This window comes from Gallibacterium genomosp. 2, from assembly GCF_000771895.1.
GTDB lineage: Bacteria > Pseudomonadota > Gammaproteobacteria > Enterobacterales > Pasteurellaceae > Gallibacterium.
This window is the reverse complement of the sequence record NZ_JPXY01000005.1, coordinates 1-40505: the sequence shown is the minus strand read 5'-3', so window position 1 is coordinate 40505 and position 40505 is coordinate 1. Positions and strand designations below refer to the sequence as shown.

Below are 40505 nucleotides of genomic sequence, written 5' to 3'. Positions count from 1 at the left end.
TTATCTCTATATTGTTTAAATAGTAGCTTATTTTTAACTTTTTGTCAGTTAAATATTAAGTTGAATACGAAGAAGGAAACGTTATGGCAACACTTTCTTTATCACATATTTATAAACGTTATCGTAATGGTTTTGAAGCTGTGAAAGATTTTAATCTTGAAGTGGCAGATAAAGAATTCATTGCGTTAGTTGGGCCTTCAGGTTGTGGTAAATCAACAACATTAAGAATGATCGCTGGTTTGGAGGATATTTCCGAAGGAGATTTTTCTATTGATGATCGTCGTGTGAATGATGTTGAGCCGAAAGATCGCGACATCGCAATGGTGTTTCAATCTTATGCACTTTATCCTCATATGACTGTTTACGAAAATATGGCGTTTGCTTTGAAATTACGAAACGTTGATAAAGCGGAAATTGACCGCAAAGTGCGTGAAGCAGCAACTATTTTAGGTTTAGATGAGTTGCTGGATCGTAAACCGAAAGCTTTATCTGGAGGGCAGCGACAACGTGTTGCTTTAGGCAGAACTATAGTGCGTTCACCGAAGGTCTTTTTGATGGACGAACCACTTTCAAATTTAGATGCCAAGTTGCGCAGTAATATGCGTGCAGAAATTATCCGGATTCATAAAAAACTGAATGCGACCACGATTTATGTGACTCACGATCAAACCGAAGCAATGACAATGGCAGATCGCATTGTTGTGATGAGTGCAGGGATTGTACAACAAATCGGTACGCCGAAAGAAATTTATGATAAACCGGCTAATTTGTTTGTTGCCGGATTTATTGGGGCGCCCACAATGAACTTTTTAAAAGGATGGTTAGAGAATCACTCTTTTGTGACGGCGGATCATCATCAGTTAGCTATTCCCGATGAAATCTGGCAGCAACTAGTGGCACTAGGTCAAGAGGGTAAAGAGGTCGTTTTAGGTATTCGTCCCGAGAATGTTTCTAATGAGCCGTTATTACTTGGTTCTTATCAGAATGCGAGAGTATCAGCACCGGTATATGTCGCAGAGTTGTTAGGTGCAGAATATATTGTTCATACCAGTTTGGGTAATCAATCGATAAAAGCGATCGTCCATTCTCGGCAAAAAATTGAAATGGAGCAGCAAATCACGCTTGCGTTTGATATGAAGCGAGCTCATTTCTTTGATCCAACCACAGAGCAAGCCTTGTTGTAATCGCTCTTAATATATATGAGGTGAGTTATGAAATTCAAAAAATTATTAACTGTTGCAGCATCTGTGGTGTTCGCCACATTAGTGCTAAATGGCTGTAAAGATGAAAAATCACAAACTACGAATACAAATGTGAGTACAGAACCATCGGAGTTAGCTGGTGATATTACGATGTGGCACTCTTTTACTCAGGGACCACGTTTGGAAATTATCCAACAGGCAGCGAATGACTTTATGCAAAAGAATCCGAAGGTCAAAATTAAAATTGAAACCTTTTCTTGGAATGATTTTTATACCAAATGGACAACAGGATTAGCTTCAGGAAATGTGCCGGATTTGAGTACAGCATTACCGAATCAAGTTGTTGAGATGATTAATGTTGAGGCATTATCTCCAATTAATGATTTGATTGATGATTTAGGTCGAGATAGATTTTCTACGGCTGCAATCAATGAGGGGACTGTAGGAGAGAATAATTATTCGCTTCCTTTGTATTCTCACGCGCAAGTGATGTGGATTAGGAAAGATTTATTGGAGAAAAATGGATTATCCGTGCCGAAAACGTGGGATGAGTTGTATCAGGCAGCTAAGGCATTAACTAAAGATGGGGTATATGGTCTATCTGTGCCAATGGGGACGAATGATTTTATCGCAACTCGCTTTTTGAATTTATATGTGAAAAGCCGTGGCGGTAGTTTGCTTACTAAAGATCTAAAAGTGGACCTCACCAGTGAAATTCCACAAGATGGTATTAAATACTGGGTGAAAATGTATAAAGAAACTTCACCGAAAGATTCTATTAACTACAATGTCTTACAACAGGCGACCTTGTATTATCAAGGAAAAACTGCGTTTGATTTTAACTCTGGTTTCCAGATTGGCGGTGTTCAAGCGAATACACCACAGTTATTAGATTTTGTTGATGCTTACCCAGTACCAAAAATGGATGTGAATGATCCTGATTATGGCTTGGAAACAGCAAATATTCCTTTAGTGGTTTGGAAACATTCAAAACATCCTGAAGTTAGTAAAGCCTTTATTAAAACGCTTTATGATAAGGATCGTTATATTAAATTTCTTGCTTCAGTTCCGGTAGGAATGTTACCGGCTCTTAAAGATATTGCGAATGAGCCAGCTTATAGAGATAACCTAATGGTGAAAAAATTCTCTCATGCAGAAAAAGTGATTTCAGATGCAGTACAAACCGGCACTGCAATAGGGTATGAATATGGGCCAACTGTACAAGGCGGTTTATTAACGAATCAGCACATTATTGAAGCAATGTTCCAAGATATTGTAGTGAATGGCACAGATCCGATGGTAGCCGCTAAAAAAGCAGAAGATCAGCTAAATACTTTATTTGAAACGGTTGCTCAATAAATTCTAGGGCGGTCATTGCCGCCCATTATCCTCAAAGTAGATACAGATTCTCAGTAACTGAGAAGGGGGTTTTATGTATCAAAAAAACTATACAAGGTGGATTTTTGTCCTGCCCGCGATGATAGTGGTATCGGTATTATTCGTCTATCCATTCTTATCAAGCATTTTTTACAGCTTTACCAATAAGAATTTGATTATGCCGAACTGGAAGTTTGTTGGATTTGATAATTATATAGCGGTAATTAACGATCCTAGTTTTTGGTTAGCATTTTCTAATTCGATCTTATGGACAGTATTTTCTTTGGTTGGACAAGTATTAGTAGGATTTGCGCTAGCAATGGCATTACATCGTATTCGTCATTTGCAATGGTTATACAAAATCTTATTAATTATTCCGTGGGCATTTCCAACTATTGTTATTGCCTTTTCTTGGCAATGGATTTTAAACGGTGTATACGGCTATTTGCCGAATATGATTGTGAAACTCGGATTAATGGATATTGCGCCGCACTTTCTTTCTGATAGTACTTGGGCTTTTGTCAGCTTGGTGTTTATTAACGTTTGGTTTGGCGCACCACTGATTATGGTGAACGTTTTATCCGCCTTGCAAACCGTACCACAAGAACAATACGAAGCGGCGAAGATTGACGGTGCGAATGCGTGGCAAGTGTTCCGCCATATTACACTTCCACATATTAAAGTGGTGATTGGATTATTAGTGGTGTTACGCACGGTTTGGGTGTTTAACAACTTTGACATTATCTATCTCATCACGGGTGGTGGGCCAGCTAACTCAACAATGACCTTACCTATCTTTGCCTACAATATGGGCTGGGGAACCAAAATGCTTGGTCGTTCTTCTGCGGTAACGGTGCTGCTATTTATCTTCCTATTACTTATTTGCTTTATCTATTTCAAAGTGATTAGCCGTTGGGAAAAAGAGGGGGAATAAAATGAAAACGAAAAAATCGATTTTAGGTGATATTGTTGCACATCTGTTTTTATTAATTGCAACAGTAGTTGCAGTATTTCCTTTAGTCTGGATTATCATTTCTTCTATCAAAGGTAAAGGTGAATTAACCAGTGAACCCACCCGTTTTTGGCCAAAGGTGTTTACCTTGGACTATTTTGAACACGTGATTAACGACTTACATTTTATCGTTAATATTCAAAATAGTTTGGTTATTGCCTTAATTACAACATTAATTGCTATCATCATTTCAGCAATGGCGGCTTATGGCATTGTTCGATTTTTCCCGAAATTGGGGGCAGTAATGTCGAAATTATTGGTTACTACCTATATTTTTCCACCAATTCTATTGGCAATTCCTTATTCCATCGCAATGGCGAAAGTTGGACTAACCAATACAATGACTGGGCTTATTGTGGTCTATCTCTCATTTAGTGTGCCTTATGCGGTCTGGTTGTTGGTTGGATTTTTCCGAACCGTTCCTATCGAAATTGAAGAAGCTGCGCGGATTGATGGTGCAAATAAATTTACCGTGTTTTTCAAAATTGTATTGCCATTAGTTGCGCCCGGCATTGTAGCAACGGCAATTTATACCTTTATTAATGCGTGGAATGAGTTCTTATATGCTCTTATTTTAGTAAACGATACGAGCAAAATGACAGTAGCGGTAGCATTACGTTCATTAAATGGTGCAGAGATTTTAGATTGGGGTGATATGATGGCGGCTTCTGTCTTGGTTGTATTGCCGTCCGTGCTGTTCTTCACCTTTATCCAGAACAAAATTGCAGGTGGGCTTTCTGAAGGCTCAGTGAAATAAACTTATATCTATTCTTTTAGGAGAAATAAAATGACAAATTATGCTGTGATTGGTGTCGGCTATTTTGGTGCAGATTTAGCCAGAATTATGAATGAAAATGATGATGCAAAAGTGGTGGTTGTTTATGATCCAGAAAATGGTAAAGCGGTCGCTAAAGAATTAGGTTGTGAAGCAGCCGATTCGTTAGAGGATGCGGTATCTCGTGCGGATGTGGATTGTGTGATTGTGGCAACACCGAATTACTTACATAAAGAACCCGTATTACTTGCAGCAAAATATAAAAAACACGTTTTTTGTGAAAAGCCGATTGCACTAAGTTATCAAGACTGCGATGAAATGGTCAGAGCCTGCGAGGAGAACGGCGTAGTCTTTATGGCAGGGCATATTATGAATTTCTTTAATGGCGTGCATCACGCTAAAGAGTTGATTAACCAAGGTGTGATCGGGAAAGTACTTTATTGCCATACCGCACGTAATGGTTGGGAGGATGTTCAGCCTTCTATTTCTTGGAAAAAAATGAGAGAAAAATCAGGCGGACATTTATATCACCATATTCACGAATTGGATTGTGTTCAATTTTTAATGGGGGGAATGCCGAAAACGGTTACGATGACAGCAGGAAATGTCGCTCATCAAGGAGAACAATTTGGTGATGAAGATGATATGTTATTCCTCAATCTTGAGTTTGATGATGGTAGATTTGCTGTATTGGAATGGGGATCAGCTTTCCGCTGGGGAGAACATTATGTGCTGATTCAAGGGGAAAAAGGTGCGATTAAATTGGATATGTTCCATTGTGGCGGCACTTTACGTGTGGACGGCAAAGATAGCCATTTTTTGATTCACGAAAGCCAAGAAGAAGATGATGATCGTACCAGAATTTATACCAGTACAGAAATGGACGGTGCTATTCAATATGGGCATCCTGGCAAACGTACACCGCTTTGGCTTAATTCCGTAATGCGTAAAGAAATGAAATACTTAAATGACATTATGCACGGTATGAAACCAAGTAAAGAATTTGAAAAATTGCTTACTGGAGAGGCAGCAAGAGCGGCGATTGCCACCGCAGACGCTTGTACTAGATCCAGATATGAAAATCGAAAAGTGGAATTAAGTGAAATTCTGCATTCATAATCAGTAAATTTCATTGCGTTAATCAAATAGCCAACAATACCTCTGAGTTGTTGGCTATTTTTTTATAATTTGATTTCAGATTGATAGATCTATGAATACTTGGCATTAACACCATTTTCGGTAAAAGAGATTGTCTCAAGGAGATACTGAAGGGAAATTTTAATATTCAAACATCAAAGTATTTGAGAATAGTTATCATCTAATTAAAATGGAATTTATTAACTAAACCATAAATAAAATGATTAAAAATAAGATAAAGATTAATAAAAGAAGAAAGATGATAAAATTTATCAAAAAAATTTTGCCACTGTTGATATTTTTTGGTATGTTCAAAATCCTCTTACAATAATAAAACAAACACAACATTAAGGAATCCATATGCTTTATAACAAAGATGAAGTTCGTGAGAACTGTGGCTTTGGCTTAATTGCCCATCTTGAAGGTGAGCAAAGTCATAAAGTTGTGCGTACAGCAATTTTAGGTTTATCCAGAATGCAGCATCGTGGTGCGGTATTGTCTGATGGTAAAACTGGTGATGGCTGTGGCTTACACTTGCAAATGCCAAAACGTTTTTTTCATTTTATTGCTGAAGAACAGGGATTTAAATTAAATAAAAATTTTGGTGTTGGACAGATCTTTTTCCCGACAGATCCGCAGTTGATCGAGCAATATCAAGCAATTATCAAAGAAGAATTAACTAAAGAAACGCTGACAATTACAGCTTGGCGTGATGTTGCTATTAATCCTGCTGTATTGGGATCTATTGCGGCGGCAAGTTTGCCGGCAATTAAGCAGGTTTTTGTTAATGTTCCTGCCGGTTGGGGCATAAAGGATATGGAACGTCGTCTATTTATGGCACGTCGCCGTATCGAAAAGCGAATTGATCATCCTGATTTTTACATCTGTAGTTTTTCAAGCCAGATCATTATTTATAAAGGCTTATGTATTCCGAAAGATTTGCCGAAATTCTATCTTGATTTGGCTGATTTACGTATGGAAAGTGGGATTTGTTTATTCCATCAACGTTTTTCAACCAATACTTTACCAAAATGGAAATTGGCGCAGCCATTCCGTTATTTAGCACATAATGGTGAAATCAATACTATTTCTGGTAATCGTGCGTGGGCAAGAGCGCGTGCTTATAAATATCATACTCCACTTATCCCTGACTTACAGACTATTGCACCTTTTGTTAATGAAACAGGGTCAGACTCAAGTTCTTTAGACAATATGCTTGAATTGTTTGTTAACGGAGGTATGGACTTATTCCGTGCAATGCGTTTGCTTATTCCACCTGCGTGGCAACATAATCCGGATATGGATGATGATTTGAGAGCATTCTATGACTTTAACTCAATGCATATGGAGCCTTGGGATGGACCGGCAGGAATTGTATTGAGCGATGGGCGTCACGTTGCTTGTAATCTTGATCGTAACGGTTTGCGTCCGGCACGTTATGTCATTACACAAGATAAATTAATTACGATCGCCAGTGAGGTGGGGATTTGGGACTATGCGCCAGATGAAGTGATTGAGAAAGGGCGTATTGGACCGGGAGAACTGTTGGTAATAGATACCGAACACGGTAAATTAATTCATTCTCAAGAGATTGATAAAGAGTTGAAAGAACGCCATCCATATCGTGAATGGTTGGAGCGTAATGTTCACCGTTTAGTACCGTTTGAAGAGATACCTGATGAGAAGATTGGCAAGGCGGAATTTTCGCCACAACAGCTCCTCACCTATCAAAAACAATTCGCTTATAACAAAGAAGAATTAGAAAATTTATTACGTGTACTAGGAGAAAATGGTCAAGAAGCAGTTGGTTCAATGGGAGATGACACACCATTTGCTGTGTTATCTACTCATCCACGAGTAATTTATGACTATTTCCGTCAGTATTTTGCACAGGTTACCAATCCACCTATAGATCCGCTTCGTGAAGCACACGTGATGAGTCTTAATACCAGCATTGGTCAGGAGATGAGTGTTTTCTTTGAAACGGAAGGGATGTCTCATCGTGTAAATTTTAAATCACCGGTATTGCTTTATTCTGATATGCAGCAATTGCTCGCTTTATCACAGGAATATTACAAACACGAAATTTTGGATGCAACTTATGAGCCTAAATCGGTTGGTTTAAAACAGGCGATAGAAGAGTTGGCAGATAGAGCCGAGCAGGCGGCTCGCAACGGTACTGTATTGCTGATTTTATCGGATCGTGGAATTTCTCCGTTTAGAGTGCCGATTCCTGCGGCACTGTCTGTTGGTGCGGTGCAACAACGTTTAGTAGAAAAAAATCTTCGTTGTGATTCCAATATTATTGTTGAAACTGGTTCAGCGCGAAATCCTCATCACTTTGCTGTTTTATTAGGATTAGGAGCGACTGCAGTTTATCCGTATCTTGCATACGAAAGTTTAAGTGAAATGGTGGCAGGTGGTGCGATTACTAAACCACTACGCACTGTTTTGTTGAACTTTCGCAAAGGAATTGACAAAGGGCTTTATAAAATTATCTCCAAGATGGGGATTTCAACTATTTCATCTTATCGTTGTGCACATTTATTTGAAGCGGTTGGTTTTAATAAAGAGATTGTTGAATTATGTTTTAAACGGATTACTTGCCGTATTGAGGGTGCTTCTTTTGCTGATTTGGATCAGGATATGCAGTGTTTGCAACGTGATGCGTGGCGTGCAAGCCAAGCATTGCCGACAGGCGGTTTGTTGAAGTATAAACCTGACGGTGAATATCACGCTTATAATCCTGAGGTAGTGAACTATTTACAACAGGCAGTAAACAGTGGTGATTATCGAATTTATCAGAAATATGCTGATACCGTTAATAACCGTCCAGTGGCAACTATCCGTGATTTATTACAATTAAATATTGATGAAAGCAAGGCGATTGCGGTTGATAAAGTTGAGCCGGCAGAAAATCTATATAAACGTTTTGATACTGCGGCGATGAGTATTGGCGCATTAAGTCCTGAAGCTCACGAAGCTTTGGCGATAGCAATGAATCGTCTTGGTGGCTATTCCAATTCAGGTGAAGGCGGAGAAGATCCTCGTCGTTATGGCACAGAAAAAGTTTCCCGAATTAAACAAGTGGCATCTGGTCGATTTGGTGTAACACCAGCATACTTAATGAGTGCAGATGTGATTCAGATTAAAGTTGCTCAAGGCGCAAAACCGGGTGAAGGAGGTCAATTACCGGGCGACAAAGTAACGCCTTATATTGCTCAATTGCGTTATGCTGTGCCGGGATCAACATTGATCTCTCCACCGCCTCATCACGATATTTATTCAATCGAAGATTTAGCGCAATTAATCTTTGATTTGAAACAGATTAATCCTAAGGCATTGATTTCTGTTAAATTAGTATCTTTACCGGGTGTTGGCACAATCGCAACTGGTGTTGCTAAGGCTTATGCCGATTTAATTACAATTGCTGGTTATGATGGTGGTACGGGAGCAAGTCCGTTATCCAGTGTGAAATATGCCGGTTCTCCTTGGGAGCTGGGATTGGCAGAAGCTCAACAGGCATTAGTTGAAAATAATCTTCGTCATAAAGTTCGTTTGCAAGTTGATGGCGGATTGAAAACTGGTTTAGATGTGATTAAAGCGGCTATTTTGGGTGCGGAAAGTTTTGGTTTTGGTACTGGGCCGATGATTGCATTAGGTTGTCGTTATCTCAGAATTTGTCATTTAAATAACTGTGCAACCGGTATTGCAACTCAAGATGAAAAATTGCGTAATGAGCATTATCACGGCTTGCCGGAAAAAGCGATGAATTACTTTAAATTTATTGCACAGGATGTGCGTGAATGGCTGGCAAAATTAGGTGTTGAAAAATTAACGGATTTGATTGGACGTACTGATTTATTAACGATTATTGAGGGGAAAACCACAAAACAGCGCGGTTTAGATTTACAGAAATTGTTGTATGCACCGCAAGTGCCAGCAGGCAGTGCAAGATATTGTACGCAAAGTAATCCACCTATGGATAAGGGATTACTGAATAAAGCAATTTTGAAAGAAGTTGGTGATGCGTTTGATTATAACGATGAACAGCATCTTGATTTGACCTTTGATGTTAATAATACAGATCGTTCTGTCGGTGCAACCTTATCCGGTATGATTGCGAATAAATATGGTAATAACGGTCATGCACGCAAGAAAGTGGATATTCTCTTAAACGGTACAGTTGGACAAAGTTTTGGAGTATGGTTAGCTGGCGGTGTGAGCTTATATTTGACTGGTGATGCCAATGACTATGTCGGTAAAGGTATGGCTGGAGGAAAAATTGTTATTCGTCCTCATACAGGAGTAAGTTTCAAAGCTGAATTATCGACAATTGCTGGTAATACTTGCCTTTATGGTGCGACAGGAGGAAGTTTATTTGCCTCCGGTCGTGTTGGTGAACGTTTTGCAGTGCGTAACTCTGGCGCAACTGCGGTGGTTGAAGGCATTGGGGATAATGGCTGTGAATATATGACTGGCGGAGTGGTTTGTGTGTTGGGTAAAACTGGTATTAATTTCGGTGCAGGTATGACGGGTGGTTTTGCCTATGTGCTTGATGTTGATGGTAAATTCCGTAGTCGTATTAATCCTGATTTAGTCGAGGGATTATCGATTGTCGAATTGCCTATCTATCAAGAGCATTTGCGTGGATTATTAGTACATCATCACGATGAAACACATAGTCCGTTAGCAGAACGCATTTTGAATAATTGGAGTGATTTCGCTGATAAGTTTGTATTAGTCAAGCCAAAAGCAAATGATCTCAATGCGTTATTAGGGCATCAACGCCGCACCGTCAATGAGCTTGGTGTGGTAACACAGTAATTTTCCATCGTCCGGGAGAAATCCCGGTCGCTCTCAGACAAGTAAAAGGAAAAAACAATGAGCCAGCAAGGAAATATTTATCAGTTTATTGATTTACCTAGGATTGACCCTCAGAAAAAATCGTTAGAACAACGTAAAACAAAATTTATTGAAATTTATCAAATTTTTGATGAATCACAGGCAAAAGCACAAGCTGATCGCTGTTTAGCCTGTGGTAATCCATATTGCCAACATCGTTGTCCGTTACATAATAATATTCCGGATTGGTTAAAGTTAACCTATGAAGGACGCATTATTGAGGCGGCGGAATTAGCACACGAAACTAATACATTACCTGAAGTATGTGGTCGAGTTTGTCCTCAGGATCGTTTGTGTGAGGGGGCCTGCACCTTAAATGCCGAATTTGGTGCGGTAACGATTGGTAATATTGAAAAATATATTACTGAAACTGCATTTGAAATGGGATGGCGACCTAAAGTCAACAATGTTGAAAAAAGCGGCAAACGGGTGGCGGTAATTGGCGCTGGTCCGGCAGGATTGGGTTGTGCAGAACAGCTGATTAGAAATGGTGTTGCTGTTACAGTTTATGAGCGTCAGGCTGAAATTGGTGGTCTGCTGACTTACGGTATTCCTGCATTTAAACTTGAAAAAGAGGTGATGAAACGCCGTCGTGAAATTTTCACAGAAATGGGAATTGAGTTTAAATTGGGAGTCAATATTGGTGAAGATATTCAGTTATCCGAGATTATTGAACAGTATGATGCCGTTTTTCTTGGGGTAGGGACTTATCAAGGAATGAAAGCCAATATTCCGAATGAAGATGCGGAAGGCGTTTATTCTGCATTGCCTTTTTTAATCGCCAATACACAGCAGTTACTAGGGCAAAACCCGGATAATTATGTTTCTATGGCTGGAAAACGTGTGGTAGTGCTGGGCGGTGGCGATACAGCAATGGATTGTGTTCGTACTTCTATACGTCAACAGGCTACTGAAGTTACTTGCGTGTATCGTCGAGATCAAGCCAATATGCCGGGAAGCCGTAAAGAGTTTATTAATGCGAAAGAAGAGGGAGTGCAGTTTCAATTTAATGCCCAACCGGTGGCAATTGCAGCAGAACCTGTTGCTGTTCATACTGAAAACGGTCGCGTTACCGGCATTGAAGTAGTGGAAACAACAATGGGTGAACCGGATCAAAATGGTCGTCGTCGAGCAGAAATCATTGAAGGTAGTGAACGTATTATTCCTTGTGATGCAGTGATCATTGCTTTCGGCTTTGCACCACATCAGATGCCGTTTCTTGTCGATGTTGGTGTTACTACCGATGCTCGAGGACGTATTGAAGCAAAAGGTGAATTTAAGCAACAAACCGCTAATCCGAAAGTATTCGCCGGTGGTGATGTAACCAGAGGTTCTGATTTAGTTGTTACCGCAATAGCGGAAGGCAGAGATGCAGCTAAAGGAATTTTGGATTATTTTGGTATTTAAATAGTCGAATAACAATATTATCTGCACTTTAAGTTTTCTTGAAGTGCAGATTTTTTATGCCGGACGGTATTATCCCTTGAAAAGGTAAATTGTCAGGTATATTTCAATTCACTTGGCTCCGTATCAAGTATTCTATAATTTCTATTATTTTAAAAGATTAATTCTATTGATTTTTATGTTATTGATTTTTAAAACTAATTAATAATGTTTGTTATTAACCTATTAATTTAATATAAGTATCCTTTTTTATAGTAAATATAATTTTTTAGTCTCATTTTTATCGTAAAAATGAAGACATCATACTATCAGGGAGAAAATATTATGAGTGAAAAATTCAAGGGGAAATGCCCGGTAACCCATCTAACCACGGATTTCGGTGCGCCGGTGGTAGATAATCAAAACAGTTTAACCGCAGGTCCTCGAGGCCCATTATTGGCACAAGATATTTGGTTACAGGAGAAGTTGGCTAATTTTGTTAGAGAAGTAATTCCTGAACGCAGAATGCACGCTAAAGGTTCTGGTGCATTCGGTACTTTTACGGTAACACACGATATTACAAAATATACTCGAGCTAAAATTTTTAGTGAAGTTGGTAAAAAAACAGAAATGTTTGCCCGTTTTACGACCGTAGCAGGTGAACGTGGAGCGGCAGATGCAGAGCGAGACATTCGAGGATTTGCTTTAAAATTTTATACTGAAGAAGGAAACTGGGATTTAGTCGGCAATAATACGCCGGTCTTTTTTATTCGTGATCCGCGTAAGTTTCCAGATTTAAATAAAGCCGTGAAACGTGATCCGCGAACAAATTTACGTTCAGCTACTTATAATTGGGATTTCTGGACATTGTTACCGGAAGCGCTTCATCAAATCACTATTGTTATGAGTGATCGTGGTATTCCGGCAAGTTATCGGCATATGAATGGTTTCGGATCACATACGTATAGTTTTATCAACGCGGAGAATGAGCGTTTTTGGGTAAAATTCCATTTTAAAACTCAACAAGGGATTAAAAATTTAACAGATGCAGAAGCGGAAGCTTTAATTGGTAAAGATCGTGAAAGCCACCAGCGTGATCTATATGAATCGATTGAGCGTGGTGATTTTCCAAAATGGACGATGTATGTCCAAATTATGCCGGAACAGGATGCAGAAAAAGTACCTTATCACCCATTTGATTTAACCAAAGTTTGGCCACATAAGGATTATCCTCTGATAGAAGTTGGTGAGTTTGAGTTAAACCGTAATCCGGAGAATTTTTTCTTAGATGTTGAGCAATCTGCATTTGCACCAAGTAATCTAGTTCCGGGAATTAGTGTTTCTCCTGATAGAATGTTGCAGGCACGTCTATTTAACTATGCAGATGCACAACGCTATCGTTTAGGTGTAAATTATCATCAAATTCCGGTGAACAGAGCACGTTGTCCGGTACATAGTAATCATCGTGATGGACAAGGTCGCGTGGATGGAAACTATGGCAGTTTGCCTCATTATGAACCGAATAGTTTTGGACAGTGGCAACAACAACCTCAATATAAAGAACCACCACTTAAAATTAACGGTGATGCGGATTTCTGGGATTATCGTGAAGATGATAATGATTATTTTAGCCAACCTCGTGCTTTGTTCCGTTTGATGACAGCAGAACAGAAGCAAGCGTTATTTGAAAATACAGCTCGAGCAATGGGCGATGCTCCTGATTTTATTAAGCAACGTCATATTGATAACTGTACGAAATGTGATCCTGAATATGGAGAAGGCGTAAGAAAAGCATTGGGCTTATAAATTTAATAAAAAATCGGGAAATGTTTCCCGATTTTTTTGAGGGTTATGTTGTTTTCAGGTTATAGAATTTGACGTTGTAACTGACCGATAATTTGAGGGTTTTCCAAAGTTGAAACATCTTGTGTAATCATTTCATTTTTCGCAATAGAACGTAGTAGGCGACGCATAATTTTGCCGGATCGAGTTTTCGGCAAATTGTCGGCAAAACGAATATCTTCAGGTCGGGCAATTTTACCGATTTCTTGAGATACCCATAATTTCAATTCTTCTGCCACCTGTTTGGCTTCATCATCGTCAATGGTTGCCTGATTAAGCACCACAAATGCCACAATTGATTCACCTTTAATTTCATCTGGTTTACCAACCACTGCCGCTTCGGCTACTTTTTCATTTGCCACTAATGCAGATTCAATTTCCATTGTACCTAAACGGTGACCAGAAACGTTAATAACATCATCCGTTCTTCCTAAAATCCAGAAATAACCATCTTCATCACGATAGGCAGTATCGCCGGTTACATAATATTTACCTCCTAACTCTTCAGGGAAATAGGTTTTCTTATAACGTTCATCGTCATTCCAAATAGTACGAACCATACAAGGGAAAGGGCGTTTAATCACTAATAAGCCACCTTTACCTTTTTCAATTTTTTCACCTTGTTCATTGACAACGTCCGCCATAATACCCGGTTGAGGTAGAGCACAAGAACCCGGTTTTAATGGGTTAATACCAGGTAATGGTGATAACATAATTGTACCGGTTTCAGTTTGCCACCAAGTATCGACAATAGGGCATTTACCTTTTCCAATCACTTCGTGATACCACATCCAGGCAGACGGGTTAATCGGTTCACCTGCCGTACCAAGTAAACGCAATGAAGAGAGAGCATATTTTTTCGGAATTTGATCGCCGAAACGTGTTAACGAGCGAAGTAAAGTGGGTGAAGTATGGAAAACGGTTACTTTATGACGTTGAATAATACGCCAAATACGTCCTGCATCCGGATAACTTGGCACACCTTCATACAACACTTGGGTTGCACCGCTTGAAAGCGGGCCATAACAGACTAATGAGTGACCAGTAATCCAACCTACATCAGCGGTACACCAAAATACATCGTTAGGTTTATAATCCATCAAATTGCGGAAGTGATGAATAACCACTAATAAATAACCGGCAGTGCTATGAACAATGCCTTTTGGTTTACCGGTTGACCCTGAGGTATACAGAATAAATAATGGATCTTCTGCATCCATCCATTCAGGTTCGCAGAAATCAGGTTGATGCATTGTTAATTCGTGCCACCAAAAATCACGTTCTTCATTCCACGGAGTGTCAACATTTAAACGGTAATAAACAATGACTTTTTCAACAGATTTTCAGCCGATTTCCAATGATTCGTCAACAATCTCTTTTAATGGAATAATTCTACCGCCGCGTAAGCTACCATTAGCAGTAATCACCATTTTAGCCTGAGCATCTTCAATACGATCACGTAAAGCACTGGCGGAGAAACCACCGAATACGACAGAGTGAATTGCTCCGATTCTTGCACACGCTTGCATTGCAATCACCGCTTCAACGATCATCGGCATATAAATAATTACGCGATCACCTTTTTTGATACCTTGTTCACGTAAAGCGTTGGCAAAACGACAGACGCGATTGTGTAGCTGTTTATAGGTGTAAGTATTGACCTGACCAAAATCAGATTCAAACAAAATCGCAATTTTGTCGCCTTTATCCGGTAAATGGCGATCCAAACAGTTCCAAGAAACATTGAGTTTTCCATCAATAAACCATTTATAAAACGGCGCATTGCTGCCGTCAAACGGCGTTACAAACGGTTTTTTCCAACTGATGAGTTCTCGTGCCAGATCTGCCCAATAATTCACATAATCCTTATCGGCAAAATCCCATAATTGTTGGTATTTCTCGTCATCGCCAATATTTGCCTGTTGACGGAAGTCATTACTTGGCGGGAAAACACGAGTTTCTTTAAGAACAGAATCTATTTGCTGCATAATCATCTCCTTTATCGATGGTGGATAAAAAAAGCGATGCACTGCTGACGAATCGCCAAATATTTTTGCCTTTGTTTTTATTACGTTATATAAAAGTTAAAAAATGATCAAATAAAAGTTAATTAAATTTTGGTATATAGATCACATTTTTAAAAAATGTGATTAAAAAGAAATAAAAATAAATCTTTAAAAAAGGATATTAACGCTAAAGAGTTAATAAAAAAATATTGGTTTTATTGTTTTATCTTTATGAATTTATTGATTTTATTTTTATTAATAAACTAGATTAATCAAATTTAATAGCAAATTTTAAACAAATTTAATAAATGTTAATTTTTATTTTTTATTAAAAATATGTTTCAAACAAATAAATTAAAATGCTACATTCTTTGTGTATAGAAATTATACATACCCAAATTTAACTTTATTTTGAGGATATATGTATGAACAGTGCAGGTAAAAAATTTAGAGAAGTTTTAAAGCAAACATCACCATTACAAATTGTTGGAACTATTAACGCTTATCAGGCTTTGCAGGCAACGAGAGTGGGGCATAAAGCAATCTATTTATCAGGTGGTGGGATTGCCAATGCCTCTTATGGATTACCGGATTTGGGAATGACAATGATCGAAGATGTTTGTGTTGATATCAGACGTATTACCGCAGTTTGTGATACACCGTTGATTGTCGATGCAGATACCGGTTGGGGGCACGCATTTAATGTTGCTAGAACAGTTAAAGAATTTATCAGAGCAGGAGCAGCCGGTTTACATATTGAGGATCAGGTTGCGGCGAAACGATGTGGCCATAGACCGAATAAAGAATTGGTTTTCACAGAAGAAATGTGTGATCGCATCAAAGCGGCAGTGGATGCAAAACAACAATTGGATCCGGACTTTTTTATTATAGCGAGAACAGATGCGCACGCTAGTGAAGGTCAGGAAGCAGCAATTTCTCGTGCTAAAGCTTATGTTGAGGCTGGAGCGGATGCGATTTTTGCGGAAGCAATTCATACGTTGGAAGAGTACAAACAGTTTGTTGAGGCGGTAAAGGTACCGGTTTTAGCCAATATTACCGAATTCGGTGCAACACCTTTATTTACAGTGGATGAGTTGGCTTCGGTTGGTGTGTCGATGGTGCTGTATCCATTATCTGCATTTCGAGCAATGAATAAAGCTGCATTACACGTTTATCAAGAATTGAAAGAGAAAGGAACACAAAAGGATGTGTTGGATACCATGCAAACAAGGATGGAATTATACGATATGTTGAATTATCACGCTTATGAGCAAAAAATGGACGAATTATTTTCCAAAGGCAAAGCTAAGTAGTTGAGAAGTAAGGCTTTCTATCTGAAATTCATCAAATGCTACTAAGGGGGCAAAAATGAGTGGTTTAGCGGGCATTACCGCAGGAAGTTCTGCAATCTGTACATGTGGATTAGGAAATGGTTTGAATTATCGTGGATATGCGATACAGGATCTGGCATTAAAAGCGGATTTTGAAGAAGTCGCTTATCTTCTTTTAGTTGGCGAATTACCTAATCAGAAACAATTAAATGACTTTAGAAGAAAAATTATTGCTGCAAGAGAGTTACCGATTGCAGTTAAGAATGTACTTAAGTCAATTCCGGCTTCTTCCCATCCAATGGATGTTATGCGAACAGCAACCTCTGCATTGGGGTGTGTTGAACCGGAAAAAGAGGATTTTTCAGATCAATTACCGAAAGCGATTCGCTTATTAGGTGCGCTCCCTTCTTTTCTTATCTTATCTATTGGCATCACTGGCATAAGCACGGTAAGGAGATCGATCTGATTTCCGAGCAAACTACAATGGCAGGTTATATCTTAGAAAGATTAAAAGTGAAAAAACCGTTAGATATTGAAGTTAAAGCAATGAATGCAATGTTAACGCTTTATGCTGAACACGAATTCAATGCCTCTACCTTTGCCAACAGAATTGCGGCTTCTACTTTATCCGATATTTATTCCTGCATCACTGCTGGTATTGCTGCCTTAAAAGGACGCTTACACGGTGGTGCTAATGAAGTTGCGGTTAAATTTGTATTGTAATTTGATAGCGTGGAACAAGCGTTAAAATCCGTTGACGAACTCTTTGCCAGAAAAGAAAAAATTATGGGATTCGGTCATCGCGTTTATCGTGATTTGGATCCAAGATCACCGGTCGGGTTTGAGTTGGCTTCAGAATTGAAAGAGTTGGAAACGTCTGATCCGAAATTATTTGATATTGCTAAAGCGATTCGTGACAAAGTAAAAGCGGAAAAAGGTTTACCGGATAATATCGATTTCTTTGGTGGTTTAATTTATCACTATATGGAAATTGAACGTTTATATTATACGCCGTTATTTATTATGTCTCGTGCCGCAGGTTGGGCTGCACACGCATTTGAACAAAGAGCAAATAATAAAATTATTCGACCTAATTCTGAATATACCGGCCCGGCACCAAGAGCATTTATTCCTTTATCAGAAAGAGAATAAAGCTAAAATTAAGTTAGCAGTTTTGCTAACTTAATTTATCGTGATTTGTGGTACAGGGTAATAATGACATTACCCTGAAAAGTCCGATTAAAAATAAAATGATCCGCTGTGAACAATAATGAAAGCAATCTGTGGAGATCACGATGAACAATAAAAAATATCTCAAAGATTTACCGGATATGCCCGGTGTTAAATATTATGATATTAAATCGGCGATAGAAGATATTTCCCCTCATTCATTTTCTAAATTAAATTATACTTCAAGAGTGTTGGCAGAAAATTTATTAAGAAAATGTCCTGAAGAAGATTTAAAAGATTCTCTGATTCAATTAATAGAAAAAAGAACGGATAAAGATTTTCCTTGGTATCCCTCTCGTGTGATTTGTCATGATATTTTAGGATTAACTGCATTTGTTGATTTGGCAGGACTACGTGAGGCAGTTGCGGAAAAAGGTGGCGACGCTAAAAAAGTGAATCCGGTAGTGCCGACACAACTTATTGTAGATCATTCCCTTGCAGTCGAGTGTGGCGGATATGATCCGGATGCCTTTAGAAAAAATCGTGAAATTGAAGATAGACGAAATGCAGACAGATTTCATTTTATCAATTGGGTAAAACAAGCTTTTAATAATGTGGATGTGATTCCACCGGGCAATGGTATTATGCATCAAATTAATTTGGAAAAAATGTCACCGGTTATCCACTTAAATGATGGCGTTGCTTCTCCCGATACGCTAGTTGGAACAGATTCACATACACCTCACGTTGATGCTCTAGGCGTTATCGCCGTTGGTGTGGGCGGTTTGGAAGCAGAAAATGTGATGCTGGGAAATCCTTCCTATATGAGAGTGCCGGAAATTATTGGTGTTGAAATTACAGGTACTCGGGCAGCAGGAATTACAGCAACCGATATTGCATTATCATTAACTTCGTTTTTAAGACAAAATAATGTGATTTCCGATTATTTAGAATTTTATGGTTCAGGCATTAAATATTTAAATTTAGGTGATCGGGCTACTATTGCTAATATGACACCTGAATATGGAGCAAGCGCCGGTATTTTTGCTATTGATGAACAGACGCTCACCTATTTAAGAACAACCGGCAGAGAAGAAAAGCAAGTCAAATTGGTAGAAGCCTATGCCAAAGCGAATGGGTTATGGGCGGATAGTTTAAGTGACGCCACTTATGCACGAACCTTAAAATTTGATTTAAGTTCAGTTGTAAGAAGTTTGGCTGGACCATCGAAGCCGCATAAATTAGTGCCGACGACAACATTAAAAGCAGAAGGTATTGCCAAACCATTACCACCAAAAGACGATAAACTTCCGGATGGTGCTATTTTAATTGCTGCTATTACTTCCTGCACTAATACTTCCAATCCGCGTAATATTATTGCTGCAGCATTGGTCGCGAAAAAGGCCAATCAGCTTGGTTTGAAGAGAGAACCGTGGGTAAAATCCTCATTAGCACCAGGCTCTAGAGTGATAGAAGTTTATCTCAAAGCCGCTGGGTTATTGCCGGAATTAGAAAAATTAGGATTCGGTATAGTTGGTTTTGCTTGTACTACTTGTAATGGGATGTCTGGTGCACTTGATCCGAAAATTCAACAGGAAGTGCTTGAGAGAAATATTTATTCCACAGCCGTATTATCCGGCAATAGAAATTTTGACGGTAGAATTCACCCTTATGTTAAAGAAGCATTTTTGGCATCACCAGCATTAGTAGTCGCTTATGCATTGGTGGGAACAATTCGGTTTGATATTGAAAATGATGAATTAGGTAAGGATGCGGCTGGAAACAGTATTAAATTAGCGGATTTATGGCCTACGGACGAAGAGATCGATACGATTGAGAAAAAATACGTTAGACCGGAAATGTATAATGATGTTTATATTCCAATGTTTATTAAAGATGACAGCAACAGAAAAGATATGAGCCTGTTTTATCCTTGGAATAAACAATCCACCTATATTCAGAAACCGCCGTATTGGCAAGCGGAATATATGCAAATGCCGGCATTGAAAGGAATGAGAGCGTTGGGTGTTTTCCCAGATAACATTACAACCGATCATTTGTCGCCATCGAATGCAATTTTGCCTACTTCTGCATCGGGCGAATATTGCTTAAAAATGGGGTTGCCAGTTGCCGATTTAAATTCATATGCCACTCACCGCGGCGATCACAATACCGCATTGCGAGCAACTCTAGCGAATCCAAAATTATTTAATGAAATGGTCAAAAATGCAGATGGCAGTGTTAAACAGGGATCGCTCACTAAAATTATGCCTGAAGGCAAAGAATCCAGAATGTGGGAAGCGATAGAACATTATATGGCGAAAAAACAGCCTTTAATTATCATTGCCGGCATCAATTATGGACAGGGCAGTTCACGTGACTGGGCAGCAAAAGGGGTGAGATTGGCTGGTGTTGAAGTGGTGATTGCCGAATCAATAGAGCGGATTCACCGCACGAATTTAGTTGGAATGGGGGTATTACCATTGCAATTTAAAGCCGGTGACTCTCGCCATACTTATGCTATTGATGGTAGTGAACTGTTTGATATTGAAGGTGAAATCTCGCCAAGATGTGATTTAACTGTCGTGATGACAAGAAGTAATGGCGAAGTGGTTAAATTCCCTGTTTTATGTAGATTGGATACATCGACTGAAGTTGAGGTGTATAAAAACGGTGGCATTTTGCAGAAATTTGCGAAAGATGTTGTCAATGCACAATAAATAGTAATCCGAAAACAATAAATAAACTATTTTGTTTTAAGGTGGAAATCTATGAGTGAGTATAAACCGCAAATTAAAATCAGAGCGACCTATATGCGTGGTGGCACTTCAAAAGGTACATTTATCAATATAGCGGATCTGCCCGAAGAGGTACGGCAAGATCCTAAAAAACGGGATAAATTGGTACAACGAATTGTAGGTAGTCCAGATCTCTATAAACAACAAATAGATGGAATGGGGGGCGCAACTTCTTCTACATCTAAGGTTGTGTTGGTTGGAAAAAGCACAGTTGCTAACCACGATGTCGATTACTATTTTTGTCAAGTCGCTATTGATAAAGATGTTGTTGATATGAGTGGTAATTGTGGCAATTTGTCCAGTGCAGTAGGGGCTTTTGCCATTAAAGAAGGTTTGGTGGAGAATGTTCCGGAAAATGGAGTTTGTTGCGTAAGAATTTGGCAGGCTAATATCAAGAAAACGATTTTTTGCTATGTCAGAATGGTTAATGGTGTAGTGAAAGAAATCGGAGATTATTATATTGACGGAGTTGCTTTTCCTGCAGAAGAGATTGTGCTGGAATTTGCTGAACCGGTCGATCCGAATGAGGCGTTATTCCCAACCGGCAATTTGGTTGATACCTTAGAGGTGCCGGAAATCGGTACGCTTCAAGCGACGTTAATCACTGCCGGCATTCCGACCGTTTTTGTCAATGCTGATGAAATCGGTTATACAGGAACGGAATTGCAGAGTGATATTAATGGTGATCAAGCGGCATTAGATCGATTTGAACGCATTAGAATTGCCGTCGCTTTGAAAATGGGCTTGATTGCCAATGAGAAAGAGGCTGAATCCAAACAGCATACGCCTAAAATTGCCTTTGTCGCACCGGCAAAAGATTTTATTACTTCAAGCGGTAAAGAGGTAAAAGCGGATAGCATTGATCTGCTTGTGCGAGCGTTATCTATGCAAAAATTGCATCACGCAATGATGGGAACAGCTTCTGTTGCAATTGGTGTTGCTGCTTGCATTCCTGGAACTTTGGTTAATCTGGCAGCTGGTGGGGGTGAGAAAAAAAGCGTTACTTTCGGACATCCATCAGGTGCTTTAAAAGTAGGAGCAATCATTGAAAATCAAAATGGTAAGCCAGTTGTGAAAAGTGCAATATTAAGTCGTAGTGCTAGAATTCTGATGGAAGGATATGTGTTTGTGCCGGCAGACACTTTCTGAATCTTTTAAAGCCGATAAAGCCGAGTGTTTATGCTCGGCTTCCAATATAAATCTAATTATCAATCATATTTGGGTTAATATTTGAACTCATTTCTTACTTATTTTTGTAAATTTTCTCATTCTAACAAAAATTTTTTCAAAAATGTGATCTATGTATCAAACATTTTATTAACTTTAAATTGCTTATTTTTTAACTTTTGTATAACTTAAAAGTTTCATTGGCGATTCGTAATGTGGTGCATCGCTTGCTTATCCATCAATAGAGGAGAAGAACCCTATGCAACAATTAGATTCAATTTTAAAAGAAGATCGAGTTTTTCCACCAAGTGATGAATTTCGACAACAAGCGAATATCGGCAATGATGAACAGTACCGACAATTATGGAAATTTGCAGATGAAGATTACCTACATTATTGGGCAGATTTGGCTAGAGAATTAATTAGTTGGAAAAAACCGTTTATGACTATTTTTGATGGCAGTAATGCACCGTTTTATAAATGGTTTATTGATGGCAAACTTAATGCCTCATATAACTGCTTGGATCGTCATCTTCCAGATAAAGGCAATAAAGTTGCTCTTATTTTTGAATCAGATTTCGGTCAGGTCAATACTTACACCTATAAACAACTACATAACCGTGTTTGTCGGTTTGCTAATGCACTGCGTGAACAAGGAGTGAAAAAAGGTGACCGTATTGTGATTTATATGCCAATGTTAGCAGAGGCTGTGATTGCAATGCAGGCGTGTGCCCGAATCGGTGCTATCCATTCCGTTGTTTTCGGAGGATTTTCAGCAAGTGCTTTGCGTGATCGTATTGAAGATGCTCAGGCTAAAATGGTGATTACAGCTAATGGAGGCTTACGTGGTGGAAAAATTATCCCATTAAAAGAAACGGTAGATAGTGCGCTTGAAATGGGATGTGATTCAATTGAAAAAGTAATCGTCTATTATCGTTTAAATATCGATACTCCGTGGCAAGAGGGGCGCGATCTTTGGTGGCACGAACTTTCTAAAGATCAACCGGATTTTTGTGAACCAGAGTGGATGGATGCGGAAGAACCACTTTTTATTCTTTATACTTCTGGCTCAACCGGAAAACCAAAAGGCATTGTTCATAGCACTGCCGGTTATTTATTAGGCGCACTTAACAGCTTCCGTAATATTTTTGATAACAAAGCGGATGATGTGTATTGGTGTAGTGCCGATGTGGGCTGGATCACTGGTCACTCTTATGTTTGTTACGGGCCTTTGGCAAATGGTGCAACGCAAGTGATTTATGAAGGTGTACCGAGTTATCCGGATGCAGGTCGTATTTGGCGTATTATTCAGCGTCATAAAGTGAATGTTTTCTACACTTCTCCAACCTTAATTCGTTCATTGACACGTTTCGGTGATCATATCCCTAAGAAATATGATCTCTCCTCACTGCGTTTATTAGGTAGTGTTGGTGAACCGATTAACCCATCGGCTTGGATGTGGTTTTATCAGGTTATTGGTAAGGAGAGATGTCCTATTGTAGATACTTGGTGGCAAACGGAAACAGGTTCAATTATGTTATCGCCTTTACCGGGAGTTACTGCGTTGAAACCAGGTTCTTGTACATTACCGCAACCGGGTATTATGGCAGATGTCGTTGATGAAGAGGGCAATAAAGTTACGAATGGTAATGGCGGTATGTTAGTGATTAAACGTCCGTTCCCGTCAATGTTACGCACTATTTGGAATGACGATGAACGTTATAAGAGAACCTATTTCCCTGAAGAGTTGGGTGGCAAATACTATGTTGCCGGAGACTCCGCACATCGTGATGAAGATGGTTATTTCTGGATTTTAGGACGAACGGATGATGTATTGAATGTTTCTGGTCACCGTTTAGGCACAATGGAAATTGAATCTGCATTAGTAGCGAATGAAAAAGTTGCCGAAGCAGCGGTAGTTGGTAAACCGGATGAAATTAAAGGTGAATCGATAGTAGCGTTTGTAGTGCTTAATCAAGCTTTCATTGATGATGATGAAGCAAAACAAGTGGCAGAAGAGTTGAAACAGTGGGTATCTCAAGAAATCGGTAAAATAGCACGACCTGAAGATATTCGCTTTGCTGACAACTTGCCAAAAACTCGTTCCGGCAAGATTATGCGCCGTCTATTGCGTTCTATTGCGAAAAATGAAGTGATTACCCAAGATGTTTCTACTTTAGAAAATCCGCAAATTATTGGACAGCTACAACGGCAAATTCTGTAATATTTAACGATATAACGCCCTGATTATTCAGGGCTTTTTTGTGTAAGCAACAAATTTTTATGCGCATTAAACAGCAGATATTATAACAAAAATCATCAATATTCTTTTTAGTTATAAAATATAGCCAATAACCATTATTCATATGTGTAAGTTAAGAGTAATCTAAGTCTATTCAAATAGATAAAACAGATTATTTAGGAGCAATTATGACTATTTATGCAGACAATTCATTAAGTATCGGGCATACACCGTTAGTGTGTTTACAACACTTTGGTCAAAATGGAAATCTAGTAGTAAAAGTAGAAGGTAGAAATCCAAGTTTTAGTGTGAAATGCCGTATCGGTGCCAATATGGTTTGGCAGGCGGAAAAAGATGGCATTCTCACCAAAGATAAAGAAATTATTGATGCAACCAGCGGTAATACCGGTATTGCTCTTGCTTATGTTGCAGCGGCAAGAGGCTACAAAATTACTATCACAATGCCAGAAACAATGAGTAATGAACGCAAAAAATTGCTTAAAAGTTTAGGTGTAAACCTTGTATTGACTGAAGGCACAAAAGGAATGAAAGGGGCGATAGCTAAAGCGGAAGAAATTTTGAATTCTGATCCTAATCGCTATGTAATGCTAAAACAGTTTGAAAATCCCGCTAACCCTGCGATTCACCGTCAGACTACTGGCCCAGAAATTTGGAACGATAGTGAAGGTAAAATTGATGTTTTAGTTGCTGGCGTGGGAACAGGCGGTACAATTACCGGTATTTCTCAATACATCAAATTAGATCAAAAGAAAAATATTGTATCGGTAGCGGTTGAACCGGAAGAGTCACCGGTGATCAGTCAATATCTTGCCGGTGAAGAATTGAAACCGGGCCTACACAAAATCCAAGGTATCGGCGCCGGCTTTATTCCCAAAAATCTTGATTTATCCTTAATTGACCGTGTGGAAAAAGTGGATAGCGATACCGCAATTAAAACTGCACGTAAATTATTGGAAAAAGAGGGCTTATTAGTTGGCATTTCTTCCGGTGCGGCAGTGGCGGCAGCTGATCGTTTGGCAAAATTACCAGAGTTTAAAGATAAATTAATTGTAGCAATTTTGCCTTCTGCAGCGGAACGTTATTTAAGTACCCCTCTTTTCGCTGATATTGAAATTTAATTAATTATAAAATAATCATTCAGACTGCTTTAATAGCAGTCTGTCTTTTTATATCTGCAATGCTCACAAATTGCTTAAGTAAAATTAAAACTTTGTAATACCGACAAAGGGAAACGTTTTCCGGCAATGTAATCTTGTAATGCTTGCCAAACCAACGGATTACGAGCAGCATTACCGGGTTGTTGAATATAATGCTGAAACTCATCAATTGTTAGCCATAATGCACCGTTGATGTCTTTGTCGTGCGGTTGTGTTTCCAGACATTTTTCTAATTCGACAATAAAAACAAAACGGAAATAGTCTTTTCCTGAACGAGGAGCGTGCCATTGATAAACGCCTAGTAATTGTTGCATTTCAGCGGTTATACCGGTTTCTTCAAACAGCTCACGTTTTGCGCCTTCTAATAAAGTTTCATTCTCTTCAAGATGACCAGCGGGTTGATTGAGTGTCATCTTGCCATATTCAAACTCTTCAACAAATAAAAACTTATCCTGACAATGCACAACGCAAGCCATTGTAATACGTGGATTTAACATAGTTGCTCCTTAATTTTAAGTTTTAATCGAGTCAATAATTGTTTTATTTCGTTCGGATTTAATGAATAACTGCAGCCAAGTTGTAGTTGAGGAAAATTGAAAAGATTCAAACCAGCGGTTGCTATGCGGATTAGTCGTAAAGTTGGGTAACCGATATGTGCAGTCATTCTCCGAACTTGACGATTTCTGCCTTCGTGAATAGAGATCTCTAACCAGCTGGTTGGAATAGTTTTTCGTTCCCTAATTGGCGGATTGCGTTGCCATAAATTTTGTGGTGGTGGAATTAATTTGACTATTGCTGGTAATGTTTTCCCATCTTTCAAAATGACACCTTGCCGTAACGATTCAAGATCTTGTTCGGACGGGATACCTTCTACTTGAACCCAGTAAGTTTTTTTCGATTTAAATGCCGGTGTGGTTAATCGATGTTGAATTTCGCCACAGTTAGTTAATAACAGTAAACCTTCGCTATCACGATCCAAACGTCCGCAAGGATAGATATCAGGAATATGAATAAAATTTTTTAATGTTTTGCGCCCTTGTTCATCAGTGAATTGTGTCAATACGTCGTATGGTTTATTAAAAAGCACCACTTTTATTTGTTCTAACTGCAATTTTGGCTTTTCAGTGCGCCGATAACCTGTTTTTTTATGATGGGGATAAAATTTTTTCATAATAGTTTTTAAAAAAATGTTAAAAATGTGATGTAGTTAACTTGTCTATTATGCAGTTTATTTTATACTAAAAGCCGTTTTCTGTATTACTGATTGCATTTACTTTTGCAAAGGGCAAAGACAATCAGCGATTTTCTTTTTTTCTAACTGAAAAGGGCAAATTATGCAAACTCATATCCAAAAACCAACTCAAGGCGAAAAAATTCAACTTAATGCAAATGGTCAATTAATTGTTCCAGATCAACCGATTATTCCTTTTATCGAGGGGGATGGTATTGGGGTTGATGTTACGCCGGCAATGAAAAAAGTGATTGATGCTGCTGTTGAAAAGGCTTACGGCGGTAAACGTAAAATTCAATGGATGGAAATTTATGCTGGTGGTAAAGCAAATCAATTATATGGTGGTGATACTTGGCTACCAGATGAAACCGTTGCGGCAATTCGTGAATATCACGTTGCAATTAAAGGGCCTTTGATGACACCAGTTGGTGGCGGTATTCGTTCTTTGAATGTGGCGATGCGTCAAGGTTTGGATCTTTATAACTGCTTGCGTCCTATTCGTTATTATGATGGCACGCCAAGTCCGGTTAAACATCCTGAATTGGTTGATATGGTGATTTTCCGTGAAAACTCTGAAGATATTTATGCCGGAATCGAGTGGGTTGCCGGTTCAGCAGAAGCTAATAAGGTGATTGAGTTTTTACAAAAAGAGATGGGCGTGAAGAAAATTCGTTTCCCTGAAGATTGCGGAATTGGGGTTAAACCGGTTTCAAAACAGGGTACACAACGTTTAGTGCGTGCCGCATTGCAGTATGTGATTGATAACAATCGTGATTCTTTAACTATTGTACATAAAGGTAATATTATGAAATTTACCGAAGGTGCATTTAAAGAGTGGGGTTACCAAGTGGCTGAGGAGTTCGGCGCAACTTTAATTGATAAAGGCCCGTGGATGAAATTGACTAATCCGAAAACCGGCAAAGAAATCGTGATTAAAGATTGTATCGCAGATGCTTTCTTGCAGGAAGTGCTTCTTCATCCGACAGAATATGATGTCATTGCAACATTGAACTTGAATGGTGACTATATTTCAGATGCGTTAGCGGCTCAAGTGGGCGGTATCGGTATTGCACCGGGAGCAAATATTGGTACAGAAGCAGCGATTTTTGAAGCAACTCACGGTACTGCTCCGAAAATTGCCGGTAAAAATATCGGTAATCCGGGATCATTGATTTTAAGCGGTGAAATGATGCTTCGTCATTTAGGCTGGTTTGAAGCTGCAGATTTGGTGGTGAATGCCGTTTCTAAAACGATTGCCAATAAGACCGTAACAGCAGATTTTGCAGATATGTTGGAAGGTGCAACTTTGCGTTCTACCGATGGCTTTGCTGATGATATTATTGCCAATATGGCATAAGCACTTCGCTAAATTTATATCGTTTGAAAAAAAGTCTTGTTTTTACTAAATGAAAGCAAGACTTTTTGTTTTGGTAAATTTTTTGATTGTGATTTGATTACTGATTAAGCGGTTTGTATTTATCCACCCAAAGCGCAGTTGCGCCACAAACCGCAACAGGCATTACGATGAAATTTAATAATGGAATAAATGTGCAGACGGCAACTAAACTACCGAAAGTTACGTTTAATACACGATGCTGTGCTAATTGTTTCTGCATTTGTAAAAAAGCTATTTTATGGTTATCAAACGGATAGTCACAATATTGAATAGCAAGCATCCAAGCGGTGAACAAGAAAAATAGCACAGGAACAATAGTTTGTCCGAAAGCCGGAATAAAACCAAGAATAAAGAGCAAAATAAAACGAGGCAAGCTGTACCATAATTTTTGCCATTCACGTTTCATCATTCGAGGTAAATCTTTGATGAAATCTATAATACCATCGTTATTTCCTCCTTGTTTGGTCAGTAATATTTCTACTTTTTCCGCAAGCAATCCGTTAAATGGTGCAGCAATAAACCCAGCTAATGTTGTAAAAATAAAATAGTAGACTAACAGGATCGTTATGACGGCTAAAGCGGTAATAATATATTTTAGCCAATCCAACCACGCCGGCATAAAAGAAAGTATCCAAGTGATTAAGTCACCAATTTGATTCATTAATAGCCAGAAGACAAAACTAAGTAATACGATATTAAGCAGAATAGGTATAATAACGAAGCGTTTTAACCCTTTTTGGCGAATTAAATGCCAACCTATTACAAAATAGTGCCAGCCTTGTTTGATTTCTGAGTAATTCACGATATTTTCCTTATTGTTAATGTGATAAGTAATGTTTTAAGCCTGTTAATGCTTGATGAGCATCGGCTACGCCTAAATCATACATAGCTTGAATTTTGACAGGATCTTTCTCAATTCGTTTAATTGACAGTGTTTTTGAAGGTCTAAAAACAAAAATTTCTCCTTTTTTATCAGCTTCGATCACCTGTTCAACACGTTGATTATAATTGAGATAACGTTGTGCCAAGCTAGTGACTAAATTTGGGTATTTCGCATAAAACAGTTTAAATAATAATGGATTAACTGCTTTTTTACGATATTCCAAAGGGCGTGTCAGGATAACAATGATTTTGTCATAGCCTAATTGTCGACATTTTTCTAACGGGATACTGTCGGCAATGCCGCCATCCAAATAGCGTTTGCCATCAATTTCAACCATTCTAGAAACAAAAGGCATTGCTGAAGTGGCACGTAAAACTTCCATTTGTTCAAAAATATGCGAGAGCTTGACATATTCAGCCTGACCGGTATCGACATTGGTCAGTGTGGCATAGAAATCAATGCCGGAATCAATAAATGTTTGCTCATCAAAACGATCGATATTTATTGGCAAATCATAAAAAGCGAAATCTTTGTTTACGATATTGCCGGTGGCGATTAAGCTGTGTAACCCCATATAACGTTTGTCATTCAAATATTTCAAGTTGTAACGTAACGCCCGACCTTTCTGTTTTGAGGGATAATTTACGCCGAATAACACACCTGCCGACACGCCGACAATACCATCCACGTGAATATCCTGTTCTAAAAAAACATCTAAAATACCGGCGGTATATAACCCTCGCATTGCCCCGCCTTCTAATACCAGACCTACTTTCATTTTTCCCTCTCTATTTTGTGGATTTTTGATCTTAGCGATAACTTTATGGAATGTCTATGTAGGTTTTTGCAAACAAGAAGGAAAAAATATGGTAAGCTAATAGGCGTTTACGCTACAATAATCAACGTTTTAGCCATAAATAAATTGGGTGAGTTACAATGGATTTACAGCAAATTTTAATTATGCTTGGAGTGCTTGCATTAGGCGTTCTAATCGGGCACGGAGTTTGGTCTAGCCGTCGTGAAAAAGCGCAGTTTGTAAAATCTGCCCAGCAATTTGAGCGTCAGCATCGTCCGCCGCATTCACCACAACAAGCACAGGCTTCGGTTTATGGTCAGGATGCACAAACACCGCATAATCCCTATTCTCAAAATGTAGCACCGGTAACTCGACAACCTCAGCAAGCGAATTATGGAATGGCGCAACAACCGATGCAGCAACCGGTTGATTCAGTTCAACCTACTCTTCAACCTTCGCCGTATCAAACCCAATTGCCGTTGGATGAACAGGAAACGATAGCACCAAGTTATGAAGAAAGAACGGCAAGAAGTGTTGAGAGTATTAAAATTACGTTGCCAAATTCAACAACGCAAACTCAGACCAATAACGTTGAAACTGTAAAAATGAATGCGTCTGTGCAAAATCCAGTTTCTTATGAAGCGCCGAAAGAATCGGTTGCCGAGCCGATTTCTCAAGTGGAAGCGCGAGCAGTATATCAACAGCAGCAGGAAAATGTTGTGCAGGCAGAGCCGGAGCAACCTCAGCAACGTGTTGCTACTGAAGAACAGAGCAGTGTCATCGCAAATGAAGCACCACAGAAAAAACCTGATTTTATTATGTTGTATGTGGTTGCACCGGAAAATCGTCAATTTTATGGTGTTCATATTCAAGAGATTTTGGAAGAGCTTGGTTTTATTTTCGGGGAATACAATATTTATCACCGTCATTTAGATGTAAATATGGTGAAAAGTCCGATAATTTTCAGTGTGGCAAATATGGTGCAGCCCGGAACATTTGATCCTAACAATATGGAGAATTTTTCTACGATTGGCTTAACATTATTTATGCGATTGCCGTCTCCGGCGAGTGATATTGTGAACTTTAGAATGTTATGTCGAGCAGCGGAAACATTGGCAGAAAAATTGAATGGTTTCGTTTTAAATGATAAACGTGAAATTTTTGATGATAACAGCCGTGATCGCTATTTGCAGATGTTGGGAGCACCTAATTCTTAAAGTTTAAAGAGAAACAGCAGATATAAAAATAGCACCTTTGCGGTGCTATTTTTTTGCTTATTTATTGGTTAATGTTGTCATTAAACCGGCTCTAAATCTCCACAGAAACGATAACCTTCGCCGTGGATAGTCGCAATAATTTCCGGTGTATCCGGGTGTTCTTCAAAGTGCTTACGAATGCGACGAATGGTGACATCCACCGTTCTGTCATTCGGTTTCAAATCACGACCGGTCATTTTTTTCAATAAATCATCGCGAGTTTGAATTTTACCCGGGTTTTCACAGAAGTGAAGCATTGCACGAAATTCACTGCGTGGCAGTTTTTGCGCTACGCCATCAGGATTAATCAATGTACGGCTGTTAATATCTAATGTCCAACCGTTAAATTGATATTTTTCAATATGTTTTTGGCTATTTGCGTTTTTATCCTGCATTGTGCGTTGTAACAGATTGCGAGTACGGATAGTTAATTCTCTTGGGTTAAATGGCTTGGTAATGTAGTCATCCGCACCGATTTCTAAACCAAGAATACGATCCACTTCGTTATCACGACCGGTTAAAAACATTAATGCAATATTGTTTTGCTCACGTAATTCACGCGCTAGTAACAAACCATTTTTACCCGGTAGATTGATATCCATAATCACTAAATTTATTTTCTGTGCAGCAAGTTGTTGGTTCATTTGAGCACCATCAACAGCTTCAAATACCCGATAACCTTCTGCTTCAAAAATATTTTTAAGCGTGTTACGTGTCACCGCTTCATCTTCGACAATCAGAATTTTAGGTGTCATAGCTATATCCTTAAAAATTAAATTTAACAAATCGTTCATCAAATCAAAAAATTGCCCAGTATTTTAACGAGCCGAACTCATTGCGACAATAATAAATGTTAAATTTGTTACATTATAGGGAAATTTTATGATCTAAGTCAGAAGATTGAACAATAATTTTTCCTTAGTATTTCAAAAGAGAAATACTAAGGAATAAGGAGAAATTAATGTTCCCTTGTTTTAAAGAAAACAACGTCCGGATAACGTTCTTGAGTAAGATTTAAATTGACCATTGTTGGCGCAATATAGGTTAAGTTATCGCCACCGTCTAAGGCTAAATGTTGTTCATTTTTGCGTTTAAATTCTTCAAATTTTTTATTATCCGAACATTCCACCCAACGAGCCGTTGCGACATTGACCGTTTCATAAATTGCTTCTACGTTATATTCCGTTTTTAAACGTGCAACAACAACATCAAATTGCAAAATACCTACCGCACCTACGATTAAATCATTATTAATCAATGGGCGGAAAACCTGCACCGCGCCTTCTTCGGAAAGTTGAACCAGTCCTTTTAGTAGCTGTTTCTGTTTTAGTGGATCTTTCAAACGAATACGGCGGAACAGTTCCGGTGCAAAATTCGGAATACCGGTAAATTTCAGCTCTTCGCCTTGAGTAAAGGTATCACCGATTTGGATTGTTCCGTGATTATGTAAGCCAATGATGTCACCGGCGTAACTCTCTTCCACGTGGCTGCGATCACCAGCCATAAAGGTTAAAGCATCAGCGATGACAACATCTTTTCCAATGCGGATATGGCGAAGTTTCATCCCTTTTTCATATTTACCGGAAACAATTCTTAAAAAGGCGACACGATCGCGATGTTTTGGATCCATATTAGCTTGAATTTTGAAGACAAAGCCGGAAAAATTTTCTTCGGTAGCTTCCACAGTGCGTACATCAGTTTGACGCGATTGTGGCGCCGGTGCCCATTGTGTTAAGCCATCCAGCATATGATCAACCCCAAAATTACCGAGCGCAGTTCCGAAAAATACCGGCGTTAATTCACCTTTAAGGAAAGCATTCAAATCAAATTCATTGCTTGCCCCTTGGATCAATTCCAACTCATCGCGTAACTGTTGCGCTAAATCGTCACCGACAGCCTGATCCAATTCCGGATTATTTAAGCCTTTGATAATACGAACTTCCTGAATAGTGTGTCCTTGCCCGGTTTGGTATAAATAGGTTTCATCTTTATAAAGGTGATATACGCCTTTGAACAATTTACCGCAACCAATTGGCCAAGTGATTGGGGCACAATTAATTTTTAGAACGTTTTCCACCTCATCCAATAATTCCATCGGATCACGAATATCTCGGTCGAGTTTATTCATAAAGGTCAGGATTGGCGTATCTCGTAAGCGAGTGACTTCCATTAGTTTGATAGTACGTTCCTCAACCCCTTTAGCGGCATCGATAACCATCAAACAGCTATCGACAGCGGTTAATGTACGATAAGTATCTTCCGAGAAGTCTTCGTGCCCCGGCGTATCCAATAAATTCACCAAACAGTCATTATATGGAAATTGCATTACGGAGGTGGTAATGGAAATTCCACGTTGCTTTTCCATTTCCATCCAGTCGGATTTTGCGTGTTGATTAGAACCTCGACCTTTTACTGTGCCGGCGGTTTTGATGGCTTGCCCATAGAGTAATACTTTTTCTGTGATGGTGGTTTTCCCGGCATCCGGGTGAGAAATAATCGCAAAAGTTCTGCGTTTATTGACTTCTTCTAAGAATGTTTGAGTTGTCATAAAGTAAATATGTTATTGAAATAAAAGAGATATTCAAAAAAATGACTTTCCCTTCAAGAGCAAAGGGAAAGTCGGACTATTACTAAAATTTATTTGATGGTGACTTTGGCAAATTTGCGTTTACCCACTTGGTAAACGGCAGTAGAAGCAGAAATAACAAGTTTACTATCTTCTACTTTTTCGCCATCAATTTTCACGCCACCCTGTTTAATCATACGTAACGCTTCGGATGTTGAAGAGACCAAATCCGCTTCTTTTAATAGGTTGGCAATAGGCATTTCACCTTCAAAAGTGAATTCAGGCATCTCATCCGGCATTGCGCCTTTTTGGAAACGTTCAATGAAGGTTTGTTCCGCTGCATCCGCTGCCGCTTTATCGTGGAAACGTTCGATCAACTCTTTTGCTAAGAGAATTTTTACATCACGCGGGTTACGACCATTGGCAACATCTTGTTTTAATTGAGCAATTTCGTCCAAGGAACGGAAAGAGAGCAGATCATACCAACGCCACATCAATTCATCGGAAATTGACATCACTTTGCCAAACATATCATCAGGTGCTTCGGAAACGCCGATATAGTTACCTAATGATTTTGACATTTTTTTCTCGCCGTCAAGACCTTCCAAAAGCGGAAGTGTGATTGCTACTTGAGGTTTTAAACCGCGAGCTTTTTGTAATTCACGACCAACCAATAAATTGAATTTTTGGTCGGTTCCGCCAAGTTCAACATCTGCTTCTAAAGCAACAGAATCATAACCTTGTAATAAAGGATAGATAAATTCGTGGATGGCGATAGATTGATGATTAGAAAAACGTTTTTTGAAATCATCGCGTTCCAACATACGTGCAACGGTATATTGAGAAGCTAAACGAATCATTCCTTCTGTACCAAGTTCGCCTAACCAGGAAGAGTTGAATACAACGTGAGTTTTTTCCGGATCCAAAATTTTATAAATTTGTTGTTTATAGGTTTCCGCATTGCGTAATACATCTTCACGAGTAAGTGGTGGACGAGTGGTGTTTTTGCCGGAAGGATCGCCGACCATACCGGTAAAATCACCGATTAAGAAATAAACTTCGTGACCTAATTGTTGGAATTGACGCAATTTGTTCAATACAACAGTATGGCCGAGGTGGATGTCCGGTGCTGTTGGATCGGCACCAAGTTTAATTTTTAATGGACGATTTTCCTTAAGTTTTTCAATAAGATCTTCTTCTGAAAGTACTTCATCTACGCCGCGCTTTAATTCCGCGAGAACTTGATTTATATCTGTCATAACTGTCCCTAAAAATAAATAAAAATAACGACTTTTCCATTATAAAGGTTATTTATTAAATAGAAAGCATACAAGAGGAAATAGCTGTGCTTTAGGCAAAAAAAAGCCTCTTTTTGTGGGTAAAAGAGGCAAAGTGTTGGAGTGATTATCAAAATTTATGGATTAAATATAAATGAAAATAATTCTCAACAAAAGAGGAATTACAAATATTTACATTTTCAATGAGTGATAGAACGAAATAAGGTTGTTAATGAGTTATCAAAATGATGTAACTTCTTGTTCAGCTATTTGAAAAATTGCTTTTTTTTATTAAAAAATTGCCCTTTTTTCTTAATTTAGTGATACAGTTAATCGACTTGGTCTTAGACATATTAAGATCAATTTATGGGAGGATAAACACTTATCCTGATGAATAATGAGCTGATTTTTAAGGAATAATTATGCTAATTGGTGTACCTAAGGAGTTGCTCGATAAAGAATGTCGTGTGGCGGCAACGCCTAAAACCGTCCAACAGCTTAAAAAGCTCGGTTTTGATGTGATTATTGAGCAAAATGCCGGTTTTAAAGCAAGTTTTGAAGATCACGCTTTTGCTGAAGCAGGAGCGAAGATCGGGAAAGCCGATGATGTTTGGTGGCAAGCAGACATCATTTTAAAAGTTAATCCACCAACAGACGATGAAATTGCAAAGATCAAAGAAGGTGCAACGCTAATTAGCTTTATTTGGCCTGCGCAACATCCTGATTTAATGAAAAAATTGTCTAGCAAAAAAATTAATGTGCTAGCAATGGATGCGGTGCCACGTATTTCTCGTGCACAATCATTGGATGCATTGAGTTCAATGGCAAATATCGCCGGTTATCGTGCGGTTGTGGAGGCAGCGCACGAGTTTGGTAGTTTCTTTACCGGTCAAATCACTGCCGCAGGTAAAGTGCCGCCGGCAAAAGTATTGGTTATCGGTGCCGGCGTTGCCGGATTGGCAGCAATCGGAGCGGCTAACAGCCTTGGCGCAATCGTTCGTGCATTTGACTCTCGTCCTGAAGTAAAAGAACAAGTTGAAAGTATGGGAGTCTCTTTCCTTGAAATTAATTATCAGGAAGAGGGAGGCAGTGGTGATGGTTATGCCAAAGTGATGTCAGAAGAGTTTAACCGTCGTGCAATGGCACTTTATGCGGAACAGGCTAAAGAAGTTGATATTATCATTACTACAGCATTGATTCCAGGCAAACCTGCGCCACGCTTGATTACAAAAGAGATGGTTGAAAGTATGAAACCGGGTAGTGTGATTGTCGATTTGGCGGCGGCTACCGGCGGTAACTGTGAACTTTCTAAAGCAGATGAAGTGGTTATTACAGAAAATCAAGTCAAAATTATCGGTTATACCGATTTACCAAGTCGTTTGCCAACCCAATCCTCTCAGCTTTATGGCACTAACTTAGTTAATTTATTGAAACTCTTGTGCAAAGAGAAAAACGGCATCATCAATATTGATTTTGAAGATGTAGTTCAACGTGGCGTTACCGTTATTCGTGATGGTGAAGTGACGTGGCCGGCACCTCCAATAAAAGTTTCTGCACAACCGCAAAAACCGAAAGCGGTAGTGAAAGAAGAAAAAACAGAGGAAAAAACGGCAAATCCGGCACGTAAATGGGGATTATTGATTACTGCTATCGTTCTATATATGTGTGTGGCTTCGGTTGCTCCGGCAGCATTTTTATCTCATTTTACCGTATTCGTGCTTTCTTGTGTTGTTGGTTACTATGTGGTGTGGAATGTCAGTCATGCCTTGCATACTCCATTAATGGCGGTAACTAATGCAATTTCCGGTATTATTATCGTTGGGGCGTTGTTACAAATCGGGCACGGACATTTTATTGTCAGTCTATTAGCGTTTATCGCGATTTTGGTTGCAAGCATTAATATCTTTGGTGGCTTCAAAGTAACACAAAGAATGTTGGCAATGTTCAGAAAAGGTTAAGGAGTCAATAATGTCTGAAAGTTTTGTGCATGCAGCCTATATCATTGCTGCAGTATTGTTTATTATGAGTTTGGCTGGGTTGTCTAAACACGAAACTGCGAAAGCTGGTTGTTGGTACGGTATTATCGGGATGACAATTGCGCTATTTACAACAGTATTCGGCCCACACACTCACGGACAGTTTTGGATCATCATTGCGATGATCATTGGTGCTATCCTCGGTATTCGCAAAGCATTGAAAGTTGAAATGACAGAAATGCCGGAGTTGGTTGCTTTATTACATAGTTTTGTTGGTTTAGCGGCAGTGCTTGTTGGATTTAACAGCTATTTATCTCACGGCGTAACTGATCCGACACTGGAAAATATTCATAATATTGAAGTGTTCTTAGGCGTCTTTATCGGTGCGGTAACTTTTACCGGTTCTATCGTCGCATTCGGTAAATTACGCGGTATCATCAAATCTAAAGCATTGATGTTGCCACATCGTCATAAATTAAACTTGCTTGCGTTAATTGTTTCTTTCCTTTTAATGCTCTGCTTCTTGAATGAACCTGCATTGTTACCATTGATATTAATGACAATTATTGCATTGGTTTTCGGTTGGCACTTGGTTGCCTCCATCGGTGGTGCGGATATGCCGGTTGTGGTTTCAATGTTGAACTCCTATTCCGGATGGGCAGCAGCGGCAGCAGGTTTTATGCTAAGTAATGATTTATTGATCGTTACCGGTGCATTGGTCGGTTCTTCAGGGGCAATTCTTTCTTACATTATGTGTAAGGCGATGAATCGTTCATTTATCAGCGTGATTGCCGGCGGTTTCGGTAATGATGTTGTAGCGAAGAGCGATGAAGAACAGGGCGAATATCGTGAAGTGAAGGCGGAAGAAGTGGCGGAAATGTTGAAGAATGCGAGTTCCGTTATCATCACTCCGGGATATGGGATGGCAGTAGCGCAAGCGCAATATCCGGTGGCGGATATTACTCAAAAATTGCGTGAAAAAGGTATCAATGTCCGTTTCGGTATCCATCCGGTTGCAGGACGTTTGCCGGGGCATATGAATGTGTTGTTGGCAGAAGCTAAAGTGCCTTACGACATTGTGTTGGAAATGGATGAAATCAATGATGATTTTGCCGATACCGATGTGGTATTGGTGATCGGGGCGAATGATACAGTAAACCCAGCCGCACAGGATGATCCTAGCAGCCCAATCGCAGGTATGCCAGTATTGGAAGTGTGGAAAGCACAAAATGTTGTGGTGTTTAAACGTTCAATGAACACCGGCTATGCGGGAGTACAAAATCCATTATTCTTTAAAGAAAATACGCAAATGCTATTTGGCGATGCGAAAGAGAGTGTGGATAATATTCTTAAAGCATTAAATTAATTTAAGCTTAAATAAATCAAAGGGTTACTAAAATGGTAGCCCTTTTTTATCTCGTCAATTTTTGTTCGGTTTAGGCAAATAAAATGATGGAACAATGGCAATCTCTTGTTTGTGAAATTGAGAAATCTGATATTTTCTAAAGTTTATTTAATAAACAAGTGATTTTAGAAATATCTTTTGCTTAACGGCAAAATATGATAAAACTAGCCTTCTTTTTTGGAATTATTGATAGGGAAAACTATGTCAAACTTACAACAAATTATTGAAGAAGCATTTGAAAGACGTGCTGAAATTACTCCAACTACAGTGGATGCAGCAACAAGAGCTGCAGTAGAAGAGGTTATTCAAGATCTTGATAAAGGTAAACGTCGTGTTGCTGAAAAAGTGAATGGTGAGTGGGTGGTCAATCAGTGGTTAAAGAAAGCCGTGTTACTCTCTTTCCGTATTAACGATAATCAGATTGTCGATGGTGCTGAAACCAAATATTACGATAAAGTACCAATGAAATTTGCGAATTACGATGAAGCGCGTTTTAAACAGGAAGGTTTCCGTGTGGTTCCACCAGCGGCAGTACGCCAAGGTGCATTTATTGCTAAAAATACAGTATTGATGCCGTCTTACGTCAATATCGGCGCTTATGTAGATGAAGGAACAATGGTTGATACTTGGGCAACAGTCGGTTCTTGTGCACAAATTGGTAAAAATGTTCATTTATCCGGCGGTGTTGGAATTGGTGGTGTATTAGAACCATTGCAGGCAAATCCAACTATTATCGAAGATAACTGTTTTATCGGTGCAAGATCTGAAATTGTGGAAGGTGTAATTGTCGAAGAAGGTTCTGTCATTTCGATGGGTGTGTTTATTGGTCAAAGTACCAAAATTTATGATCGTGAAACCGGTGAGATCCATTATGGTCGCGTGCCAGCAGGTTCGGTTGTAGTTTCAGGTAGTTTGCCGAGCAAAGATGGCTCACATAGCTTATATTGTGCAGTAATTGTGAAGAAGGTTGATGAAAAGACACGTGGAAAAGTAGGAATCAATGAATTATTAAGAACAATTGATGAGTAATGCTCTAAAAATTGTTGTCTAGTAGAAAGTCGCTTATAAAAAGCAGGCTTATTTTTAATAAATCCTAATGGATTACCCTGTAATTAACTCAAGAAGGAATTGGTAATGAAAAAAACACTATTAGCTACATTAGTCTTAAGTGCCTCTTTGGCTTTAACAGGTTGTTTTGATAAAGATACTAAAGAATCTGCGGCTAATGTTGCTACAAAAGCTGTGGAAGATGTAAAACAAGCTGCAAATGATGTTAAAGAAGCTGTAATTGATGCAAAAGATGCAGCAGCAGCAAAAGTTGAAGAAGCAAAAGAGGCTACAGCAGAAAAAGTAGATGCGACTAAAGAAGCTGTAATTGATGCAAAAGATGCAGCAGCAGCGAAAGTTGAAGAAGCAAAAGAGGCTACAGCAGAAAAAGTAGATGCGACTAAAGAAGCTGTAATTGATGCGAAAGATGCAGCAGCAGCGAAAGTTGAAGAAGCAAAACAGGCTACAGCAGAAAAAGTAGATGCGACTAAAGAAGCTGTAATTGATGCAAAAGATGCAGCGGCAGTGAAAGTTGAAGAAGCAAAACAGGCTACAGCAGAAAAAGTAGATGCAGCTAAAGAAGCTGTAATTGATGCAAAAGATGCAGCGGCAGCGAAAGTTGAAGAAGCAAAACAGGCTACAGCAGAAAAAGTAGATGCAGCTAAAGAAGCTGTAATTGATGCGAAAGATGCAGCGGTAGAGAAAGTTGAAGATGCTGCAAAAGCAGTAGCTGATAAAGCAGAAGAATTAAAAAGCGAAAATAAATAATACATTGACTGTTATTAGTTCTTATTGATGAAAAGCTGATATCCTAAAGTATCAGCTTTTTTTGTAACAGTTGGTGAAATAAAGATATTATTTGTTATTCTTGTAGTGAAACAGATCGCATTAAAATGATCTTAACTGAAATTTTTCAGTAAATTACAGCGGTTTTCAGTTTGGCAAAATGAAAAATAAAGTAAATTTTCAGCTATCACTATGATGAATGTTGCAAGCCACGAAATCTGCGACACTATAACTGTCGCAGATTTCGTGGATTACTGCAATTGCTATAACAATGAATTGATTGCTTATCAATGTAGTCGTCATCCAGATGGTAGATGAGTAAAACAGATGGTGTGACAAGCGATTGTTCGGTTAGCTGAGG

General features: G+C 38.9%; 28 protein-coding genes and 2 pseudogenes. 22 read left to right on the top strand and 8 right to left on the bottom strand.

Going from position 1 to position 40505, the window contains the following annotated elements; all coding sequences use genetic code 11:
* Positions 1 to 83 precede the first annotated feature (83 nt).
* The 8 genes from P375_RS00735 to P375_RS00700 all read left to right on the top strand — a co-directional run bounded on the left by P375_RS00735 (position 84) and on the right by P375_RS00700 (position 13597).
* Positions 84 to 1184, top strand: coding sequence for an ABC transporter ATP-binding protein (locus P375_RS00735; RefSeq protein WP_039085896.1), 1101 nt, complete (start codon positions 84 to 86; stop codon positions 1182 to 1184).
* Between the two features lie 27 nt (positions 1185 to 1211).
* Positions 1212 to 2561, top strand: a complete 1350-nt coding sequence (locus tag P375_RS00730; protein WP_039085898.1) for an ABC transporter substrate-binding protein — start codon at positions 1212 to 1214, stop codon at positions 2559 to 2561.
* 73 nt (positions 2562 to 2634) lie between these two features.
* The gene (locus tag P375_RS00725) at positions 2635 to 3513 is read left to right on the top strand and encodes a carbohydrate ABC transporter permease (protein ID WP_039133208.1); all 879 of its coding nucleotides are present in this window, start codon (positions 2635 to 2637) and stop codon (positions 3511 to 3513) included.
* Between the two features lies 1 nt (position 3514).
* Positions 3515 to 4348: a carbohydrate ABC transporter permease gene (locus P375_RS00720; protein ID WP_013745353.1), complete on the top strand. Its 834-nt coding sequence runs from the start codon at positions 3515 to 3517 to the stop codon at positions 4346 to 4348.
* Between the two features lie 30 nt (positions 4349 to 4378).
* On the top strand, positions 4379 to 5485 hold the full coding sequence (locus tag P375_RS00715; RefSeq protein ID WP_039133205.1) for a Gfo/Idh/MocA family protein: 1107 nt from the start codon (positions 4379 to 4381) through the stop codon (positions 5483 to 5485).
* A gap of 378 nt (positions 5486 to 5863) precedes the next feature.
* On the top strand, positions 5864 to 10330 hold the full coding sequence (gene gltB / locus P375_RS00710) for a glutamate synthase large subunit (RefSeq protein ID WP_039133203.1): 4467 nt from the start codon (positions 5864 to 5866) through the stop codon (positions 10328 to 10330).
* Between the two features lie 57 nt (positions 10331 to 10387).
* Complete coding sequence (locus P375_RS00705; RefSeq protein WP_039133200.1) at positions 10388 to 11815, top strand: FAD-dependent oxidoreductase; 1428 nt, start codon at positions 10388 to 10390, stop codon at positions 11813 to 11815.
* A 321-nt stretch (positions 11816 to 12136) separates the two neighbouring features.
* Positions 12137 to 13597, top strand: a complete 1461-nt coding sequence (locus P375_RS00700) for a catalase (RefSeq protein ID WP_039133197.1) — start codon at positions 12137 to 12139, stop codon at positions 13595 to 13597.
* Positions 13598 to 13656: 59 nt separating this feature from the next.
* Here the strand turns inward: P375_RS00700 and acs (P375_RS00695) are convergent.
* Positions 13657 to 15621, bottom strand: a pseudogene (gene acs, locus P375_RS00695) (acetate--CoA ligase).
* A gap of 443 nt (positions 15622 to 16064) precedes the next feature.
* Between acs (P375_RS00695) and prpB the strand changes: the two are divergent.
* The 7 genes and pseudogenes from prpB (at position 16065) to cysK (ending at position 25486) form a co-directional block, all read left to right on the top strand.
* Positions 16065 to 16952 (top strand): methylisocitrate lyase, encoded by an 888-nt coding sequence (gene prpB, locus P375_RS00690; RefSeq protein WP_039133193.1) that lies wholly within the window; start codon positions 16065 to 16067, stop codon positions 16950 to 16952.
* Between the two features lie 55 nt (positions 16953 to 17007).
* Complete coding sequence (locus P375_RS12680) at positions 17008 to 17436, top strand: citrate/2-methylcitrate synthase (protein WP_234702172.1); 429 nt, start codon at positions 17008 to 17010, stop codon at positions 17434 to 17436.
* Between the two features lie 17 nt (positions 17437 to 17453).
* Positions 17454 to 18122, top strand: a pseudogene (locus P375_RS12940) (citrate/2-methylcitrate synthase).
* A gap of 143 nt (positions 18123 to 18265) precedes the next feature.
* Positions 18266 to 20860, top strand: coding sequence for a Fe/S-dependent 2-methylisocitrate dehydratase AcnD (gene acnD, locus P375_RS00680; RefSeq protein WP_039133191.1), 2595 nt, complete (start codon positions 18266 to 18268; stop codon positions 20858 to 20860).
* Positions 20861 to 20911: 51 nt separating this feature from the next.
* A complete protein-coding gene (gene prpF, locus P375_RS00675; RefSeq protein ID WP_039133189.1) occupies positions 20912 to 22087 on the top strand; it encodes a 2-methylaconitate cis-trans isomerase PrpF in 1176 nt (391 codons plus the stop codon).
* Positions 22088 to 22364: 277 nt separating this feature from the next.
* Positions 22365 to 24329 carry an acetate--CoA ligase gene (gene acs, locus P375_RS00670; protein WP_039133187.1) on the top strand — a complete coding sequence of 655 codons (1965 nt, stop codon included), beginning with the start codon at positions 22365 to 22367 and terminating at the stop codon, positions 24327 to 24329.
* 206 nt (positions 24330 to 24535) lie between these two features.
* Entirely contained in the window at positions 24536 to 25486 is a 951-nt protein-coding gene (gene cysK / locus P375_RS00665; protein ID WP_039133185.1) for a cysteine synthase A, read from the top strand.
* A gap of 74 nt (positions 25487 to 25560) precedes the next feature.
* Here the strand turns inward: cysK and P375_RS00660 are convergent, their stop codons facing one another.
* Positions 25561 to 26022 carry an NUDIX hydrolase gene (locus P375_RS00660; RefSeq protein ID WP_039133177.1) on the bottom strand — a complete coding sequence of 154 codons (462 nt, stop codon included), beginning with the start codon at positions 26020 to 26022 and terminating at the stop codon, positions 25561 to 25563.
* Positions 26016 to 26696 carry a pseudouridine synthase gene (locus tag P375_RS00655; RefSeq protein ID WP_039133174.1) on the bottom strand — a complete coding sequence of 227 codons (681 nt, stop codon included), beginning with the start codon at positions 26694 to 26696 and terminating at the stop codon, positions 26016 to 26018. The genes P375_RS00660 and P375_RS00655 overlap by 7 nt, the downstream gene beginning before the upstream one ends.
* A 163-nt stretch (positions 26697 to 26859) precedes the next feature.
* Between P375_RS00655 and icd the strand changes: the two genes are divergently transcribed.
* A complete protein-coding gene (icd, locus tag P375_RS00650; RefSeq protein ID WP_039133171.1) occupies positions 26860 to 28113 on the top strand; it encodes an NADP-dependent isocitrate dehydrogenase in 1254 nt (417 codons plus the stop codon).
* A 97-nt stretch (positions 28114 to 28210) separates the two neighbouring features.
* Here icd and cysZ read toward each other — a convergent pair whose 3' ends face one another.
* Both cysZ and P375_RS00640 read right to left on the bottom strand, forming a co-directional pair.
* Positions 28211 to 28957 (bottom strand): sulfate transporter CysZ, encoded by a 747-nt coding sequence (cysZ, locus tag P375_RS00645; RefSeq protein ID WP_052121766.1) that lies wholly within the window; start codon positions 28955 to 28957, stop codon positions 28211 to 28213.
* Between the two features lie 13 nt (positions 28958 to 28970).
* The gene (locus P375_RS00640; protein WP_039133166.1) at positions 28971 to 29813 is read right to left on the bottom strand and encodes a patatin-like phospholipase family protein; all 843 of its coding nucleotides are present in this window, start codon (positions 29811 to 29813) and stop codon (positions 28971 to 28973) included.
* Positions 29814 to 29971: 158 nt separating this feature from the next.
* Between P375_RS00640 and zipA the strand changes: the two genes are divergently transcribed.
* On the top strand, positions 29972 to 31048 hold the full coding sequence (gene zipA, locus P375_RS00635; RefSeq protein ID WP_039133163.1) for a cell division protein ZipA: 1077 nt from the start codon (positions 29972 to 29974) through the stop codon (positions 31046 to 31048).
* An 80-nt stretch (positions 31049 to 31128) separates the two neighbouring features.
* Here zipA and arcA read toward each other — a convergent pair whose 3' ends face one another.
* The 3 genes from arcA to tyrS form a co-directional block, all read right to left on the bottom strand.
* On the bottom strand, positions 31129 to 31842 hold the full coding sequence (gene arcA, locus P375_RS00630; RefSeq protein WP_013745335.1) for a two-component system response regulator ArcA: 714 nt from the start codon (positions 31840 to 31842) through the stop codon (positions 31129 to 31131).
* A gap of 203 nt (positions 31843 to 32045) precedes the next feature.
* Positions 32046 to 33635, bottom strand: coding sequence for a peptide chain release factor 3 (gene prfC, locus P375_RS00625; protein ID WP_039133160.1), 1590 nt, complete (start codon positions 33633 to 33635; stop codon positions 32046 to 32048).
* An 89-nt stretch (positions 33636 to 33724) separates the two neighbouring features.
* Complete coding sequence (gene tyrS, locus P375_RS00620; RefSeq protein WP_013745333.1) at positions 33725 to 34912, bottom strand: tyrosine--tRNA ligase; 1188 nt, start codon at positions 34910 to 34912, stop codon at positions 33725 to 33727.
* 440 nt (positions 34913 to 35352) lie between these two features.
* Between tyrS and pntA the strand changes: the two genes are divergently transcribed.
* The 5 genes from pntA (at position 35353) to P375_RS12870 (ending at position 40462) form a co-directional block, all read left to right on the top strand.
* Positions 35353 to 36888 carry a Re/Si-specific NAD(P)(+) transhydrogenase subunit alpha gene (gene pntA / locus P375_RS00615; protein WP_039133157.1) on the top strand — a complete coding sequence of 512 codons (1536 nt, stop codon included), beginning with the start codon at positions 35353 to 35355 and terminating at the stop codon, positions 36886 to 36888.
* 10 nt (positions 36889 to 36898) lie between these two features.
* Positions 36899 to 38272, top strand: coding sequence for a Re/Si-specific NAD(P)(+) transhydrogenase subunit beta (gene pntB, locus P375_RS00610; RefSeq protein ID WP_013745331.1), 1374 nt, complete (start codon positions 36899 to 36901; stop codon positions 38270 to 38272).
* Positions 38273 to 38512: 240 nt separating this feature from the next.
* Complete coding sequence (dapD, locus tag P375_RS00605) at positions 38513 to 39340, top strand: 2,3,4,5-tetrahydropyridine-2,6-dicarboxylate N-succinyltransferase (protein ID WP_039095632.1); 828 nt, start codon at positions 38513 to 38515, stop codon at positions 39338 to 39340.
* Between the two features lie 105 nt (positions 39341 to 39445).
* The gene (locus tag P375_RS00600) at positions 39446 to 40126 is read left to right on the top strand and encodes a hypothetical protein (protein ID WP_039133152.1); all 681 of its coding nucleotides are present in this window, start codon (positions 39446 to 39448) and stop codon (positions 40124 to 40126) included.
* 210 nt (positions 40127 to 40336) lie between these two features.
* Entirely contained in the window at positions 40337 to 40462 is a 126-nt protein-coding gene (locus P375_RS12870; protein WP_280643067.1) for a hypothetical protein, read from the top strand.
* Positions 40463 to 40505: the final 43 nt, after the last annotated feature.

Coding starts and splice junctions, on each gene's coding strand:
- P375_RS00655 (WP_039133174.1), bottom strand. CDS start 26,696: ATGAAAAAATTTTATCCCCATCATAAAAAAACAGGTTATCGGCGCACT.
- P375_RS00725 (WP_039133208.1), top strand. CDS start 2,635: ATGTATCAAAAAAACTATACAAGGTGGATTTTTGTCCTGCCCGCGATG.
- P375_RS12870 (WP_280643067.1), top strand. CDS start 40,337: ATGATGAATGTTGCAAGCCACGAAATCTGCGACACTATAACTGTCGCA.
- P375_RS00705 (WP_039133200.1), top strand. CDS start 10,388: ATGAGCCAGCAAGGAAATATTTATCAGTTTATTGATTTACCTAGGATT.
- P375_RS00730 (WP_039085898.1), top strand. CDS start 1,212: ATGAAATTCAAAAAATTATTAACTGTTGCAGCATCTGTGGTGTTCGCC.
- prpB (WP_039133193.1), top strand. CDS start 16,065: ATGAACAGTGCAGGTAAAAAATTTAGAGAAGTTTTAAAGCAAACATCA.
- icd (WP_039133171.1), top strand. CDS start 26,860: ATGCAAACTCATATCCAAAAACCAACTCAAGGCGAAAAAATTCAACTT.
- P375_RS00640 (WP_039133166.1), bottom strand. CDS start 29,813: ATGAAAGTAGGTCTGGTATTAGAAGGCGGGGCAATGCGAGGGTTATAT.
- P375_RS00600 (WP_039133152.1), top strand. CDS start 39,446: ATGAAAAAAACACTATTAGCTACATTAGTCTTAAGTGCCTCTTTGGCT.
- zipA (WP_039133163.1), top strand. CDS start 29,972: ATGGATTTACAGCAAATTTTAATTATGCTTGGAGTGCTTGCATTAGGC.
- arcA (WP_013745335.1), bottom strand. CDS start 31,842: ATGACACCTAAAATTCTGATTGTCGAAGATGAAGCGGTGACACGTAAC.
- gltB (WP_039133203.1), top strand. CDS start 5,864: ATGCTTTATAACAAAGATGAAGTTCGTGAGAACTGTGGCTTTGGCTTA.
- P375_RS00720 (WP_013745353.1), top strand. CDS start 3,515: ATGAAAACGAAAAAATCGATTTTAGGTGATATTGTTGCACATCTGTTT.
- dapD (WP_039095632.1), top strand. CDS start 38,513: ATGTCAAACTTACAACAAATTATTGAAGAAGCATTTGAAAGACGTGCT.
- tyrS (WP_013745333.1), bottom strand. CDS start 34,912: ATGACAGATATAAATCAAGTTCTCGCGGAATTAAAGCGCGGCGTAGAT.
- pntA (WP_039133157.1), top strand. CDS start 35,353: ATGCTAATTGGTGTACCTAAGGAGTTGCTCGATAAAGAATGTCGTGTG.
- acs (WP_039133187.1), top strand. CDS start 22,365: ATGCAACAATTAGATTCAATTTTAAAAGAAGATCGAGTTTTTCCACCA.
- P375_RS00700 (WP_039133197.1), top strand. CDS start 12,137: ATGAGTGAAAAATTCAAGGGGAAATGCCCGGTAACCCATCTAACCACG.
- P375_RS00735 (WP_039085896.1), top strand. CDS start 84: ATGGCAACACTTTCTTTATCACATATTTATAAACGTTATCGTAATGGT.
- prpF (WP_039133189.1), top strand. CDS start 20,912: ATGAGTGAGTATAAACCGCAAATTAAAATCAGAGCGACCTATATGCGT.
- prfC (WP_039133160.1), bottom strand. CDS start 33,635: ATGACAACTCAAACATTCTTAGAAGAAGTCAATAAACGCAGAACTTTT.
- P375_RS12680 (WP_234702172.1), top strand. CDS start 17,008: ATGAGTGGTTTAGCGGGCATTACCGCAGGAAGTTCTGCAATCTGTACA.
- cysK (WP_039133185.1), top strand. CDS start 24,536: ATGACTATTTATGCAGACAATTCATTAAGTATCGGGCATACACCGTTA.
- P375_RS00660 (WP_039133177.1), bottom strand. CDS start 26,022: ATGTTAAATCCACGTATTACAATGGCTTGCGTTGTGCATTGTCAGGAT.
- pntB (WP_013745331.1), top strand. CDS start 36,899: ATGTCTGAAAGTTTTGTGCATGCAGCCTATATCATTGCTGCAGTATTG.
- acnD (WP_039133191.1), top strand. CDS start 18,266: ATGAACAATAAAAAATATCTCAAAGATTTACCGGATATGCCCGGTGTT.
- P375_RS00715 (WP_039133205.1), top strand. CDS start 4,379: ATGACAAATTATGCTGTGATTGGTGTCGGCTATTTTGGTGCAGATTTA.